The organism is Rhodococcus sp. 66b (assembly GCF_002076325.1).
Classification (GTDB): domain Bacteria; phylum Actinomycetota; class Actinomycetes; order Mycobacteriales; family Mycobacteriaceae; genus Rhodococcus_F; species Rhodococcus_F erythropolis.
In genome coordinates, this window is the sequence record NZ_MUZB01000009.1 from 228,045 (window position 1) to 283,659 (window position 55,615).

Below are 55,615 nucleotides of genomic sequence, written 5' to 3' on the forward strand. Positions count from 1 at the left end.
CATCGGAGTGAAACTCGACCCGGCGACGCCGTCGCGAATCCTCGATCCGGCTCTGCTGACCGATGACGAACTACGCGAAGGACCGCGGGTCTGGATTCGCTACGACGACCCGCTTCCGGCGTGGGACCAGAGCCACCTGCACTGAGCAGACAGCTTCTAGTCGAGGACTTCTTCTACCTCGACGTCTTCGGCCGGTCGGGCCATTTCCTTGCGGTACTGCCAGATTCCCAAAGCGGTGCCGATGACCAAGCTGACCATCATCACGATCAGCACGGCGGGCAGCAACCACGGAACGCGATCGAGGAACGAGCCACCGTAGAAACCGAGCAGCAGGAGTACCGGTGCCCAGATGATCGCGCCGATGGTGCTCGCGATGGTGTAGCGCGTGTGGTTCATCTTGGCTGCGCCTGCGACCATCGGGCACAGGGTGCGAACCCACGGAACCCAGCGGGCGATCAGGACGGCCCAGAACCCGTGTCTCTCCAACAGGATGTTGACGCGGTGCAGATTCTTCTCGGTGAAGTACTTGCCGCCCTTACGGGCTTTGATGTGGTTGCCCGTCCGGTGGCCGATGACGTACCCGACCTGGTTGCCGGCAATGGCAGCGATCATCGCGCCCACCGACAGCGCCCACACGTGGCCTGCACCGGATTCGTGACCGGCAAGCACGATTCCGGCTGTGATCAGCAGCGAGTCACCAGGGAGAAACAACCCGAGGATGATCGCGCACTCGATGAAGACGAACGTGACGACGATAATCCAGACCAACAGGGGCCCGGCAGTCTCGAGTGGGGAGAAACTGCCGGATGCGAGCGTCATCGTGGTCAGTTCTTCGCCTCGTTCTGCAATCAGGGGGTGGGGTCTTCGGGGACTGTCACCGTCGAATTGTCCGTAGTGGAAGTATTCGCCGATTCACCACGTCTCGACGCCAGAATTCGCTTTCCGATTTCGAAGACGATCGGCAGAACCGACACCAGGACGATCAAGATGAAGATGTAGTCGACATTGTCGCGGATGAATTCGATCTGCCCCAGGAGGTAGCCGAGCAAAGTCACACCGGCACCCCACAGGATGCCGCCGACGATGTTGTAGGTCAGGAACAGTGAGTACTTCATCTTCGAGGCGCCCGCGACAACCGGTGCAAAAGTACGCACGATCGGCACGAACCTCGCCAGGATAATGGTGATCGGGCCGTGCTTTTCGAAGAAGGCATGCGACTCGTCGATGTACTTCTTCTTGAAGAACCGCGCGTCGTCCGTCTTGAACAGGGCAGTTCCGCCCTTGGCGCCGATGTAGAACCCGACTTGGTCACCCAGAATCGCGGCGATCGGAATCGTCACCAGGAGCACCCACAGCGGCGCGAACGGTTCGATCTCGGTGGACTTGGAAGCCGCGATCAGCCCTGCGGTGAAGAGCAGAGAATCGCCGGGCAAGAGCGGAAACAGCAGCCCTGATTCGATGAAGACCACCAGAAGCAGTCCCACCAGAACCCACGTTCCGAAGGAATTCAAGAGGTTCACGGGATCGAGGAAGCCGGGCAGCAAGGCCAGGTTCGTCACGGATTCAGTTGCTGCCTGCACATTCACGGGGGCCAGAGTACCGGCCGAATCTGAGTGTTTCCCACCACCGCAGGTCATCGCGTCAGTGGCGGCGGCCGAGACCGCAAAGAGACGTGACGAGTCGGACTTGCCATACTGCTAGGACCACACGAAGCGCTTTCACATCGCCGAGCGCTCCGAACGACACGTATATGGAGGACTCCCGCCGTGCCTATCGCAACTCCCGAGGTCTATGCCGAGATGCTTGGTCGGGCCAAGGAGCATTCCTTTGCCTTCCCCGCCATCAACTGTGTCGGCTCCGAATCCATCAACGCAGCCATCAAGGGCTTCGCGGACGCCGGCAGTGACGGCATCATCCAGTTCTCGACGGGCGGCGCCGAGTTCGGTTCCGGTTTGGGCGTCAAGGACATGGTCACCGGCGCTGTTGCGCTCGCCGAGTTCGCACACGTGATCGCGGCAAAGTACGACGTCACCATCGCGCTGCACACCGACCACTGCCCGAAGGACAAGCTGGACACCTACGTGCGTCCGCTGCTCGCGATCTCGCAGGAGCGCGTCGACGCCGGTCGTAACCCGCTGTTCCAGTCGCACATGTGGGACGGCTCGGCTATCCCGATCGACGAGAACCTGGCAATCGCCAAGGAACTGCTCGCCCTCTCCAAGGCTGCACGCATCATCCTCGAGGTCGAGATCGGTGTCGTCGGCGGCGAAGAAGACGGCGTCGAGGCCGAGATCAACGACAAGCTCTACACCTCGAGTGAAGACTTCGAGAAGACGGTCGATGCTCTGGGCATCGGCGAACAGGGCAAGTACCTGCTCGCAGCCACCTTCGGCAACGTCCACGGCGTCTACAAGCCGGGCAACGTCAAGCTCAAGCCCGAGGTTCTCGAAGAGGGCCAGAAGGTCGCCGCTGCCAAGCTCGGCCTGGCCGCAGGCTCGCAGCCCTTCGATTTCGTCTTCCACGGTGGATCGGGATCGCTGAAGTCCGAGATCGAGGATTCGCTGAACTTCGGCGTCGTCAAGATGAACGTCGACACCGACACCCAGTACGCGTTCTCCCGTCCGATCGCCGGACACTTCTTCTCCAACTACGACGGCGTCCTCAAGATCGACGGCGAGGTCGGAAACAAGAAGGCATACGACCCGCGCAGCTACCTCAAGAAGGCCGAAGCAGGCATGACGGCTCGCGTCGTCGAGGCGTGCAACGACCTGAAGTCGGCCGGACGCTCGGTGTCCGCAGGCTGATCGGCTTCACAACTCAGCTACACAGAACAAAATGCGCGCCGACGAATTTCTCGTCGGCGCGCATTTTCTGTTCAGGTGCTTACTTGCTGGGATCGCAGACTTTCCACGTGCCGTCCTGGCGCTCGAGGTCGAACGTGCGCCACGACTGTTCGCCGGTGCTCGGCAAACTTGCCTGGACCTGAGCGATCGCGGTGTCGTCGGTGATGCGCACCGCATCGACGGCTCCGACCTGCGGGATCGTCTTCTGAGCGACGGCATTGTCGTGGACCTGAGCGAACGCCGCGTCCGGAATAGTGCGGTAGTACTCGCCCAGCGCGCCACACGTCGACGTTCGTAGAGTCGCCAGATCACCGGTCTGAAGAGCATCGACGTACGTCGAGATGGCGGTCTGAACCTGGGCTTCAGGTGAGCTTTCGCCGCTACCGCTGTTGGACGAGACGAAGACTGCGATGCCGATTGCCGCGAGGACGGCGACGCCGGCCGCTGCTGCCGCGATGTACCAGCCCTTGCCGCTGCGCTTGGTTTTTTCCGGCGCGGCAGGCTCGATGCGAGTCGGCATCGGCTGGGCCGGCGGTGGGGTCGCTGCGACACCCACACGTTGAGGTGCGGCGCGCTGCTGCGGTTGAGGTGCGGAGCGCTGTGGCGGTTGAGGCGCGGCGCGCTGTGGCGGTGGCGGCGGGGTTGGAGCTTGCCGGGGTGGCGGTGTCGGCTGCGCGGCTTTCGGAATCGCGACGGTGGCGGGCTCCGGCTTGGGCTGGGGTGTCGGTGCTTCTGCTGGTGTTGCTGTGGGTGCCTGCGTTGCCTTGGGGATCGCGACGGTTGGCGCGCTGGCGGCTTTGGCGTCGCCGCCCGCCTTCGAGTTCTTGTCCGCCTTCGAGTTCTTGTCTGCCTTCTGGATCGCCACAGTCGCAGGTTCGGTCGGGGCCGACTTCTCGGGCGCACCGTTCGGGGCTGCGCTCTTTTTCGAGTTGTCGTCTTTCGAGTCCGGCACGGGTAACCCTTCGGTCTTATGCGGCAATGACCATGTCAGGGTAACGACCGGTATGTACCGGGCATAACTCCGACCGTCGGCGAGGCGGTCCTGTGGCAGAAAGGCGTAGCGGGCACAATGAGCGCATGACCCAATTCGGTGACCTGCTCGGACCCAAGCCCACTCTGCTTCCCGGCGACGACGAGGCGGAATCGGCACTGCTCAACCACGCTGACCCGGCCCAGGTCGCGGCCGACCATCCCACTGCCTCCATCGCGTGGGCCCACCTCGCCGAGGCTGCCCTGGACAAGGGCGAAACCATCACTGCCTACGCCTACGCGCGTACCGGCTACCACCGCGGACTCGACCAACTGCGTCGTAACGGTTGGAAGGGTTTCGGTCCTGTGCCCTACAGCCATGAACCGAACCGCGGATTCCTCCGTTGCGTCGCTGTCTTGGCCAAGGCCGCGAAGACGATCGGTGAGGCCGACGAGTACGCGCGTTGCCTAGATCTGCTCGAAGACTGCGATCCCAACGCCGCCGAAGCGCTTGGCCTCGGTTAGCAGTTTCCGTCCGAGCCGGGCCGGTATCAAGGACCGTGCTCGCAAATCGGTGCGTCGGCTTCAGACGTCGGCGCTACCGATCATTCAATGTGCCTTGGCGGCCGGATTGGCGTGGTGGGTTGCCACCACGGTGATCGGGCACCATGCGCCGTTCTTCGCGCCGATTGCCGCCGTGGTCTCGCTCGGTCTGTCGTTGGGCGCCCGACTACGACGTTCGTTCGAGTTGGTTGCGGGTGTCACGGTCGGTATCGGAATCGGTGACCTGATCATCTCCGGCATCGGGAGCGGACCCTGGCAGATCAGTTTGGTTGTCGTGCTGGCGATGTCCGTCGCGGTGCTACTGAACAGCGGGCCGATCTTCTCCATGCAGGCCGGAAACTCGGCCGTGCTGGTGGCGACGCTGATCCCACCGGGCGGCAGCGGCGGGCCCGATCGCATGATCGACGCCCTTGTCGGTGGTTTGGTGGGCATCGCGGTGGTCGCGATCATCCCCACGCACCCGGTACGACGCGCACGCAAGGACGCTGCATCGATCCTCGGAACAGCGTCAGAGGTACTGCAATTGGTGGCAGACGGCCTCGTCGCGAACGACCCGGACCCGATCGTGAAGGCGCTGCAGAAGGCGCGCGCAACTCAGGGTGCCATCGACGGATTGCGCAGCAACCTCCTCGGCGGGCGCGAGATCAGCCGAATCTCCCCGCTGTACTGGAACAGTCGACCGCGCCTCGAAAGGCTCATGGCGACAGCCGATCCCATCGACAACGCGATGCGCAACATTCGAGTGCTCGCGCGTCGTTCGTTGACGTTGGTCAGGGACGACGAGATCCTCGATCCTCGTCTGGTGGCTCAGGTCGAGCGCTTGTCGAAAGCCGTCGAAGTTCTCAAGGACATGATCCTGGCGGAGCCGGGGGAGCAGCCTGATCAGGCCGAGGCAGCGCGCGTCCTGCGCTCGGTGGCGAAGGAACTGAAACCGGCGATCGTCGAGAACGCAGGCCTGTCCTCGACGGTGGTGTTTGCCCAGATTCGATCGCTGGTCGTCGACCTCTTGCAGGTAGCAGGCATGAAGCGCATCTCGTCGATCGCCACTCTGCCGCCCACTGTGCCGCACCCGGCGTACGAGCCGGATCACTGACCTCTGCCTTTTCCCGCTCACTGAGCAACTCATTGTATGTATGCGAATGTATGCATATGCTCTGAGAAGGACTTGGGAGGGAACAGGACAAATGGGAGCAGGGCACGGCCATTCACACGGCCACTCGGCAGCAGATTCGGTCGGAGTAGGGCCGTCACCGCAACGCATCAAGAAAATGGCGATCGCGCTTGCGATCCTCGTTGCATTTCTCGTACTCGAAGCTACGGTCGGCATTCTGATCAACTCGCTGGCGCTGCTTGCCGACGCCGGCCACATGCTCACCGACGTGGTGGGCATGGCCATGGGATTGACGGCTTTGCTGCTCGCGAAGAAGGGCAGCACCACCGCGGCCAGGACCTTCGGTTGGCACCGCGCCGAAGTGCTGACCGCCATGGCCAACGCCGTGATGCTGCTGGCCGTCGCCGCCTGGGTCTTCTACGAGGCAATCGGCCGCATCGGTAACGAACCCGAGATCCCGGGCGGCGCCCTGATCATCACTGCGGCCGCCGGTCTGGCCGCGAACATCGTCGTGATGCTGATGCTGCGCGGCGATTCCAAGGACAGCCTCGCGGTGCGTGGCGCCTACCTCGAAGTGCTTGCAGACGCCGTCGGTAGCGTCGGAGTTCTGATCGCCGGTGGCCTTGTCCTGCTGTTCAACTGGACGTGGGCGGACGTCGTCGTCGGTGTTCTCATCTCGCTGTGGGTGGTGCCGCGTGCGATCAAACTGGCCGCAGCATCGCTGCGCATTCTGACGCAGGCGTCGCCGGCCGACGTCGACGTCGAAGCGGTCGAGGCCGACCTGGCGGCGCTGCCGAGCGTGATGGGTGTTCACGACCTACACGTCTGGACGCTCACCACCGGCATGGATGTCGCGACGGTCCACCTGACCAGTGACGCGAATTCGTCGAACGTTCTGGAATCCGCGCGCACCGTCCTCGAGAGTCACGGTCTTTCCCACGCCACCGTTCAGGTGGAATCGTGTGCCAACGGCGAGCATTGCGAGAAGAACGTCACTTGGTGAAGCGGGTGATCTCCTTGCCCGGCTTCCAGAGATCGACGTACATGTGCTCGTCGTCGACCGTCGTGTGCACCACCTCGTCGATGTCGAGGACAAAGAGGTGCAGGGGTTTCGGAACCTCGTAGGTGTAGCTTGCGAGCACGGCTTCGAACTCGTCGCCGGTCACCTCGCGTGCGATTCCGGCGATCTTCGCATCGCCGCCCTCCATGGTGTGCTCACCGGGATTGCTGTGTAGGGCGTAGCGCCCGTCACGGATGAGATCCTTCGCCTTGAGTGCGCCGAACATCGAACCGAGCACCAGACGCCCGTCGAGGATTTCGACTTCGGTGCCGCTCACGCGCGGTGAACCGTCCTTGCGCAGCGTTGCGAGGACGTGATGCTTGTGGGCTTTGAATCGTGCTTGGACCGCGTCGGCAAGAGCGGGTACTTCTTCGGAGAACTGCTTCCAAGTGACCATGACGGTCATTGTGCACCCCTATTCCTGACAACTTCTGTCAGTGATTCTCGGTAATGTTCGGTCCATGAGATCCGCGCGGTTGCTCCAACTCATGCTGCGTTTGCAGGGGAGTCGCGGCGTTATCGCCGATCAGTTGGCCGAAGAGTTCGGCGTTTCGGTGCGGACGATCTACCGCGACGTGGCCTCGTTGTCGGCTGCCGGCGTGCCGATCTGGACCGAGAGCGGCCCCGGTGGTGGCATCCGTCTGCTCGACGGTTGGCAGTCCAAGCTGTCCGGTATGACGGACGACGAGACGTCCGCACTCATGCTGTTGGGCGTGCCGTCCATCGCTGCAGATCTCGGGCGATCCGACGCCGTCGGTTCGGCGGGGGCCAAACTGCTCCGCTCCCTGCCCGGTCCCCTGCGCGAGAGTGCACGACTGTGGCAGGACCGAATCCTGGTAGACGTTCCGGGTTGGTTCGGCGGCGTCGACGACATCTCTGCGCTTCCGATCGTCACATCCGCTGTGCTGGACTCGCGCCGACTGCGCTTCGCCTATCGCGATCGCGAGCGGACGGTCGATCCGCTGGGTCTGGTCATCAAAGCCGGTGTTTGGTATCTGGTGGCGGGGATGAACGGTCGAACGCTGTCGTTTCGAGTCGGCCGCATCAAAAATGCCGTGGTAGAAGATGATTCGTTCACTCGGCCGGTGGATTTCGATCTGCCGTCGTGGTGGGCGGCGTCGATGGCCGAGTTCGACCGTTCGCTGCTTCGCTTCGAGTGTCGCGTGCGGTTGTCACCAGAGGGCAGGCGCCGGCTCCCCGATGTGGTGGGTGAGCTTGCCGCTGCCGTCGAAGTGGGGCCAGAGGACAACGACGGATGGGTGAGTGCCGAGCTGAAACTCGAGAGCGAAGCTGTCGCGCTCTCGCAGTTGATCGGTTTGGGAGCGGACGTCGAAGCGCTCGAGCCACGGTCGTTGCGTGAAGGACTGCGAGTTGTGGCGGAGCAGATGGTGCTCCGCCACAACTCGCAGTGACTAGGCCGTTGCAGAACGCTTTGCGAGCAGGCGGGTGATACCCAGTTGAGCTGCGACGATGATGGCGCCGACCACCAGACCCAGTGCCGCCGACGCAAGTGTGTTGACGATCCACGCCAGTACCCCGCCGACTCCGGCGATGTCACTGACTGCTTCTTCGCCGTGATGAACGGCGTCGTAGAGCGGGTGGAAGCCCAGTTCGTCGATGCCGACCAACAGGATGTGGCCACCGACCCACAGCATCGCGGCGGTACCCACCACCGAGAGCACTGACATCACGTGAGGCATGCCGCGAACGAGGCCTCGGCCGACCTTGTGGGTGAAGCCAGACGACGTCTCGGCGATCTTCAATCCGATGTCGTCCATCTTCACGATCAGTCCGACGACGCCGTAGACGACCACGGTGATGACGACCGCCACGACGGCAAGGATCACCAACCGGCTCCAGAAACCTTCGCCCGCGATGGTGTTGAGTGCGATCACCATGATCTCGGCCGACAGGATCAGGTCGGTGCGGACTGCGCCGGAAACCACTGCTTCTTCGTCGCGAGGATGCTCGTCGGCGGCCTCGTGGTGGTCACCGTGGCCGAAAATTGCACCCCAGATCTTGTGAACCGCTTCGTAGCTGAGGTAACAGCCGCCGACCATCAACAGTGGCGTCAGCAGCCAGGGGAGGAACTGACTCAGCAGCAGAGCGATCGGAAGAATGATCAGCAGCTTGTTGCGCAGCGATCCGATGGCGATGCGCTTGATGATGGGCAACTCGCGTTCGGCCGCGAGCCCACGGACGTACTGCGGCGTGACGGCTGCGTCGTCGATGACGACGCCTGCCGCTTTGGCGGTCGCCTTACCGGTTGCGGCGGCAACGTCGTCGATCGAGGCGGCAGCCATACGAGCCAGGGCTGCGACGTCGTCGAGCAGGGCGAAGAGTCCTCCGGCCATCACAGACCTCCAGTGGAATCAGTGGAAAAAGGTGGCCGGACCGATCCGGTGACGCAGTTACTTGATCGCACGAGGTCTCTATCCATGATGGTCGTTGGTGAGGTCAGGTCACCTGGAACGATACCGGGGTCATCCGTCAGGGACTGCGTCGCGCGGCCGGTCGCTCTTCGTCACGAAAGGTCTTCCCGACCCGGTGCTCGCGTGTAAGACTGCACAGAAGATCGATCGAAACGGGGCACTATGCGTGAACCAGACACTGCACAGGTCGCCAAGACTTTCGACGCAATGGCGGCGCACTACGACCGACAGATCGGGCGCTTCGAGCGCTTTGTGCTCGGTGACGCCCGGAAATGGGCTGTAGATCAGGCGCATGGGCGCGTGGTCGAAATTGCCGTGGGCACCGGGCTGAACCTGCCGCTCTACGGGGACGACGTCGACTACGTCATCGGCGTGGACATCTCGACTGCGATGCTCGATCAGGCCAGGGTCAAGGTCTCCGAGGGAGTGAAGACCGAAGTCGACCTACGACTCGGAGACGTGCAAGCACTCGATGTTCCTGACGAATGCGTGGACACATTGGTCTCCACCTACGCGTTCTGCACGATCCCCGATCCGGACCGAGTTGCCAGCGAAGCATTTCGAGTGCTGGTGCCTGGTGGTCGATTCGTGCTCGCTGAGCACGGGCCGAGCACCAACACGGTTGTACGGGCGCTGATGAAGGCCGTCGAACCGCTTTCTGTACGGTTCGGTGCCGATCACCTCACCCGCGAACCGGTCGGATACCTCGAAAACGCAGGCTTCCTGATCGACGAGGTGCAGCGCAGTGGACGGGGTGGAATCGTGTTCCGGGTCGTTGCGCGCAAGCCGGATCCCGAATGGACGGCACTCGGTCACTAGTGTCCGAGTGCCGTCCAGCGGTGATTGCTCAGCCCAAGCGCTCCAGGATGGTTGCGTTGGCCAGCCCACCTGCCTCACACATGGTCTGGAGTCCGTAGCGCGCGCCGCGCTGTTCCATAGCGTTGACCAGAGTGGTCATGATCCGGGTTCCGCTGCCGCCCAGCGGATGGCCGAGTGCGATGGCACCGCCGTGGACGTTCACCTTGGACAGATCGACGCCGGTGTCTGCTGCCCACGAGAGGACGACGGGAGCAAAGGCCTCGTTGACCTCGAACAGATCGATGTCCGAGATCGTCAAACCCGCACGGGCCAAGACCTTCTCGGTGGCCGGGATGACCGCCGTGAGCATGTACAGCGGATCGTCGCCGGCGACAGCGAAGCTGTGCAGTCGTGCCTTCGGTGTGAGGCCGAGTTTCGCGGCGATCTCACTGGTCGTGATCATCACCGCCGAACTGCCGTCCGAAAGCGGGCTGCTGTTGCCCGCGGTGATGGACCAGTCGATCTGTGGGAATCGCTGGGCGTAGTAGTCGGATTCGAAGGCGGTCCGTAGGCCGGCAAGGGTCTCGACCGTGGTGCCGGGGCGGATGGCCTCGTCGACCGACAGTTGCGGGAGCGTGGCGAGTTCCTTGGTGAAGTAACCACTCTCGGTTGCCAGCGCGGCTTTCCGATGACTTGACGCCGAGAACTCGTCGAGTTGGGTGCGGCTCAGTCCCCACTTGGCAGCGATCAATTCGGCGCTGATGCCCTGCGGTACCAGTCCGTCCGGATAGCGCTCTTCGAAACCTACACCGAGTGACTCGCGCCCGACGCTACTCGAGCCCATCGGCACTCGGCTCATCGACTCGACTCCGGCAGCAACAACGATGTCGTACGCACCGGCAATAACGCCCTGAGCAGCAAAATGAACTGCTTGTTGGCTACTTCCACACTGTCGGTCGACGGTGGTTCCCGGTACCGACTCAGGGTAGCCGGCGGCGAGAAGGGCAGTGCGAGTGACATTCTGGCTCTGTTCGCCGATTTGACTGACCGCGCCGCCGATGACGTCGTCGATCAGCGCGGCATCGATCCCGGTGCGCTCGACTACCGCTTTGAGGCTGTGGGCGAGGAGGTCGACGGCGTTGATGCCGTGCAGGGCGCCGTTCGCCTTTCCCTTGCCGATCGGAGTGCGAACGGCTTCGACGATAACTGCGTCTCTCATGACAAATTCCTTTCAGGGATGGCGGATTCAGCAGGGACAACTGGGGTGGGTGTGGTCGCAGGCGTCATTCCCAGCGATGCCAGGGCAGACACAAGCGCGACGGCAAAGATCACCCACCAGGCCTGGCGGAAGGTGTCGGGGTCGACGGAGGAGCCGAGAACCGCGATCAGAACACTCACGCCGAGAACGGTTCCGATCTGTCGGCTCATGCTGACGATAGCGCTACCGGTGGCCGATCTGGCAGGTGCAAGATCCGCCGTGGCCTGCGACAGAATGGTCGGCAGGGCAAGGCCGACACCGATTCCGGCGATGATCCAGCCCGGCAGGAGTCCGGTCGCGTAGTTGGGCGTCGAATCAACCGAGACGAGGACCAATACGGTTCCGACTGCCCACAGAAGGCTGCCGAGTGCGGCGACGCGTCCCGCCGAGTACTTGCGCGAAAGCGATCCACCGGCGATCGCGAACAGCGGAACCAGAAGCGGACCCGGCGAGACGGCGAAGCCGGTGCGCAATGCCGAGTATCCCCAAACTTCTTGCAGCCAGAGGATGTTCGAGAGCAGTCCGGCAGCAAATGCCGCGCTGAACAGGATGGCGGTGACGTTGGACCAGGCAAAGGAGCGGATCTTCAGAAGGTCAGGAGCAATCAACGGAGTGCGATGGCGAGAGTTGCTCCACCAGAACGAAAGTAGGGTCGCGACGGCGACGGCGAAGGCGATCAGAACGCGGTTGTCGGTCCATCCCCAATCAGGTCCCTGGACGAGTGCCAGCGCGAGAGAGCCGATTCCGACGGTGAGGAGGGCGGCGCCGACGAAGTCGATCCCGGCATCGGAGTCCTTGTGTGTTGTATCCGGGACGAGTCGGATTGCGAAGTAGAGCAATACGATCCCGACTGGAACATTGATCAGGAAGACCCAGCGCCACGACGCCTCGACGAGAATGCCGCCCACGACGGGGCCGAATGCCGCAGCGGCCGCGCCGGCTGCCGCCCAGATGCGTACGCCGGATTGACGTTTTGCAGCCGGGAGTGCACTGATCAGGAGGCCGAGGCTGGCCGGGGTGAGCGCTGCGGCGCCGACTGCCTGAACGATGCGGAATGCCACCAGTGCCCACAATGACGGACTGAAAGCGCAGGCGGCGCTGGCGAGGGTGAACAGTGCGAGGCCGGCGATGAAGGCGCGCTTGTGCCCGATCCGGTCCGCCCAGCGTCCGAGGGGGATCAACAGCGCGGCGTAGACGATCGCGTAGCTGTTGAGGATCCAACTGAACTCGCCGAGTGAGTGGCCCGGGTAGCTCTTGGCGATGTCGCCGAAGGCCACGTTGACCACAAAAAGATCGAGGCTGGCGACAAACGGTGCTCCCGACAGAATTGCGAGGAGCGGCCCAGTCCGCACCGGCTGGCTATGAAGTTCCATAGTCAGCAATGTAGACTCTGGCTATGGTTATGGCAAGCCAGGGGGTATGGTGAATTGCATGGACGCTGTACGACTGACCGGAGTGCTCGAAGATCGCGACGCCTGGCGGGCCACACACTGTTCGATCGGGCGGGCGATGGAAGTGGTCGGCACCCGGTCCGCGATGCTCATTCTGCGAGAGGCCTATTACGGCACAACGCGTTTCGACGACTTCGCGTCGCGAGTCGGCATCACCGAGGCGGTTGCGTCGGCGAGGCTGAAAGAACTCACTGAGGCGGGACTGTTCGAGCGTGTGCCGTACAAGGAGCCTGGAAAGCGGACGCGGCACGAGTACGTGCTCACCGAGAAGGGCCGTGACCTGCTGCCGGCGGTTCTTGCGCTGATGCAGTGGGGAGACAAGTATCTGCACGGCGGAAAAGGCGGACCGTTGGAGGTGGCTGACGACGCCACTGGCGAGCGTGTTCGCGTCGAGGTGCGCAGTGAGTCGGGTCGTGAAGTGCCTTTGGGGGAGTTGCGAGTCTCTGTCAACGAATCGCGTCGGCGGTTGCGCGAATAGCAATGCATCTCAACAGCTCTCGAGTGTAGGTCTTCTCGAAGTTGTCCGTTATGTCCCTGGTTATCGAAAGTATGTTCGATTAAACTTTGAGCATGGGCAGTCGGGAAGCATGGCAGCTGGATGGCGAGGGCCTCAAGAGTGAGGTTCTCGATCTGGTGCGCGCCCGGCACGAGTTGCAGTCGCGGATGGTGTTGCTGATCGTGGAGATGTTTTCCCGTGAGGTTCTCGGCGGGAAGGGTTTTCGGGCGATCGCGCAGTGGTTGCACGGTTCGACGAATCTGGAGATCGGTGAGTGCAGTCTGCTGGTCGGGTTGGCGCGGTTGTTGATGCTCGAACCCGTTGTGGGCGATGCGTTTCATCGGGGTGATGTTGATGCGTTGAAAGCCCGGCAGGTGGCGTCGTTTCGTCAGCATCCACCGAAGAACATGACCCTGGCGGATGTGGACAAGGCCCGCGGGATTCTGCTTCGGTTGGCGTCGAAGAACATCGCGGATTGTGATGCGGTGCGGGCGGCGATTCGGCGGATCGAGAAGCAGTACGGCAAGCGTGAGGACGGCGTCCCGGTCGGCGAGGATTCGGAGCGCAACGAGTTCTACGCCTCGAAAGGCTTGTACGGCAGAGTGACTGTGAAGGGTGATCTGGATGCGATCAACGGGGCCCGTCTGATCACGTTGCTGTCGAGCCTGTCCGCTCCGACACCGGAGAAAGACGGCCTGAAGGACACGCGTACTCCGGCATTGCGGCGCGCGGACGGGTTTTGCGAACTACTGCGCCGGTACGAGCGGGCGGGGTTGGGCCCGGTCGAAGGCGGAGTGAAACCACACATCACGGTCACCGCATCGGCGAAAGACATGACGGACCTCCAAGCGTTGAAAGACCTCCTGCCGTCGACGGAGGAACTCGGGTTCGCATGGACGGATTGGGTAGGTCCGATCAGTATCGATACTGCCCGGATGCTGGCGTGCGACTGCACCGTGACGCGGATCCTCCTGGATGAGAATGGTGTTCCGCTCGAGTGCGGTAAGGAAGCGAGAACAGCGACTGTTCCGCAGCGGCGGGCGTTGGCAGTTCGTGATGGCGGGTGTGCGTTTCCGGGGTGTGGCACGCCGTCGGGGTGGTGTGATGCTCATCATATTGTTCACTGGAACGATGGTGGCCCAACAGATCTCGACAATCTGATCTTGTTGTGCGGTCATCACCACCGGACGATGCACCACACCGAATGGCGGGTCGAGATCGGCGCCGACCGAAAAACAGTGTTCTATCCACCGATGTCGATCGATCCGTATCAACAGCCGATCGGCGGGAACAGCCCACCGACAGCAGCCTGAAGTGAAACAACTCGAGACGCGAGCACCGGGGCACAACCATGCCCCGGCGCTCGAGCCCGCGTTTGGGAGTCTGGGTGGTTGGCTGGGTGGCTGTGTGTCAGCTCAGCGACTTCTTGAACCCGATGTGGGAGGCGACAAATCCGAGTCGCTCGTAGAAGTCGTGAGCTTCCTTGCGAGTTTGATCCGAGGTGAGCTGCGCCAGGAACGCGCCGCGCCGGGCACCTTCTTCGCAGGCCCAACGGATCATCGAACTGCCGATGCCCTTGCTCCGGTAATCCTCGTGGACGCGAACAGCTTCGATCTGCAGTCGTGTCGCCCCCATTCGGCTCATACCCGGAATGAAGGTCAATTGCATGGTGCCGATTACCGCGTCACCGACCAGAACGGTGACGAGGAGTTGCGCCGGATCCTCGTCGATTCGCTTGAATGCGTCCTCGTAGATCGTTCGGGCCTCGGGGTTGGTCGTCTCCCGGGTGCTCCCGATCGGGTCGTCGGCGAGCAAGTCGATCAGTGCTTCCACGTGTCGAATCTCGGCCCGCGTGAGGGTGTACTCCACTCCGCCGGACTGAAATGACGTCGCAATCATCGATGCTCTCCTGAAGAAGAATGAATGTCTGAAATGTCAGACTCTCACGAGTCTCCTCCAGTGCACTCGATCACGTCCAAAAACGCATGAGGGCGTTACCGAGCATGGCGTAGTAGTCGGACACACCGCTCAGTTCGAAGATCCAGTAGATCGCGTCGAAGAAGACGACATTGATCTGCGGGACGAACAGGAGCGCAACCAGCAGGAGCAGTCCGTACGGCTTGAACTGGTCGAGTTGGTGCCGTGCGTTGGGTGCGAGGTAGGGCTCCAGTGCGTTGTAACCGTCCAGACCGGGGACTGGGAGCAGGTTCAAAACTGTTGCCATGACCTGCAAGAAGGCCAGGAAACTGAGGCCGGCCCAGAACGTCAGATGCTCGGCCGACGAGCCGTACGTACGTATGACGACGAGGAGAATTACCGCGGCGACGGCGTTCGTGAACGGACCGGCGAGCGATATTCGCGCCTGCACCTTGGGCGGGAACATCCCGGTGCGCAGGTACACGGCGCCGCCGGGAAGCCCGATGCCGCCCAAGGCGATGAACAGCACCGGCAGACCGATCGAGAGCATCGGATGGCTGTACTTGAGCGGGTTGAGCGTCAGATAACCACGAGCCTCGACGTCGGTGTCTCCGTGACGCCACGCCAGATATGCATGGGCGAACTCGTGCAAGCACAGCGTGACCACCCAGCCGGCGACCACGAGGACAAAAACACCCGCCCGGCCCGCGATGGAACCCCACGTCGAGTTCCAGGCGACAACACCGGCGATGACGGTGATCGCAACGACGCCGAGGAAGACAGGGCTCGGCCGAACCGCCGACCGTGCTGCTCCGGTTCTCACCTGACCAACAACCAAGTCTTGTCGTGCCGGTAGAAGGTCGAACGCTTGAGATCGCGTGGGTTGGCCACCCCGTCGCGAACCAGACGCGCTGCCGGCGAGCCCAGCTGAATGGCTCGGCCTTCCAGCCAGCGTCGCCCGCTCCAGCGACTCTTGCGGTCGACCGATGCCTTGATCCCGGGGAGCTTGGGGCTCGGCACAATCCGGATACCGGGGACTGTGCCGGAGAACAGCTTGTTGTCGTCGACGTACGCCTCGCCGATCAATTCGGCGGCATCGGCCGGACCCGTGACAGTTGCCGCACCGACCAGCGCGATTCCGGCGTCGTCGCGAATGAGCGGCACGGTGTGGACTGTGCCCTTCAACGCCGTGCGCGCAGCCCGGGCACCCGTTGCGAGTTTGTACGCGTCGGTTGCGTCGGACCTGTTCTCGGTGACGTAGGCGAGTTCGACGTTGAGTCGCTCCAGTCGCATCAACCGTGTCAATGCCGCGGCAAACGCGCCGTCGTTACCCACGACGATCAAGCGAGGCTCCGTGACGACCTGCAGTTGGGACAGGGCCTCGTCGAAGTCCTGCTTCTCCGGAAGTTCAGGGACAGTGAACGACGTGAGTTCACCCAGGGGGAGTGGAACCGGCGAATCGCCACATTTGAGCACCACAGGGGTCAAAGCCACTCCTAGCTCGATCAAGACTTCTTCTCGGGTAGTGGGACCTCGCCACCCTTCCCCGAAATGGCCGTCCGAATCACTGCCGACGATCTTAGTGCGAGTCTCTGTGTCGACTCGCAATCGTGATGGTCACCGGCCAAATTCTGGACCGTCAGGTCTGGTCTGGTGCTCTGGGCTAGACTGCTCCTTCGGTCACTGCAACAGTTCGGCGCTGCATCATGTGCGCGGAAGCCAGGCAGTACCAATGCGGCGGGACAACTGCTGCACGTCGACCGTAGGAGACAACGTCATGCCGGCAATCGTCCTGATCGGCGCCCAGTGGGGCGACGAAGGTAAGGGCAAAGCTACAGATCTACTGGGCGAGCAGCTTCAGTGGGTCGTGCGATACCAGGGCGGTAACAACGCCGGACACACCGTGGTTCTGCCGAACGGTGACAAGTTCGCACTGCACCTCATCCCGTCCGGAATCCTCACCCCCGCCGTCAACAACGTCATCGGTAACGGTGTCGTCGTCGACCCGGGTGTGTTGCTGACCGAATTGGCAGGCTTGGAAGAGCGCGGTGTGGACACGTCCCGCCTGCTGCTTTCTGCTGATGCGCACCTGATCATGCCGTACCACGTGGCCATCGACAAGGTCACCGAACGCTTCCTGGGAGCGAAGAAGATCGGCACGACCGGCCGCGGTATCGGCCCGTGCTACCAGGACAAGATCGCCCGTGTCGGTGTCCGTGCTGCGGACGTCCTGGACGAGAAGATCCTGACCCAGAAGGTCGAAGCAGCACTCGAATTCAAGAACCAGGTGCTGGTCAAGATCTACAACCGCAAGGCACTCGACCCGCAGCAGGTCGTCGAAGAGGTACTGACGCAGGCCGAGGGTTTCAAGCACCGCATCTCGGACACGCGCCTGGAGCTCAACCTCGCCCTCGAGCGCGGCGAGACCGTCTTGCTCGAAGGTTCGCAGGGCACTCTGCTGGACGTCGACCACGGCACGTACCCGTACGTGACCTCGTCCAACCCCACCTCGGGTGGTGCGGCGGTCGGTTCGGGCATCGGTCCCACCAAGATCACCACGGTGCTCGGAATCCTCAAGGCGTACACGACGCGTGTCGGCTCCGGTCCGTTCCCGACGGAGCTGTTCGACGATCACGGCGCATACCTGGCGAAGCAGGGCGGCGAGGTCGGTGTCACCACCGGACGCGCTCGTCGTACGGGATGGTTCGACGCAGTCATCGCGCGTTACGCGACGCGCGTCAACGGCATCACCGACTACTTCCTCACCAAGCTGGACGTGTTGAGCAGCCTCGACACCGTGCCGATCTGTGTCGCGTACGAGGTGGACGGTGTCCGCCACGACGAAATGCCGATGTCGCAGAGCGACATTCACCACGCCAAGCCCATCTACGAAGAGATGCCTGGCTGGTGGGAGGACATCTCGGAGGCTCGCACCTTCGAGGAACTGCCGCAGAATGCGCAGAACTACGTGCTTCGGCTCGAAGAGCTTTCGGGTGCGTTCATCTCCTGCATCGGTGTCGGTCCCGGCCGCGACGAGACGATCGTCCGGCGCGAGATCGTCCGCTAGTTCGTTCCCTCGAAATCCCCGCTCCTGCAAGCAGGAGCGGGGATTCGTGTTTCAAGCCAGCTTCGACAAGTGTGCGGTGACGGTCTTCCAGTCGGGAAACTCGGTGCTGCCGAACTTGATCCACTCGCCCTCGAAACGATCTGCGCCGTTTGCTCCGCGGTCGTCGACGAGGTAATCGCCTCGATTGAGGTGCTTGTGGTGCGAGAGGATCAGACGTTTGTACGCGACGCTGCCCTCCTCCATGCCGAGGTGCTCTTGGACCCATAGAACCTTGTCGTGCCAGGCTGTGGCGTTCTTCCACGGCGCTGTCGAGAGGATGTAGGTGTCGAACTGCTGCGCCAGTTGGTGGTAGGCGTCGATAGCACCGTTGAGAGGATCCATGCGAGAGAAGATGTGCGGCGCTTCGTCGAGGTCGTTCTTGTACTTCTCCCGGACGCCGTCGGTCAGGCGATCGATGCCCGACTGGAAGTTGACCAAGGTGTTGTCGAGATCGATGTAGAGGATCTTTTTGGAAGCCGGCATGCAATCCCTCTCTGGAGACTTTCTGAGTGCGAAAAGAGTCCAGTTTTACGCAACTGGACTGAGATCAGTGAATTCTTCCCCCTGATCACAATCGCACGGGGGTCTGACAGCGTCGTTTTCGCGGTCTGAAGTCTTGTCGTGGAAGATGCCGCCGAGGGGTGCTGCCAGGCGAAACTGCTCCAAACGAATGTATGTACCTTCACCTTCAGCGGGCGCGAAGAAGTATACGAGTGCCACGAAGAGTCCGATGCCGATCAGGGTTGCGAAGGTAGTCATGGACATATGATCAACTCGACTGGTATTGAGTTACATAGCCAAGTTGTCGATACTGGACTGCATGATGACTCGAGTTCTCGGTGCCCGTTCGCTTGCGCGCGATCTGGGGTCCTGGCAGGAAGAGTCCGGGCGCAGGCCCGCGTACCGTGCGCTTGCCGACGGTATCCGCCTGCTCGTGCATGACGGTCGCGTTCCGCTGGGGGTCGCACTGCCGAGTGAGCGTGAACTTGCGGCGGTGCTCGAACTCAGTCGAACCACGATCACGTCGTCGTACTCGGTGCTGCGAGACGAGGGGTATCTGATCAGCCGGCAGGGTTCGCGAAGCACCGTGGCTTTGCCCGCCGGCGCGCGGCCGAACGGGTTGATGTTCCGCTCCCACCAACCGGGGCCGAGTGGGCCCGTCGTCGACCTCAGTTACGCGGCGATGGCAGCTCCCGCCGCTCAGGTCGAACTGGCGTATGCGTCTGCGCTGCAGGAACTTCCGAACTTCCTGCCCACGCACGGGATGGAACCGGTCGGGATCGCCGACTTGCGTGACGTGATCGCGCAGCGCTACACGGCGCGGGGTCTTCCCACCACCGCCGAACAGATCATGGTGACCTCGGGTGCGCAGCACGCGCTTCGGTTGTTGCTGTCGGTGCTCACCTCACCCGGCGAGCGAGTGCTGGTCGATCATCCGACGTACCCCAATGCGCTGGAAGCGATTCGGCGAAACGGTGCTCGGCCCGTGCCGGTTCCGGTCCGACCGGAGTTCGCGGCGGCCGGAGCCTGGGATCTCGACGGGATTCGAAGTGCAGCAAGGCAAACCGCTGCCAGAATGGCATACCTGATCCCCGACTTTCACAACCCGACCGGCCTCTGCATGGACTCTTCCGGCCGCGCCGAGCTTGCGAAGATTGCGCACGAAACGCGAATGACTCTGGTCGTCGACGAGACGATGGTGGACCTGTGGCTCGACGCACCGCCGCCGGCGCCGGTCGCCTCACATGGGCGAGGCGCGGCGAAAACCGAAGTGGTGACGCTCGGTTCGACCGCGAAGTCGCTGTGGGGCGGGCTACGTGTCGGTTGGATTCGCGCCGATGCCGCGCTCATCACCCAGTTGGTGGGGGCGCGTGCCGCGGTCGACCTCGGTACTCCCGTCATGGATCAGTTGGCAGCCGCTTACTTGCTCGCCGACGACCGCTCGTTGCTCGAACAGCGTCGCGAAGTTCTGCGAGAACAGCGTGCGGTACTCCTCGGTGCAGTGGCAGAGCATCTGCCGGACTGGCGTCCCACCATCGGCTCCGGCGGAATGTCGGTGTGGATGCGAATGTCCGCGCCAGTCTCGACGGCGTTGGCGGCGGTGGCACCCAACTTCGGTGTACTCCTTGCCGCCGGCCCCCGTTTCGGCGTCGAAGGTGCGTTCGAACGATTCATCCGCGTGCCGTACGCACGTTCTCCCGAGGACCTCATTCGCGGCGTCGCGTCCATCGCCGCTGCGTACGACACCCTCGCGACGGATCGCGACACGGCAGACCAACGAATGGTCGTCGTCTGAGAACTGGGTACACACCCTGAAAGTGGTGTGAAACCAGGAGGTAGGGCATGACGGCGGTAGACGGTACAGGCGCAGCGGGAACCAGTGCGGCGGACGCGCTCGCAGAACGATTGTTCGCGGCCACGCTCGGGGCGTCGGAGCTGCAGGCTGTGTATCTGGGCGACCGGCTGGGCTGGTACCGCGCGCTGAGCGATCACGCCCCGCTCACGTCGACGGAGCTGGCGGACCGGACAGGGACCGTCGAAAGGTATGCGCGGGAGTGGCTCGAGCAGCAGGCCGTCGCCGGTTATGTGGAGGTCAATTCGGATGCCGATCGCCGGTACAGCCTGCCGCAGGCCCACGCCGATGTTCTGGTCGACGACGAGAACCTGCTTTTCCTGGCGCCGTTGGCGAGGCTGTTCGTCGCGACGACGTCGTCGATGCCGCGTCTACTCGACGCTTATCGTCACGGCGGGGGAGTCACGTGGGAATCGATGGGCCCCGATGCTCGCGAGGGCCAGGCGCTGCTGAACCGGCCGATGTATCTCCAGCAGCTCTGTCAGCAGTTCCTGCCGGTAGTCACCGACCTGCACGCCATTCTTGTCGGCGGCGGGCAGGTCGCTGATCTCGGGATGGGGGAGGGCTGGTCGTCGATCGCGCTCGCCCTCGGATACCCGAAGATCGAAGTGCACGGCTTCGACGTCGACGCGGCATCGGTGAACGCTGCCCGTCGTAACGCCCACGATCGTGGGGTGGACGACCGAGTACATTTCTCGTTGGTCGACGTCGCCGGACAGGCTCCTGAGGCCGGGCGAGTCGATGCCGGGACCTACGATGCCGTGTTCGCTTTCGAATGCCTTCACGACGTTCCGGATCCGGTGGGATTTCTGTCCACGGCTCGGGCGATTGCCCAGCCGGGCGCCCCGGTGATCGTCATGGACGAACGAACGGCAGATGTGTTCGATCCCGAGGCGGGTCCGATCGAGCAATTGCTGTACGGCTTTTCGCTGACGTGCTGCCTGCCCGACAGCCTGTCGCATCCGGGGAGCGTTGCCACCGGGACGGTGATGAGGCACTCGACACTCGAAAGCTATGCCAAGGCCGCCGGTTTCGAGCGGGTTGACGTGCTGCCGATCGAGCACGAGATGTTCAGGTTCTACAGGTTGGGCTGACGCCCCGTGCGTGGTTAGAGAGTCCTGAGGCTCCTTAACCGCGCACGGGGCCGAAGGCCCTAGGTCCAGACCGTGTCGATATCCGTCGCCTCACGCGCCGGCGCAGCAGGCGTCGTGGTGGGCGTGCGCGAGAAGCGCGGTGCGGGAGCATGCTGAGTGACGCCGTCGAGTTCGATGAGCGAACCGCGGGCCGCGATGTGTTCGTTGGACGGAGCCTCGGCGAAAGTCAGGACAGGGGAGACGCAGGCGTCGGTGCCGAGGAAGATCTTGGCCCACTCGTCGCGAGTCTTGGACAAGAACTTTTCGGTGAAGAGCGTCTTCATGTCGTCCCACTTGGACGTGTCCATCTGGTGAGGGAGCGTCGCGGGATCGAGTTCGAGGCCCTCGAGCAACAATGCGTAGAACTGCGGTTCGATGGATCCGACGGCCATGTACTTGCCGTCGGAGGTCTCGTAGGTGTCGTAGAACGGAGCGCCGGTGTCGAGGAGGTTGACGCCGCGCTCGTCGGACCAGACGCCGCGACCGCGGAATGCCCACATCATGTGCGAGAGCGCGAGGGTTCCGTCGACCATCGCCGCGTCGACGACCTGGCCCTTACCGGACGTCGAGCGCTCGACGAGAGCCGACAGAATGCCGAAGATCAGGAACATGGAACCGCCGCCGAAATCGCCGACCATGTTGAGCGGCGGGACGGGGCGTTCACCCTTGCGTCCGATGGCGTTGAGGACACCGGTCAGTGAGATGTAGTTGATGTCGTGACCGGCGGCGTTGGCGAGCGGTCCTTCCTGTCCCCAGCCCGTCATACGGGCGTAAACGAGGCGCGGATTGCGCTCCGACACCACGTCGGGTCCGAGTCCCATGCGTTCCATGACGCCGGGGCGGAAGCCCTCGATGAGGACGTCGGCGCGGCCCAGGAGATCGAGAACCTTGGCGACGTCGGCCGGATCCTTCAGGTTGGCCTCGACGATGCGGCGGCCGCGCTTGATCTGGTCGGTTGCGTTCGAGTCCTGCGGAATCTGCCCTGCGCGCTGGACGATGACGATGTCGGCGCCCATGTCCGCCAACAGCGTCGCGGCGTGCGGGCCCGGTCCCAATCCAGCGAATTCCACGATCCGAATGCCCGCGAGCGGGCCCTTCTTCTCCACAGCTTCTGCAGACACACGCACTCCCAATTCAGACGGTGACAACACTCCTGACTCGACGGTAACGTGTCGAATCGATCAGGTGTGCTCCGGGGCACTGTGTCCGCCGAGGGAGGCGCCGATCACTAGACGGCGGCACCCTCGAACTGAGCGTTGTAGAGACGGAAGTACGCGCCCGCCGCTGCGATGAGTTCGTCGTGTGTGCCCTGCTCGACGATCTTGCCCGCCTCCATCACGACGATCAGATCGGCGTTACGGATGGTGGAGAGCCGGTGCGCGATGATGAAGCTGGTGCGCCCGACGCGCAACGCGGACATTGCTTGCTGCACAAGCTGTTCCGTACGTGTGTCGACCGAGCTGGTCGCCTCGTCGAGAATCAGCAGCGACGGCTCCGACAGGAATGCTCGGGCAATCGTGATGAGCTGCTTCTCGCCGGAGCTGATGTTCGATGCCTCCTCGTCCAGCACGGTGTCGTACCCGTCCGGGAGCGTGTGGATGAAGCGGTCGACGAAGGCAGCGCGTGCGGCTTCGTGGATCTCGTATTCACTGGCGTCGAGCCGGCCGTACGCGATGTTGTCGCGGATCGTTCCGCCGAAGAGCCAGGTGTCCTGCAGGACCATGCCGACGTGCTTGCGCAAGTCGGAGCGGCGCATCTGCGAGATGTCGACGTCGTCGAGAGTGATTCGGCCCGAGTCGACTTCGTAGAAGCGCATGAGCAGGTTGACCAAGGTGGTCTTGCCGGCACCGGTGGGTCCGACGATGGCGACCATCTGCCCGGGCCGAGCCGTCAGGTACACGTTCTCGATCAACGGCTTGTCCGGCTCGTAGCGGAACGAGACGTTCTCGAACTCGATGTGTCCGACGTTGCGATGGCGTCCGGCAGGCTCGGGCATTAGTGGCACGTCGATGTCGGGCGACTGCTCGGGTTCGTCGAGAAGCTCGAAGACCCGCTCGGCCGACGCTGCTCCGGACTGCAGGCTCGTCGACATGGACGCGATCTGCGTGAGTGGTTGGCTGAACTGGCGCGAATAGACGATGAACGCCTGAACGTCACCGAGTGACATGTTGCCGCTGGCGACCTTGAGTGCGCCGACCACAGCGAGCAGCACGTAGGTGATGTTTCCGACGAAGTTCATGACCGGCATGATCAGGCTGGAGAGGAACTGTGCGCCGAAGGACGCGTCGAGGAGTTTCTTGTTCTGCTCGGCGAATTCACGCTCGGCTTCGGCCTGATGCCCGTACACGCGTACCAGGTCGCGACCGCTGTAGTTCTCTTCGATCTGTGCGTTGATCTTGCCCGTCTCGGTCCACTGAGCCTTGTACAACACCTGTGCACGCTTGGCGACCCTGGCAACGAGGAGCACCGATACCGGCACCGCGATCAGTGCGATCAGGGCGAGCATCGGAGAGATGACGAACATCATCGTCAGGACGCCGAGGACGGTGAGCACCGACGTCAGGAGCGACGTCAACGTCGACGACAACGTCGACGAGATGTTGTCGATGTCGTTGGTGACGCGGCTGAGGATCTCGCCGCGCGGCGTCTTGTCGAAGTATGGAAGGGGGAGACGGTGAAGCTTCGCCTCGACCGATGCACGCAGGTTGTAGATGGTCTTCTGGACGATGATGTTGAGGAGGAATGCTTCCAACCAGGCAAGTAGCGACGAGAGCAAGTACACGACGATCGCGAGCATGACGACTTTGCCGATGGCGTCGAAGTTCAGACCTACACCGGGAACGACGTCGGTCGAGTTGGCGACGAGGTCGGCGAACGTCGAATTTCCTGATGCGCGGATCGCCTCTGCTGCCTGATCGCGGGTCAGTCCGGCGGGCAGGCTCTTGCCGATGAACCCGGCGAAGATGAGGTCTGTCGCGTGACCGAGGATCTTCGGCACCGCGACGGAGAGCGCGATGCTGGCGATCGTCGCAACGACGACACAGACGACCGCAAACTTGTGTGGCTGCAGAAGCGAGAGAAGCCGCTTCATCGTCGCCTTGAAGTGGCGAGGTTTGGTGTCCGTCGCGGTCAGCGCGGGCTTCGGCTCTTTGTCGGGGTTCTCGGGGTTACTCGACTTCGCATCCCCGTCCGCGGATTCAGGTTCGCTCGGGATCTTGGCGAACACCACCGTCGGGGCATCGTCGAAGTACTGGCTGTTGGGGCTGCCCCACGTCGGGTCCTGCGGGCTGGTCATGCGCTCATCTCCGCGGGAATCTGGGAAGCCACGATCTCTTGGTACGTCGGACAGTTGGCCAGAAGGAACTGATGGTCGCCGAGACCGACCGGAGCGCCGTCTTCGAGGACCATGATCTGGTCGGCATCGATGATGGACGCGACGCGCTGCGCGACGATGATGACCGTCGAATGAGTCGAGACCGTGCGGAGTTCGCGTCGGACTGCGGCGTCGGTGTGCATGTCGAGTGCGGAGAACGAATCGTCGAAGACGAAGATCCGGGGTCTGCGGACCACAGCTCTGGCGATGGCGAGACGTTGTTTCTGTCCGCCCGAGAGATTGCCGCCGCCCTGGGCGATCGGAGACTCGAGACCGTCGGAGAGTTCACGGACGAAGTCGTCTGCCTGGGCGATGGTGAGGGCTGCCCAGATGTCGTCGTCGGTGGCGGTCGGGTTTCCGTAGCGGATATTGCTCGCGATCGTGCCGGCGAACAGGTAGGCCTTCTGGGGCACGTATCCGAAGTTGGCGAAGAGTTCGTCCTGATCCCAGCCACGGACGTCCAAGCCGTCGACCAGGACGGCGCCGGCCGTGACGTCGAAGAGTCGGGGGATGAGTGAGACGAGGGTCGATTTGCCACTACCGGTACTGCCCACGATCGCGGTGACCGTTCCTGGCATGCATCGCATCGAGACATTCGACAGGACCGGCGTTTCTGCTCCCGGATACGTGAATCCGGCTCCACCGAACTCGACAACGCCGTAGGGGCTGGTCGGGCGAAGGGGCTGGGCCGGTGCGGGCACGGTCGGCTCGGTGTCGAGTACCTCGGTGATGCGGTCGGCACACACGGCCGCGCGGGGGATCACGACGGCCAACATGGTCGCCATGACCACGGACATCAGGATCTGCATGACGTAGGCGAGGAAGGCGCTGATCTGGCCGATCTGCATGTCTCCGGTATCGACCAGATGCGCGCCGAACCACAGCACCGCGACGCTCGACAGGTTGGCGATCAACATGACGGTGGGCAGCAGAACCGCCTGGTAGCGACCGATGAGGAGCGAGGTGTCGGTCAGTTCCTTGTTGGCTTTGTCGAAGCGGATCGTCTCGTCGGGTTCTCGAACGAAGGCGCGGATGACACGCATACCGGTGAGCTGTTCGCGCAGTGATCGATTGATGTTGTCGATCCGCGTCTGCATCGTCCGGAAGTGCGGGATCAGCTTGGCCACCACGACCGAGACGGTGATGCCGAGCAGTGGTACCGAAATCGTCAGGAGCCAGGACATCTGCAGGTTCTCGCGCAGCGCCATGATGATGCCGCCGATACACATCAGTGGGGCGCTGACGAGCATCGAGGAGGTCAGCATGACCAGGGCCTGGATCTGCAGGACGTCGTTGGTGTTCCGTGTGATCAGCGTCGGCGCACCGAAACTGTTGAATTCGCGATCAGAGAAGCTGCCGACGGCCTTGTAAAAGGCGCCTCGAACGTCGTGGCCGAAGCCCATCGACGATTTTGCCGCCAGATAGGTCGATGCGACCGACGCGATGATCGACGCAAGCGAGACCAGCAGCATGATCCCGCCGGTGGACATGATGAATCCGGTGTCGCCTCGGGCTACACCGTCGTCGATGATCCGAGCGTTGAGCGTGGGGAGGACTAACGACGCGATGGCCCCGAAGAGTTGAAGTGCGAGGACCCCGGCAAGCAACCAGCGGTACGGCGGCAGGTACGCCTTGAGGAGTTTTGCTAGCACGACGGTTCCCGGTGAGTTGCTTCGGTTGCCGCTCGTTCGCGATTGATCACAAGCACACGGTATGACAGATCGTGGTCGAGGTTGGCACCGACTCTGACGATTGCAACCATTTGTCCAAATCGAATGTGATGTCCAACACACTTGAATTCGATATTGGTTTCAGGTCACAGGGCCTGAACTGCTGGTTTACACATTGCTCCAATATGTCACGGTCCTTCTTGGATAGAAACAAACTGGACGTACGTATTTAGCTTGGCTACAAAGAGGCGGAGCGAACAAAACGTGCGCCGCGTCATAGATATTCATGCAAGGAGTCACACATGGGATCCCTCGGAAACCTTCTCAAGGCCAACGGCATGGGCTGGGGCATTCTCCAGCTTCTTCCCCTGGTCAACATGCTCAAGACCCTTCAGGGGCTGGACACCGCGAGCTCGAACTCCTGACGTTCGACCACAACAATTCTTCCGAAACAACACAGGAGTAGTCGCATGACCTCAATTCAGAATCTCGACGCCTTCCTCAAGAGTGTTCTCGCATTCGTGACCAAGTTGAACGCGGGATCGGCGGACGGCTCGGGTTCGGCTGGTTCCACTGCCGAGTAATTCTCGGTCCCCACTTCATTTCAACTGCATCCCGACATAAGGAGGCCCGACATGGGTTCATTCGAAGACTTCAGCGGCGTCGTCAAGACGTTCATTCCGGTACTCAAGGACCTGTTCACGGCACTCGGTGGTGGCTCGCTCACCCCGGGCACAGGATCGGCGGCTGACAAGTAAGTCCCGTTTGTCCGAAAGTGTGGCTCGCGGTTGTCTGCGGGCCACACTTTTTGCATTTCAATTGTGAGCGAAATCACATTATAGGATATTTCGAACCGTCTATTTGGCCTCTGAACTGCAATTATGTCAGAAGGTGTTACCGACAGTTCAAGTTGGTAGCTATTCGGTAGCTAGACAAGTGTGGGCAGTCAGTCTATAAATGCAGGCAGCGCCAAGTTAGTGCGCTACATCACAGCTCGGGATGTTGTTCGGGGGGCGGTTCAGCCATCCGCGCGGCAGAAGTTCCCGAACCATCTCGGCCACCGCCTGCGGCCGGAGTGGCGCTGGAACATCACACCACCTCACAAACAGGAGAACCTCCTATGTTCGGATCACTCAGCACCCTCGGACCCCTGCTCACCGCGCTCGGAGCTTTCCTCAAGTCCGTTCCCACCGAATCGCTGTCCGGCGAGGGCGAGGGCTCGTCCACCGGTTCACTCTCGGGTCTGTCCAGCGGATCCGCCGAGTAGTCATCCCTTCCGGCAGGTCCATTCGGCTCTGCCAATCGGATTGCATGCAGGTGCCCTCTGTCCACTGTCGTGGCCGGAGGGCACCCGCGTTTGCGGAGATTTTCGTAGTTGCCGTTTTGGCGTGTGAACACAGAACTGTGAGTGGCAGCACCTGCGTACGATGGTTCGACGACATCGGCATACGGTCACCGCGACGTCCGGTGCTCCCGAATTCAGAGGTAGCCGACCGCGAGGTGACGCATGGTAGGGACGAGTCGCTTTCTGCGCCTTCTCCTAGTGCTGGCCGTTGTACTTGCGGCTTCGTTGATCGGCATCCTCACGCGCCCACCAGGGTTGCTCGCGACATTCTGGTGCGCCAACGCCATTCTGCTGGGAATGATGGTCAGATGGCCGGTCCTGATCGAGTGGCCGACGTGGATCGCTGCGGCTGTCGGATACGTCTGCGCTGACCTGATCACCGGCAACTCGCTCTCGCTTGCGGTGCAGTTGAACGGGGCGAACCTCGCCGGAGTCACAGTCGGTGTTCTTGTTCTGTACTACTTGAAGCGCACACCGTTCCGATTGGTCGATTCGCAGTCGCTGGTGTGGATGGTCTTCGTCTCGTTCGTCGCGGCGACTGGTACCGCGGCCACTGCCGGCGCCTTGGACCGGCTCTTACGCGGTCAGTCCTTTACCGACACGTTTTTCCACTGGGGCGCCACCGAGGTCATGGCGTACCTGCTGGTCCTTCCTCTCATTCTCACTCTCACCATCCCGTCGAGCCTTGCCGAGTTCCGCAGCAAACTGACTGCCAAAACTGTCGCCGCTATGAGCGTTCCGCTACTCGCCACTGCAGCCTGCGTGCCGATCGCCCTGAGTATCGAAGGGCCGATCGCGCTGGTCCTTCCGATTCCGGCTCTCCTGTGGTGCGCCACTCGCATCTCGGTTCCGAGCACTGCCTTCGTTTCCGTGGTCTGGTCGGTGTGGTCGCTCATGATGGCGGGTAGCGGTCGACTCGATATCGGAGATCAAGCCGCCTCGACGTGGAACGAGGACGTCATCACGTCCATTGCCGTCACGCTGATCGCGTTGGGGCCGATCGCGGTTGCCTGTGCGACCGAGGAACGTCGCGCTGCCGAGCGTGAGCTCTTCCTTGCTGTCGAATTCGACCATCTGACCGGGGTCCTCTCGCGTGGTGCGTTTCTCGGGCATGCGGAATCGGAGCTTGCCGCCGCGGCCCGCACACAATCCCCGGTCGGCCTGCTGATGCTCGACCTGGACCACTTCAAGAGCATCAACGACACGCATGGACATATGACCGGTGACAGCGTTCTCGCGAACTTCGCCGAACGGGCCGCTGACCGATTGTCGGACGGCGATCTGATCGGAAGGCTCGGCGGCGAGGAGTTCGCCATTCTGCTTCCGGACTGCAGCTACGCGCGAGCAGTCGATGTGGCCGAGGCGGTCCGCGGCGCGCAAGTCGAGTACTCGGCCGAATCAGAAGTGACGAGCACCGTCAGTGTCGGCGTCGCGTGGGTCGATCATGCGACGCCGACGTTGACCACCCTCATGAGCGTCGCGGACGAGGCTCTGTACGAAGCCAAGCGCGCCGGGCGCAACCTCGTGAAAGTGCGCCGGCTCGGCAACGATGCATTGCCGCAACGGAATTCCGAGCCGGATATGGCCACCCGCACCTATCGCAAACCTGACATACCACGAACGATCAGGCGAGGATTTGGCCGCGAAGGTGTGGTGGACGGCCGATAACTGCGCTGACCTGCATCGGGATTGGCATATAGTCGCACCCATGCAGCTTGATTCGACGCCTTCGCCCCTGCCGACGCTTCCGCTCCGATTCGGAACTCCCCTGACCGAGAACTCCATCCGCGTGATGATGTTGGGATCAGGCGAGTTGGGTAAGGAAGTTGTCATCGCGTTGCAGCGTCTGGGCGTCGAAGTGATTGCGGTGGATCGGTATCCCGATGCCCCTGGACACCAGGTGGCTCATCGTGCGCATACCGTCGACATGACCGATCCGGAAGCGCTGCTTGCCGTCATCGAGTTGGAAAAGCCTCACTTCGTGGTTCCTGAGATCGAGGCCATTGCGACGGATGCGCTTGCACTCTTTGAAGAACGCGGGGCCGCGGTGGTCATTCCCACCGCCCGCGCCACCCAGCTCACGATGAACCGTGAGGGGATCCGTCGGCTCGCGGCCGAGGAGTTGGGCCTGCCCACTTCGCCGTACGCTTTCGCGGACTCGCTTGCCGAAGTGCAGGCAGCGACAGACCGAATCGGTTTCCCGTGCGTCATCAAGCCCGTCATGTCCTCGTCGGGGAAGGGACAGTCGACGGTTCGATCCGCCGAAGATCTCGACGCCGCATGGGATTACGCGATGGCCGGAGGTCGTGTGAATCACGGCCGGGTGATCGTCGAGGGTTTTGTCGATTTCGATTACGAGATAACACAATTGACGGTTCGCGCCGTCGGTGAGAGCGGTCAGGTCGAGACGTCGTTCTGCGAGCCGATCGGGCACCTGCAGGAAGCCGGTGACTACATCGAATCGTGGCAGCCGCAGCAGATGTCCGCAGTTGCCCTCGCCTCGGCCCGAGACGTCGCCGAGAAGGTGACCACGGCTCTGGGCGGGCGAGGCATCTTCGGCGTCGAGCTATTCGTGAAGGGCGACGACGTCTTCTTCTCCGAAGTGAGCCCACGGCCGCACGACACCGGATTGGTGACTCTGCGGACGCAGCGACTTTCGGAGTTCGAGCTGCATGCCCGCGCGATCCTGGGCTTGCCGGTCGACACGACGCTCACGGTGCCGGGAGCATCGGCGGTGATCTACGGCGGAATGGAGGCCAAGGGGATCGGATTCGACGGCGTCGCCGAGGCACTCTCGGTTCCCGAGACGGACCTGCGGCTCTTCGGCAAGCCCGAGAGCTTCACGCGTCGTCGCATGGGTGTTGCAGTGTCGACGGCCGCCGATGTGCCGACTGCACGCGCCCGTGCTCGCGAGGCCGCGTCGAAGGTGCGTCCCGTCGGATGAGTCCTGTGGCCGAGGTCCTCGTCGGGCTGGTCATCCTGGTCGGTCTGATCGGTGTCGTCGTTCCGATTCTTCCGGGGACACTTCTCGTTTTCGGTGCAATTCTGGTGTGGGCGATCATGACCGGTGGCGCGACGGCGTGGACGGTGTTCGCGCTGTCGACGCTGGCACTGGTGGTCACCGGGATCGTGAAGTACACCTGGCCAGGCAAGCGGATGAAGTCCGGGGGAGTGCCCAACCTGTCGGTGGTGGTCGGCGGCGTCGTCGGCATCATCGGGTTCTTCGTGATTCCGGTCGTGGGCTTGTTCCTCGGATTCATCGTCGGAACGTATTTCGCCGAACTAGCGCGGCTGCGCCGTTACGACATCGCCTGGTCGTCGACGCTTCACGCGGTGAAGGCAGTCGGATTGTCCATGTTGGTGGAACTGTTCGGAGCGCTGATCGCGGCGGGGCTGTGGCTGGGAGCCGTCGCGTTCACTTGAGCGCAGCGGTACCAGGAGCGGGCGTTGTCGCACATGACCGCGGACAGGTCGTCGCCGACAGCTTCGGCGATCACGTCCAGGTCGTGGACCTCGAACGCTCGACGTGCCCGTGTGCCGGGTAGATCGGTGCCGAACATCAGCGCAGCAGGGTTGACCGCGTGGATCTGGCGAAGCACGTCGCCGACGTCGGAGATGGTGGTGCGTCCGAACCCGGTGGCTTTGACGCGTACCCCGCGGTCGACGAGGTTGAGGAGATACGGCAGTCCGCGGGTGGACATTCCCAAGTGGTCGATGCTCACCGCCGGCAATTTGGCGAAGACGGGTTCCAACGACAGCAACAGCGTGGCATCGACGTAGAACTCGGCGTGCCAGCCGACCAGATCGAATGCGCGGTTGGCGAGATCGGCGAGTAGACGCAGGTCGGTGGCGCCTCGGCGCAGATTGAATCGGACGGCGCGCACTCCCAGCGCGTCCAGCGCAACGATGTCTTCATCCGTCGCATCGAGCGGCAAAGCAGTGACGCCCACCCAGCCTTCGCCGAGCTCGGACAAGGCGGCTTTCAGGTATTCCTGGTCATTGCCCTGGTACGACGCGGTAACCACAGCGCCGCCGTCAACACTCAGGCCCTTCAGTGAGGCAAGCCGGGCCCGGTAATCGGCCACGGTGAAGGGCTCAGGCAGGTACCCGTGATTCTCGACCAGCGGGAAGCGCGGGTCGATGATATGCACGTGGGCGTCAAACACGGGGTCTATTTTGCCCTGTTGCCTTGGGTCCCCGCACACACCACCGGCCCGATGTGACCTGGGTCGCGTCGGGCCGGTGGAGGGCTTCTGTTCAGTTACTTCTGCGCACTCAGTTCGCGCGGTCGGGCTCGGATGCCTTCAGCATGTCGTGACGCTCGACGACCTTGATGCGCTCACGGCCTTCGGGCTCGCCCAGGCTGCGCTCGTGCGCGTCGAGGCGGTACCAGCCCTGCCAGGTCGTGTACGGCACCTGCTTGCCTTCGAGAAACTCGATGACGGCGTTCTCGTCGGGGTTCGCGGCGCCGGCGAAGCCGACGGAATCCTCGAGAAGATTCGCGACGGTTTCGTTGGCGTCACCCTTCGTGTGGCCGATGAGGCCGACGGGGCCGCGCTTGATCCAGCCGGTGACGTAGGTGGCCGGCATGAACCGGGCTGCGCCTTCGGCGTTGTCGTCGGCGACGACGCGTCCGGCGTCGTTGGGGACGGTGCCAGCCTGGTCGTCGAACGGCAGCTGCGTGACGTTCTGAGAGAGGTAACCGACGGCGCGGTACACGGCCTGGACATCCCAGTCCTTGTACGTGCCGGTGCCCTTGACGTTGCCGGTGCCGTCGAGCTGAGTGCGCTCGGTGCGCAGGCCGACGACCTTGCCGTCTTCACCGAGGATCTCCGTGGGAGATTCGAAGAAGTGCAGGAACAGCTTGTGGGGACGGGCTCCGACGTCGCGAATTGCCCAGTCCTGCAGCGTATTCGCAACCATGTCGACCTGCTTGGAGTTGCGGCGAGCCTGCTCGGAGCCCTCGTCGTAGTCGATGTCCTCGGGGTCGACGATGACCTCGATGGTCGGCGAGTGGTCGAGTTCACGCAGTTCGAGAGGCGTGAACTTGGCCTGGGCCGGGCCACGGCGTCCGAAGACGTGAACCTCGACGGCCTTGTTGTTCTTGAGGCCCTCGTAGACGTTGGCGGGGATCTCGGTCGGCAGCAGTTCGTCGCCGGTCTTGGCGAGGACGCGGGCGATGTCGAGCGCAACGTTGCCCACGCCGAGGACAGCGACCTTCTCGGCTTCGAGCGGCCACGTACGCGGTACGTCGGGGTGGCCGTCGTACCAGGAGACGAAGTCGGCCGCGCCATAGCTGCCGTCGAGTTCGATACCCGGGATGCCGAGCGCGCGGTCGGCGTTGGCGCCGGTCGAGAAGATGACCGCGTCGTAGAACGACTGCAGGTCGTCGAGGGTGATGTCGGTGCCGTAGTCGATGTTGCCGAGCAGGCGTACCTGAGGCTTGTCGAGCACCTTGTGCAGGGCGGTGATGATGCCCTTGATGCGCGGATGATCAGGCGCGACGCCGTAACGAATCAGGCCGAAGGGCGCGGGCATGCGCTCGAAGAGGTCGATGCTGACGCCGCGGCCGGAGACTGCGGTGTCGGATTTCATGAGGGCGTCGGCGGCGTAGATGCCGGCGGGGCCGGCGCCGACGATCGCGACCCGGAGTGGGCGGTTGGAGTCAGTCATCGTGAGGACAGCTACCTTCTTCGAAGTTCGGACAACATATCGACAAGTATCCAATTTAGCCGAACCTAAGCACAGTGCCTCGGTTGCGGCCGAACGGATCCACACTCTCACTCGATCGGTTGTGGGTAAACCTATTCTTTCTTCCCATTCTCCCGTTGTCTCGGGTATTCGGGGTAGGGGCCTGGTCCTTGACGGGCCACAATTTCAAGTTGTGGGGGAGTATTGGCGTTATGAGTGACGAGCTTCGCGAATCCGACAACATCGATGGCAAGAAGGCGTCTGCGGGGCCGTTCCTCTTGGCTGTTGCCATCGTCGCCTTGATCCTGGGTGGAATCTTCGTCGCATCGTGGATCTCGCCGGCCGAGGAGAACGTCACCGAGTCGGACCGCGTGAGCCGCTCCGTCACCGACTACGTCGATGCCGAGAATCGAAATGACGCGGAGACGGTCAAGACCCTGACCTGCGCGAGCTTCAATTCGAGCACTGGTCCGATGGCCGGAGTCGACGGGACGGTCGAACTGAAGGGTGTGGACGGGGTCGTGGTCAACGGCGATCGCGCCCGGGCCGACGTGACGATCACCGGCGGCGGAGCGGGCGAGCGGGTCTCGGCCTGGGCCCTGACCCGTGACGGCAACCGTTGGGTCGTCTGTAACTGACGGCCCGCTCAGGCGCTCACGGCAGTCTTGTGAAAACATGGACTACGTGAGTTACGCAGGCGATCTGACGCCGGAGCAAGCCTGGGAGCTGCTCCGCGAAAACCCCGACGCCGTGCTGGTCGACGTGCGGACCGATGCGGAGTGGAAGTACGTCGGTGTCCCCGATGTTTCCTCCCTCGGCAAGCAGGCCGCACTGATCGAATGGGTGAGCCACCCGACCGGCGCGCGCAATGACAACTTCGTCGACCAGTTGAAGGAAGCCGGCATCACCGCCGATTCCTCCGGGTCGGAGCGTCCGGTGATCTTCCTGTGTCGATCCGGACAACGTTCCATCGGTGCGGCGGAAGCTGCGACTGCGGCGGGCATCGGCCCGTCGTACAACGTGCTCGACGGGTTCGAAGGCGCATTGGGTGCCGACGGACATCGCGGACTTGTAGGTTGGCGGGCCATCGGCTTGCCATGGAGGCAGCAGTGAGCGGAATTCCCCAGGGTGGCGCATTTCAACGAGCGCTGCCGGACGACGTCGGTCTCGGCACTCTCGGTGTTCGCGGCGGACTGATGCGTACCGGGTTCGAGGAGACTTCCGAAGCGTTGTTCCTCAACTCCGGATTCGTCTACGAGAGTGCAGAAGCCGCCGAACAAGCCTTCACCGGCGAGGTGGATCATTTTGTCTACTCCCGCTACGGCAATCCGACGGTCAAGATGTTCGAAGAGCGTCTGCGTCTCATCGAAGGCGCGGAAGCCTGCTTTGCGACGGCCAGTGGAATGTCGGCTGTCTTCACAGCGTTGGGCGCGCTGTTGGGCAACGGCGACCGATTGGTGGCTGCTCGCAGCCTGTTCGGATCCTGCTTTGTCGTGTGCAACGAGATCCTTCCGCGTTGGGGTGTCGAGGTCGTTTTTGTCGACGGTGAAGACAATGCGCAGTGGGAAGAAGCGCTCTCGGTGCCGACCACTGCGGTGTTCTTCGAGACGCCGTCCAACCCGATGCAGTCCCTCGTCGACGTTCGGCGGGTGTCGGAGCTTGCTCATGCTGCCGGGGCAAAGGTAGTGCTGGACAACGTCTTCGCGACGCCGCTTCTGCAGCGCAGCCTCGATCTGGGTGCCGACGTCGTGGTGTACTCCGGTACCAAGCACATCGACGGTCAAGGCCGCGTGCTCGGCGGCGCGATCCTCGGAACCGAGGAATACATCAGCGGTCCCGTCCGAGAACTGATGCGGCACACCGGTCCTGCACTCAGCCCGTTCAATGCGTGGACTCTGCTCAAGGGTCTCGAGACCATGCCGGTCCGTATTCGGCATTCCGTGGCTTCGGCACTCGAGATCGCCGAATTCCTCGAAGGACACTCCGGCGTCAAGTGGGTCAAGTATCCGTACCTGACTTCGCACCCGCAGCACGAGCTCGCGAAGTCTCAAATGAGCGGCGGCGGAACTGTAGTCACGTTCGAGCTCAATGCGCCTGACGGCGAGGGCAAGAAGCGGGCGTTCGGGGTTCTCAACGGCCTGCGCGTCATCGACATCTCCAACAACTTGGGTGATTCCAAGTCGTTGATCACCCACCCCGCAACCACGACCCACCGGGCCATGGGTCCGGAAGGTCGTGCAGCAGTGGGTATTACCGACGGCGTTGTGCGTTTGTCGGTGGGTCTGGAAGATACCGCCGATCTCTTGGCTGATCTGAAGCGAGCTCTCGGCTGAAACGCTTGAGCGCCTTGCCTCGAACTTCCGACGGCAAGGCGTTCTACGGTGCGGGCGTGAGACCCAGTTGTTTGACGTCGATCGTCAACGCCGTCGTATTCAGTGTGAGACCTGAGCTTGTCGTGTCGGCGGGGTAGATCGTGAACAGCACCTGCGCGGTCAGGTTGGTGTTGTTCAACGCCGATGTGACCGGGATGAGGTTCGGCGTCGGTGCCGTGCTGTCGTACAGAAGATTGTTGCTCTGATCCGTGACGTAAGTGCGGAGATCGACACTGGCGGTCGCGAGCCCGCCACTCAACTTGGTCTTGTCGACCGTCACATTGGCTCTCAACCGGGGACCGGTGGCCAAGACCTTCGAATCGCAGAAATACGTGTAGTTGAATCCGGGCTTGAGTCGGTAGGTAGTGATGTCCGGGATATATACGAGTGGATTCGGATTGGTGGGCGCGTTGACGTAGACCTGCGAATACCAGCCCCCGCCGCTCGTGGTCACGCATGCTCCCAGATCCAGGGTCCCGGACTGGACAGCGGCGCTCGTCAGGGTCGTACTGTCCGTCCATTTCGCCAATGTGCCCGAGCCGCCGAGCAATACAGTTCCGGCCGCGGCGACTGCCATGGCGGCTTTCGTCGTCTTTTTCATCACGGCACCAGGGCCTTGATCTCGTCCGGAAGTTCGCTCGGGGCAGGAGATTCGGCCCAGACTCCCGCTGACGTGTCGATGACGGTGACGCCGCCAGTGGTGATCACATACAACTGATCGGTTCCGGTGAGCCAATGCAGTACAGCGTCGCTGTCAACGGGACCTCGATATACCTCAGTGCCCGATGAATTCGACACGGACACAACCGTTCCGCTGGCAGTCGAGAGCTTCTGGGCGCTGAGACCGGTCGTGGTCGCCGGGGCGTCGACGGGAACCTCGCTCGGGGTGGTCGTAGTTGTTGTGGGTGTCGTTGTCATGGTCGTTGTTGTTGTCGTTGTGGACGGAGTAGTTGTAGCCGGTGACGAGGTGGTTGTCGAAGGTGTAGTTGTGCTGGTGGACGTCGGGGCCTGCGAGGTTGTTGATGCGCTCGGAGTAGTCGTGGGTGAAGGTGTGGTCGAACTGACCGCTGCGGTGGAGGTGGTGGTCGTCGCACTCGGAGCTTGTGCAACCAGCGCCGAACGAGCGGCCGGAGCTGAGGCTGCCGTGGTTCCGCTCGTGGGTCCGGATACACACGCCATGTCATTGAGGATGATGAGCAGTGTCGAACTGCTGATGCGGTACCCGGTGTATTCCGGTGTCACGTAAGTTCCAACGAGTCCGTGTAATTCGACGTCGTAGTTCGTGTTCGACAGGAGAATCCCGCCGCTCGGCAGATCGGACAACGTCAGGGCCGTCGAGAGGCCGGTCACGTCTCTGATCAGCGGAGGTTGGGTGGTGTTGGTTGCGTTTCGGACGATGATTCGAAATGTATCCGTGGCAACGCCAGGCCAAGCGAGCACGACGGAAGTTCCCTTGTCCGAGCAGGTCATTGACGCGGGAGGTTTCGGAAAGCTTGCAGCAGTGGTGAACGAAATGCTTCCCGCTGTCGCCATGCCCGTGAAGGCGGCCTGTGTTCCGCCGACGTTCGCAATGCCCGCCACGCTGAGACCGACCGTTGCCAATGCGACGATTGCCTTGAAGGCGTGGGAATCGCCGTGCGCGTCCTGACGATCCAGCCTGGGTTCCCCTTCATCCGGTCTTTTCCGTGGGCGAAATGCGATGTACAGCAGTCCTCCGACGGCAATCGCACCAAGCACAAGCCCACTCGGTCCGGACAGCCAGACGGCCACGTAGCCGAGGCGGTTGATGCTGAAGAAAACTCGATCCGCTTCGGTGATGACGTAAGGATCTGGGTCTGTGACGGGATTCGCGTCGCCGCGCAGCTGTGCAATTGCAAGATTGTTGCCTTGCTGCTCGATCGTCTCGACACGATGGGTGATTCGAACGCCTTGGTTGTCGTAGACACTGACGATGTCACCGACCTGAACTTCCGAAGCAGGCACGGTGCGCGCGAATGCCAGAGCACCGGTCTCGATCGTGGGAGACATCGATCCGCTCTTGAAGATCAGCGGAGTGATACCGAAAGCGAAGCCGGCAATGAACAATCCGATGGATGCCAGACCGGCGAGGGCACCGAGGGTGAGCAGAAGTTCGTGAATCCGACGTGGCGTCGAGGCTTTCGGTGACATCTTCGTGTGTCGTGACACGGCGCTCACACCTTTGCCGAGAAGTTCAGGACGATGCTCGACGAGCTGCTCGTCGGTGGGGTCGGACTCGTCGGAAGCGTCACCGAGACACAAAGATTATCGGTTGCCCCGATAGCCAGAGAACGGTCGGGCGCACCGACCGCCTGATTTACGGTGAGGGTCAGGGGTAAGGACAACACCACATTGCTGCCATCTGTGCATTTGTTGGCCACAGTTCCGTTCAACGACACAGTCATCCGCAAGTAGGTCGTCAGCGCGCCGCCGCTGGTGGAAGTAATCGTGTATTTCAGAGGAAGATTCACGCCTGCCCCCACGTTGTTGACTTTGAGGATCGCGGAGTTCGAGTCGCCGGGAATCATCCCGGTTTTGCCGAGTTGGCTGAAGTTCAGTGTCGTGGTCAGCGTGGGTTGGGTTGTGGTGTTCAACTGCAGATTGATCGACCCGGTCGTGATGTTTCCCGAAGTCGCAGTCGCGGAAGACGTCCAGGCCGCGAGCGTGGTCACACCGCCGACGCCAAGCACCATCCCCAGTGCGAGCAGCGCGCGAAAACGCGTGCTGGTCAACAGGTGACGAATCCGGTGGGCCGGACGGTCAGGGCGCGAGGGCATCGTGCTGGCCTTTCTCGTTCTGGTCGGAGTTGGGGAGGTTGGAAGCTGAAGGGTCAGGAGCCAATCGGGCTCGAGCTCGCTCCTTCCGGCCGTCACGGATGCCGCTGATCATCATGTAGGCCGCGTACAGCAGTAGTGTCGTCACGACTATCACCACGATCACGGTGCGCTGCTCTCCGGTGAGCCAAGTGTTGACGTAGCCGAGATACGGAAGGCTGTACCAGACCTTTCCCCGGATCTGTACTGGCCTTACTTCTTTCTCGTCGCGTTCACCGTTCGCGTCGCCCTGGGTGATGAAAGTTCTTTCACCCTTCTGGTTTTCGCTCGTGGCAATGATCCGGTGTGTGACGACTGTCGGCTGACCGGATTCCAGCTGGTACGTAATAGGTGTACCGATCCCCAGTTCGGACGGATCGACAGGTTTGACGACGACCAGTGATCCGGGGTTGTACGTCGGGCGCATCGAACCGGTCAGAATCGTGAAGCGCTGCGCTCCCGCGAAGAAGGGGACGACAATGGTTGCGACGATGACTGCCGAAATCGCCAGCAGCAGTGTCCAACTGACGATAGAGGTGACCCACCACAGAGGGCCGGTACGTTCACCGCGTTTGGTCGAGTGTTTCGTCATGCCGCCCCTGCCTGGAACGTGAAGGTGGCGTTGGTCGTCTGACCGGAAACCGCACCAACACCCACCGTGAGCCGCAGACACAGGATGTAGGTGCCACCGGCTGCGAGCGGAGTCGGCATGTACGCGGGGGAAACCGGGTACTGCAGCGATGCATTCATCGATCCGGACGTCACTGGGGTCACTGCCGGAGCCGCGGTGTTCACGCCGGTCGGGCAGGCGCCTTCGTTGTCGACTCCGTACGTGGTCAACGTGAATCCCGGAAGTGCGCTCGTCGACTGCATTCGCCACTGCAGAGGATCAGACCCCGAATTCTTGACGGTGAGCGGAGCTTGCACTGTGTTTCCCGGGACCACAGGCGTCGTGGCCGTCGTCAAATTCGCCAGGGTGTACGCCGCACTGGTTCCGGCCGATGTACCAACGGTGAGGTTGACGCTGGCAGCGGTTGCGGTCCCACCACTCGCGCTCGCCGAATCGGACCACAGCGCGAGCGACTGCTGTGACGATGCGAACACCGCTACAGCAGCCACCGCGACTGCGATCGCTCCCCAGACCTTTTTCCTCATGAAATTACGGAGCCGGAGTCAGCGCTGTCTGAGTGACGACCAGCTTCATCGCCGCCAAGTTCAGCGACTGATTCTGCGCGACCTGGTTGGCCACCTCGGTGAAGTTCAGACGGACTCCGACGTGCACGATCGTGCCGTTCTGTACCTTGGTGATCTGTGAAATCGGGTTGCCACCCGCGTCCTTGATGGTCGTTACGGGCACTACAGCGGCGGCAAGTTCGGCGCTGTTGGCACCCGGAACGATTCCGGCCGTATCAGCGGTCAGAACAGCCGCGAGACGATCGCCCACTGCGGTCACGGTGACGTCGCAGGTGTATTCGATGCTCTCGGTGGTGACGATGCGGTAAGCCGAGATGTTGGTGATCGCGGTCTTCGTCGGGTTGAGGGAGTTCCAACCGCCGCCGACTGGCGCGCAGGCGCTCAGGTCGAGTGCACCGGACGTGACGGGTCCGCCGCCACTGACGTCGGCCGAGTCGCTCCACACAGCGAGCGAGCCCGCACCACCGAGGAGGAGGGCACCGGCCGCCGCAGCAGCGATCGCGCCCTTGGTCTGCTTCTTCATGAAAATCTCATTTCATGTCTGGGACCCGAAATGGGTCATTCAGACATGAGTATCAGCCACGGCAAACGATTCGTTACTACTTTTTCGAAATTTATTTTTCGACTGTGATCCACCTTTCTCTGCCGAGCAAATTGCCTTCTGACCTGCAGATAACTATCAGTATGTAATTTTGGAGTGAAGAAAACCGATTGTTTGTCCAGTTGGACAAAGCGGACGAGTCGGATCCTGGCAAATCTGATGTTCTTTTACCGGTTAATTACCGACTCGCGGTTTTGTTTTGCAATTCCAGTCAATTGTTTGCGTTGCTACGGAATGGATCGGTTGTCATTCCTACAAGATCGGCGACCGACTCGAGAACGACTGTGGGTCGGTACGGGAAGAGCTCCACCGATGCGCGGGTCGAGATCCCGGTCATCACCAGAATCGTCTGCAGTCCGGCTTCGAGGCCACAGACGATGTCGGTGTCCATCCGGTCGCCGATCATCAACGTGTTAGCCGAATGAGCGCCGATGGACCGCAGGGCAGAGCGCATCATCAAAGCGTTGGGCTTGCCGACGTAGTAGGGATCGCGTCCGGTTGCCTTGGTGATGAGAGCGGCGACCGAGCCGGTGGCCGGCAGCGAGCCGTCGCGCGACGGCCCAGTGGCGTCGGGGTTGGTGGCGATGAACCGCGAACCACGCTCGACCAGGCGAATGGCGGTGGTGATCGCCTCGAACGAGTACGTGCGCGTCTCGCCGAGTACGACGTAGTCGGGGTCACTGTCCGTCAGGACGTAACCGATGTCGTGCAGGGCAGTGGTCAGGCCCGATTCGCCGACCACGTAGGCGCTGCCGCCTGGCCGCTGGTTGGCCAGGAACGTCGCGGTAGCGAGCGCTGACGTCCAGATCGACTTCTCCGGGATGTCGAGTCCCGAATTGAGCAGGCGTGCTCGCAGGTCACGCGGGGTTCGGATGGAGTTGTTGGTGAGCACCATGTACGGGATGTCGTTCGACGCCAGCTCTGCCAGGAACGTGTCCGCTCCAGGTATCAAGTGCTCCTCGTGGACGAGAACCCCGTCCATGTCCATGAGGTAGGTCCAACCGGTCTGATCTTCTGTACTGGTCATGACTCCAGTATGTGCGGGTGCCGCCCGATGTGGGCGATCAAGCGAGAAGGCGCCACAGCCCGATCAGGCCGACGACGACAATCGTGTAGCGCAATGCAGTGGGGGACAGGCGCCGTCCGTAGCGGGCGCCCAGGACGCCACCGCCGAGCGAGCCGACAGCGATCAAACCGGCTGCTGCCCAATTGATCTGATCGAACGCCAGAGTGATGTACATGCCCGCTGCAACGATGTTGACGAGCAGTGAGAGCAGGTTCTTCGCGCCGTTCATGCGTTGGAGGGTTTCAGGGAGGATGGCACCCATCACACCGATGAGAAGGATGCCCTGCGCGGCAGTGAAGTAGCCGCCGTAGATGCCGACCGCAAAGGTGCCGGCGGTCAGGAGCATCAGCCTCTTGGTGGACAGCGTCGTTTCTTCGGTGGAACGCTTCTTGGCCCAAGCCTGGATGCGTGGTTGGAGGAGGACGAGCGCGAGAGCGAGGACCAACAGCACCGGAACGATGGTTTCGAACAGTTTCTCGGGTAGATGCATGAGCAACCAGGAACCGAGTAGTGCCCCGGCGAGTGACGCCGGAATCTGCCACTTCAGTCGATCCCACTGTCCGGACAGCTCGCGTCGGTAGCCCCAGGTGCCGGAAACTCCGCCGGCGACGAGCCCGACCGCGTTGGACATGGTCGCGGTCACGGGCGGCATGCCGAAGGCGACCAGCGTCGGGAACGTGATCAGCGTTCCACTGCCGACCACGGCGTTGATCGCGCCCGCACCGATGCCGGCCAGCAATATGAAGAAAGCGTCGAGTCCACTCACTCCGCAGACGGTACGGCAGAGGAAAAGTCGGTCCAGACGGCGGTCCCGGTCTTCGTTCGAACACTCCATTGAACACGTCTAACGCGGCTTCGGGCACCGTTGAAATCAGTGCGATTCCAACCTGGTTGATCTTTCATTTCCCTTGCAGTGCAGGGAAATACAACATTTGACGACTAGACAATTCGGGTCTAGTCTTTGCTCACCATCCAGAGCGACCGAGAGACCTGGCTCGTCGACGTCGCAGCAACCCCCCGAGCGATCGGGAGCGGGTGCTACCGCCAGGACCGATGGAAGGCATCACATGGGTTCCACTTCGCACGCTCCGCACAGGCGCCGCCACATCGATCTGTGCCGCACCGCTTCGTGTCACTGTCGCTGACCGAACCGTCGTCTTCGCAACTCGAGCTCACCAACTCGAGACCACAGCTGCGTTCCCATTCCCCGAAAGGTCTATTCGTCATGTCCACTCCGTCAGGTAGCGCGCCGTGAGCGCGCCCACCGATGTCCGCCCCGAAAAGTCGGTGTCCGAGCCGCAACTTCCGGACTCGGAGCTTGTCGTTGCTCGCACCTGGCACCCGCTGCGCTGGGTGATCAGTGCGGTCGTGCTGGTACTGCTTGCTCAGTTCATCCACGGACTCGTCGTCAACCCCGGCTGGGACTGGCCGACCTTCGCGCAGTACTTCACCGCGAAATCAGTGCTCGCCGCGTTGTGGATGACGATCAAACTGACCCTGTGGGGGACGATCCTCGGGTTCGGTCTCGGTGTTTTCCTGGCACTCGGTCGGTTGTCGAAGAATCCGGTCCTGCAGGTGATCGCTTGGACCTACATCTGGGCCTTCCGCTCGATTCCACTCATCGTGCAGTTGCTCTTCTGGTTCAACATCACTTACCTGTACCAGACACTTTCTCTCGGAATACCTTTCGGTCCCGAGTTCTTCACCTTCCAGGTCAGCGGTGTGATCGGCGGATTCACCGCGGCAGTCATCGGTTTGGCGCTGCACCAGGCTGCATACTCGGCCGAGATCATTCGCTCCGGAATCATCTCGGTGGATCACGGTCAGATCGAAGCTGCTCACTCGCTCGGCATTCCGCGCAGTCGCCAGTTCTTCAAGATCGTTCTCCCGCAGGCAATGCGGGCGATCCTCCCCAACGCCGCCAACGAGGTCATCGGACTCTTCAAGGGAACGTCGATCGTCTCCACCATGGCAATCGCCGAACTGTTCTACCAGGTGCAGGTCATCTTCGGACGTAACGGACGAGTCGTGCCCCTGCTGATGGTCGCCACGATCTGGTACATCATCCTCACGACGTTGCTCTCGATCGGTCAGTACTACGTGGAGCGCCACTATGCACGAGGATCCGCTCGTGCTCTTCCGTTGACTCCGGTACAGAAGGCGCGCAAGAAGTTCGAAGAGATTCGCGATGCGCGTCTCGATATTCCGAGAGGTGCGACCCGATGACCGCAGAACTGGCCGAAGAGACGGTGTATGCCGTCGAAGCGCGCGGAATTCACAAGTCGTTCGGCACGCTGGAAGTACTTGCCGGCGTTGATCTCCTGGTCCGCAAGGGCGAAGTGACCGTCATTCTCGGTCCGTCGGGTTCCGGTAAGTCCACCTTGCTGCGCACCCTCAATCACCTCGAGAAGGTCGACCGCGGGACCGTGCGGATCGACGGAGAACTGATCGGGTACCGGCGCAAGGGAAATCGGCTCCACGAACTGCGTGACCGCGAGATCCTGAAACAGCGTTCGCACATCGGATTCGTGTTCCAGAACTTCAACCTGTTTCCGCACCTGACCGCGTTGGAAAACGTGGTGGAAGCGCCGCTCTCGGCCCAGAAGCGTGATCGTGACGAGGTGTACCGCGAGGCCCGCGCACTGCTCGAGCGAGTGGGAGTGGGGGACAAGGCGGACGAGTATCCCCGCCAACTCTCCGGTGGCCAGCAACAGCGCGTCGCGATAGCGCGAGCGCTGGCACTGCGGCCGGCGGTCATTCTCTTCGACGAGCCGACGTCGGCGCTCGACCCGGAACTGGTCGGCGAGGTTCTCGAAGTCCTCGCTCAGCTGGCCCGTGACGGCGCCACCTTGGTGATCGTCACACACGAGGTCGGATTTGCTCGGGAAGTGGCGGACACTGCGGTCTTCATGGACGGCGGCGTCATCGTCGAACAGGGCCCACCTTCGCAGGTGATCGACAATCCGGTCCACGAACGGACCAAAGCTTTTCTCTCCCGCGTCCTCTGACGCGACCCAGACTCATTCCCGGAAGGAAAAATTGATGTTCTCCCCATCCCGTCGCGCGACTTTTCTGATCTCGGCTCTTGCCACAGTCGGACTGCTCAGCGCTGCGTGCAGCAGCGCGGACGCGGAGTCCGACGGCGCCCAGGTCACCGCTGCTGCGGGTTACAACCTCACTGCCGATCAGAACCGCATCACCACCGACAAAGTCGATTCCATTGCCGCCGAGCTACCTCAGGACATTCGCGACCGTGGCACGCTGCGCGTCACCGGTAGTGCCGGTGCCGCTCCGCCGCTCCGCTTCTACGCCGACGACGACACCACTCTCATCGGTTCCGAGACCGACTTCGCCTACCTGATCGGTGATGTTCTCGGTTTGAAGGTCGACCTGCAGACCGCAGACTGGGCACAGAACTTCGTCCGCATCGATTCCGGTGAGGCCGACGCATTCCTCTCCAATGTGACTGTGACAGAGGAGCGTAAAGAGAAGTACGACTTCGCCACCTACCGACTCGACACCCTGGCCTTCGAAGCCAAGAAGGGCTCCGGGATCTCCATCAAGGAACCCAAGGATGTCGCAGGCAAGAAGATCGCGGTAGGTTCCGGCACCAATCAGGAAGCGCTGCTGGTCAAATGGAGTGAGCAGAACGTCGCGGCCGGCCTGGCCCCCACCGACATCTCCTATTATCAGAACACCACCGACTACTACCTGCCGCTGCAGTCCGGCCGGATCGACGCCTACTTCGGACCGAACCCGTCGTCGCAGTTCCATGCAAAGCAGTCGGGTGAAACCGAAGTTGTCGGTGAGTTCTCCGGTGCAGGCGACACGCTGCAAGGCCAGATTGCGGTTCTGGTGAAGAAGGACAACGGGTTGATCAAGGCAATCAACGACGCGATCAACCACACGATCGAGAACGGCACGTACCAGCAGATCCTCGAGCGCTGGAACATCACGAATGAAGCCGTCGACACGTCCCTGATCAACCCGCCCGGCCTTCCGAAAACCAAGTGAGCTCTCGTCCATGAGTGAGATTCTCGATGCGATCGTCATCGGTGGAGGACTCGTCGGGTCCTCCGCCGCCTGGCGGCTCGCGGCGCGCGGACGTAGCGTCGTTCAGCTGGAACAGTTCGGGCCGGGGCACAAGCACGGTGCGTCGCACGGTACTTCGCGCATCTACCGGCAGGCGTACGACAATCACCTGTACACCGGGTTGGCGGCCGACGCGCTGCCGCTGTGGCGGGAGTTGGAGACCACGACGGACATCGGGTTCCTGGAACTCACCGGTGCCGTTGATCATGGCCTGCCGCAGGCAGTGCAGTCCAAGGCGAGGATACTTCTCGAGGCGGGCATCAAGGGCGAGATCCTCACCCCTGCCGAGGCGTCCGCCCGTTGGCCGGGCCTGCGATTCGACACCACGGTGCTCCATCACCCCGATGCAGGCCGGTTGCACGCGGACCGCGCCGTGACCGCTCTGAAGGAGGGAGCGGTGTTTGCCGGCGCCGAGGTCCGTCACGATGTTCGGGTGTTGGCACTCGCGCGGGCGTCCTACGGCGTGGACGTGGTGACGGACAGTGGAACGCTCGCAGCTCGTCAGGTAGTGATCGCGGCCGGTGCGTGGACTGCGGATCTGATCGCAGACAGCGGTCTCGGCTCCGAGATCGTACTGCCGACACTGCGCACGACACAGGAACAACCGGCACACTTCGCACCGCTCGATCCCGGAGTCGAGTGGCCGAGTTTCGTTCACCACACCGGCGCAGAATTGGAGACCGCGGGGATCTACGGGCTCGGTTCCGAGGACGGGATCAAGATCGGCGAACACGCGACCGGGCCGGTGGTGACTCCGCAGACCCGTGACTACAGCCCTGGTGTCGACGGAGAGCAGCGATTGGTGGAGTACGCCGAGTCGTGGTTGCCCGGTGTCGATTCCACCCGTGTCGAGTCGCTCACCTGCCTGTACACGAGCACGCCGGACAGTAACTTCGTCATCGACCGAGTCGGAGCCGTCACGGTGGCGGCGGGGTTCTCGGGGCATGGGTTCAAGTTCGGTCCGGCCTTGGGTGAACTTGTGGCGGACCTCGTCGACGGAACCACCCTCGCTCCGGAAGTTTTCAGGCTGGGGGAGCGTTGACCAGATTCATGGAGGAAAGTGTTGTGGCACTGGAGCTCGGAACTCGACAGCTCGAGGGTGTCGGAGCGGTAGAGGTCTATTCGGTATCGCAGGACGATCCCTTGGCAGCTCCACTGATCGCGGAGTTGGCACTCGAATACAGTTCGCGTTACGGCGGGACTCGCGAAGCGATGCTCGAGGATCTCACGACGTATCCGGCAGAAGAATTTGCCTACCCGCAGGGTGCGCTTCTGGTGCTCACCCACGACGGTCTGCCGATCGCCGGTGGTGCGTTTCGTCAATTCGATTCCACCACTGCCGAACTGAAGAGAATCTGGACATCGGTCGACTATCGGAAGCGCGGCCTCGGCAAGGCCGTCGTTCGCGAGTTGGAACGAGAGATCGAACTTCGTGGATACAACCGGGTGTTTCTCACGACGGGTCCTCGGCAACCCGAGGCCGTCGCGCTGTATCTGTCCAGTGGATACACACCGCTTTACGACGCTTCACTCTCGCCCGAAGAGGTGGGCATCCACCCGTTCGAGAAACAACTTCGGGTCCTCGAAAATGTGACTCGAGCAGCAATTCCTACCGACCGGGTTGACAACACCCGGGTTTAACCTCGTACACTTGCGAACGACCATCCAGAGCGACCGAGAGACCTGGCTCATTGAAGTCGCAGCAACCCCCCGAGTGATCGGGTGCGGGTGCTACCGCCAGGACCGATGGAGGAACACGAAATGAATGCAGTCGAAGGCGGTTTCGATACCGCCTGGTCGCGTCGTCACGTAGACCTGTGCCGCACCGCGGGATCTTTCTGTACCAACTGACCTCGGTCAGTCATTCACACTCAGGCGAGTCGTCGACAAGTCTGTTTTCTATTCTCTCACAAGTGATTCGTGCTCGATCGCCTTTCTCGTCTCAGGCGACGGGTGCGCTCTTCGGCATGCCTCTTTAGGAGTTCTTGGTGTCTTCGCCCTCATTCGGTGCCCGCAAACGCGCGACCGTAATCGCCGGTATCGGTGCTGTCTCGGTTCTCGGCACCGTCCTCGCCGGCTGCAGCAGCGGGAGTGACAGTGCTGCCGACGCAGGCCCCGCCCAGTCCGGCGGAACCCTTCGCTATGGTCTGTCGCAGGCGCCGACGTGCGCCGATCCGGCCCAGGCCGGCAGTAACCAGACCGTGTATGTCACTCGGACCGTGGTGGATTCGCTGACCGATCAAAATCCCGACACCGGAGAGATCACCCCGTGGCTCGCCAAGAGCTGGGAGATCAGCCCCGACGCCGCTAGCTTCACGTTCGTCCTTCGCGACGACGCCACCTTCAGCGACGGCACCCCGGTGACGGCGGATTCGGTGAAGAAGACCTTCGACTCGGTCAAGAATCTCGGACCGAACGCGTCGTTGGCGAAGAGTTACCTGTCCTCGTACACCGGTACCGACGTCGTAGATGCTCACACGGCGAAGATCAATTTCTCCGGACCCAATGTTCAGTTCCTGCAGGCAACTTCGACGCCACAGCTCGGAATCCTCGCCGATTCCACCACCGCGCTGGCATCCGAGCAGCGCTGCCCCGGTGCAGCGGTGATCGCCTCCGGACCGTTCGTGTACACCGACTGGCAGCAGGACAAGAGCGTCAAGATCGCCAAGCGTGCGGGATACAACTGGGCGTCGGACGCGGTCGCGCATCAGGGTGAGGCCTACCTCGACGGCGTCGACTTCACGGTGGTCCCCGAATCCGGTGTGCGGGCAGGCAGCGTGGCCTCCGGCCAGCTCGATGCGGTCAGCGATGCGCTTCCGCAGGATGCGCCGCAGATCGAGGGCGCAGGCGGACGAATCCTCACAAGGCCGAACCCGGGTGTGAGCTTCTTCTTCCAGCCAAACGTCAGTCGCGGCGTTCTCGCCGATCAGGCTGTTCGCCAGGCCATCATTCCCGCGATCAACCGCCAAGAACTCGTCGACACCGTTCTGGATCCGTCGTTCTTCCCGGCCACGAGCCCGTTGGCTCACACCACTCCGCTCTACAGCGACGAATCCAGTGTCGTGACGTACGACGCCGACAAGTCGGCGAAGCTTCTCGACGCGGCTGGTTGGAAGGCCGGCAGCGACGGTATCCGCGAGAAGGACGGGCAGAAGCTCACTTTCAGCGTCACCTTCAGTCCGGTGTTCTCGGGTAACCAGGCCATCCTCGAGCTCGTACAGCAGCAGCTCAAGAAGGTCGGCGTCGACCTGCAGCTCAACCTGGTCTCGAACGGTGAATGGACCGAGAAGGGAGTATCGGGTGATTACGATTCGCTGTATTACAACAGCACTCGCGCGGACGCCGACATCCTGCGGGCATCGTTCAGCACCGAGGGCCGCAACCTGAACCGTCGCGGCGCAGATCCGGAGCTCGACAAGGTACTCACAGACCAGCTTGCAGCCACGGACAACGGCCAACGCGGCGAACTGGTATCCACTGCACAGGAATTGATCCTCGACCGTGGACTCTCCATCCCCACCATCGAGCTCTCACAGGCCATCGGCGCCGGATCGAGTGTGCAGGACCTGAACTTCGAAGCCTCCTCACGCCTGCAGTTCTACGACGCATGGTTGTCGGGTAAGTAATCATGACTCGATACGTACTCACCCGACTGGGTCAGGCCGCAGTGGTCCTGTGGGCCGCCTTCACCATCTCGTTCGTGATTCTGTTCCTCCTGCCGAGTGATCCCGTCAGCATGGCTGCCGACTCGTCCGGTCAGGGTGTTGCAGTGGATCAGGCTGCGCTCGATCAGCTTCGGGCGCGGTACGGCTTGGACCAGTCGGTGTGGGTGCAGTACTGGACGTCGCTGACGAATGCTCTTCGCGGCGATTTCGGTACATCGATCTCCACCGGTCAGCCGGTGACGGATGCCATCTTCTCGGCGCTGCCCAGCACTCTGGTGCTGGCAACCACCGCCTTGGTTCTGGCCGTGTTGTTCGGAGTGGCGATCGCGTTCTTCGCTACCTACACCCGCAAGCGGTGGCTCGCGAACCTGTTGTTCTCTCTGCCGCCGCTGGGTGTGGCAGTGCCCACTTTCTGGGTGGGCCTGATTCTTCTGCAACTCTTCTCGTTCCGTCTGCACATCTTCCCGGCATTCGGAGACAAGGGATTCGCAACGGTGATTCTTCCGGCGATCACCTTGGCGATCCCGACCGGCGCGGTGATCGCGCAGGTGCTCACGACCAGCCTGCAGTCGACGCTACGTTCGCCGCACGTGGAGACTGCGTACGCCAAGGGCGCAAGCCGTTGGCGCGTGCAGACCCGTCACGCGTTGCGACTGGCGAGCATTCCGGCATTCACCATTGCCGGTGTGCTGGTCGGCACGCTGCTCGCCGGCTCGGTGGTTGTGGAAACGGTGTTCTCTCGCGCGGGCGTCGGCCGTCTGACACAGACGTCGGTGATGGCGCAGGACATCCCGGTGGTGCAGGGAGTCGTTGTGTTCGCCTCTCTCGTGTTCGTGCTCGTCAACCTCGCGGTCGACCTCTTCTACCCCTTGATAGATCCACGGATCATCCAGACGAAGAAGAGTCACACCGAAAAGTCGAATACCGAAAGCTCGACCGATCTGGAGCCGGCTCATGTCTGACACATTGATCGAACCCCTACTCCTCGATCCGAGCGTCGAGGCGAAGACACCTGTTGTTTCGCGCCGAAAGTCCACGGCCATCGGCTGGATCCGAAAGCCCGGCTTGGTGATTCCGGTGTTGATCGTGTTGCTTGCCATCGGCTTTGCCGTCGCACCCGGATTCTTCGCCAGCGGCGATCCGTTGTCCGGTGTCCCGGCGGACAAACTGCAGGGCCCGAGCCTGGCTCACTGGTTCGGAACCGACAATCTCGGACGTGACCTGTACACACGGTTCGTGCACGGCGCCGCGCTGTCCCTGACCGCAACCTTGGTGGCGGTCGGAATCGCATTGGTGGCGGGATCGATAATCGGTTTGCTCGCGGGCTTTGTCGGTGGCGTCGTCGACGCCGTGCTGATGCGCATCGTCGACGTGCTGCTGTCCATTCCGGCACTGCTGCTCTCGTTGGCCCTTGTCACCGCACTCGGCTTCGGCACCATCAACGTCGCCATCGCGGTCGGCGTCAGTATGGTCGCCAATTTCGCGCGAGTGATGCGTGCCGAAGTGATGCGGGTGCGCGGAGCTCAGTACGTCGAGGCTGCGTTCAGTTCAGGTGTGCAGTGGCTCGGTGTCCTGCGTCGGCACGTGCTTCCCAACTCCTACGCGCCGGTGGTCGCGCTGTCCGCTGTCGAGTTCGGGCAGGCAGTACTGGCGGTGTCGGCTCTGAGCTTCTTGGGATTCGGCGCCGTTCCGCCTACCCCGGAATGGGGATCGCTGGTATCCGAGGGACGTAATTTCCTCGCCAATGCCTGGTGGATGACAACACTTCCCGGTCTCGCGATTGTCGCCGTGGTCATCTCGGCACACCGTATCGGCCACGAGATCGAAAGGAACAACCGGCGATGAGCACGACCGAGGAACAGTTGCTCTCCGTCACCGACTTACAGATCGCCTACGGCGCCGAACCCGCGGTATCCGGCGTGAGCTTCACCGTCGGTCGGGGCGAAGTAGTTGCGGTGGTCGGGGAATCGGGTTCCGGTAAGTCGACCACGGCACACGCGATATTGGGTCTGCTCGCCGGCAGTGGCCACGTCACCGGCGGGACCGTCGAGTTCGAGGGTGAACAGATCGACTCGTATTCCGACCGTGCGTGGCAGCGAATCCGCGGCGCGCGTATCGGTTTGGTGCCGCAGGATCCGACGACCTCGCTCAACCCGGTGACGAGGATCGGCGACCAGGTTGCAGAAGTCCTCCGGATCCACGGCCTCGCAGACCGTCGCAAAGCCCGGTTGGACGCCGTCGAGGTGCTCGAGCGCGCGGGTATCGACCGGCCGGAAATCCGAGCACGCCAGTACCCGCACGAGCTCTCCGGCGGTATGCGGCAACGCGTTCTGATCGGTATCGCGCTTGTCGCGAACCCCGCCCTCATCATCGCCGACGAGCCGACCAGCGCTCTGGACGTCACGGTTCAACGACGCATCCTCGACCACCTGGACGAGCGAATCGCCGAATCCGGTGCCGCCGTGCTCCTGATCACGCACGACCTGGGTGTGGCCGCAGACCGCGCGGACCGGATCCTGGTGATGCAGGGCGGCAGGATCGTCGAATCCGGCCGCACCGCAGATATTCTGGACAACCCGCGACACGAGTACACGAAGAAGCTGCTCGACTCGGCTCCGAGCCTGTCCTCGGGACCGGTCGATCGGCCGGTCCGTCAGGATACGAGCCCGCTGCTGACGTTGACCGGAATCACCAAGCGTTTCAACGTCGGACGCGGGAGTTCGATCACCGCGGTGAACGAGGTATCGCTGACCGTTCCGCGTGGTCAGACGGTGTCGTTGGTGGGGGAGTCGGGCTCCGGCAAGTCGACCACGGCGCGCATCGCCGTGCGGTTGGAGCAGGCGGATGCCGGCACCATCTCCTTCGACGGACACGACATCACGAAGGTCAAGGGCAGCGATCTGCGCGAGCTGCGCCGAAAGATCCAGCTCGTGTACCAGAACCCCTATGCATCACTCGACCCGAAATTGTCCGTCCAGGACATCGTTGCGGAGCCGCTGCGGGCCTTCAAGGTTGGTGGACGCAGCCAGCAGCAGAGTCGTGCAGCAGAGTTGCTCGATCAGGTTGCACTTCCCGAGCAGTTCCTGAGCCGCAAACCGGCCGAACTCTCGGGCGGCCAGCGTCAACGGGTGGCGATCGCTCGTGCGCTTGCGTTGAAGCCGGACCTGCTCGTTCTCGACGAACCTGTGTCCGCTCTCGACGTCTCGGTGCAAGCGCAGATTCTGGCGCTACTCGACGAGTTGCAGCGCGAACTGGGCCTGACCTATCTCTTCATCTCCCACGATCTTGCGGTTGTTCGCCAGATCAGCGACGTCGTCGGCGTCATGCAGGCCGGGCGATTGCTCGAAATCGGCACTACCACCGAGATTTTCGACAATCCCCGAAACGAGTACACACGCACACTTCTCGACGCGATCCCCGGGCGGGATCATTCGACACGAAAGGCCGAACATGTCCGAGCGTAGTTCCGGAGCATTCCTGGTCGGCCTCGAATTCGAGGGAACCGGAGCTCATCCGTACTCCTGGCGACGCGAGGATTCGCGCGCCGAAGATCTGTTCACGCCCTCGTACTGGGTGGACCTGGTGACCGCCGCGGATCGGGGTGGGGTGGATCTGGCGTTCCTCCCTGACTCGTTCGGACTGCAATCCGAGGGCCAGCACGCAGTGCGGGGCAGATTGGAGGCAGTTGCAACTGCGGCGCGGCTGAGTGCTGTGACCTCGCGTATCGGCCTGATTTCCACCGCGACAGTCACGCACACCGAGCCGTTCCACATCTCCAAGGCCGTCGCGAGTATCGACTACTCCTCAGCGGGGCGGGCCGGCTGGCAGGTCGCGGTGTCCGACACCGCTGAGCAGGCGTCGTTGTTCGGCCGAAAGGCAGTGCAGGGCCCCGAGTCCGCGTGGGAGGAAGCGTCCGAGGCTGTCGAGGTGGTCAGTCGGCTGTGGGACAGCTGGGAGGACGACGCCGAGATACGGGACGCTGCGAGCGGACGATTCATCGATCGAGACAAGCTGCACTACATCGACTTCGAGGGAAAGAACTTTTCCGTCAAGGGGCCGTCCATCACGCCGCGCTCCCCGCAGGGGCAGCCGCTGATCGCAGTCGACGCGAGCAGGCCGGAGGCACGCGAGCTCGCTGTTGCGCGCGGAGATCTGATTCGGATCTCGGCAACCGACCTCGGCGAGGCCAACGCCACGGCCAAGCTGGTCCACGCGAACGCCGCTGCCCTCGGGCGCAGCGTCAGGGTTCTCCTCGACGTCGACGTGCTTCTCGGCGCTGATCGCGGAGCCGCCGACGACGCTCTGGCCGAACTCGAGGAATGGGCGGGAGCGCCGTACGCCCCGCATTCGCTGTTCTATCGCGGTGACAGCGCCGGCCTGACTGTCCTCCTTCGCGAGATCGGTGGGCTGGCCGGGGTCGACGGTGTTGTCCTGCGGCCCTTGGCTTTGGCTGCCGCAGTGGAGAAGATCGCGGCGGACGTGGTGCCGAATCTCAATCCGCGACCGACTACCGGCCCGACGCTGCGCGAGCGGTTGGGTTTCGAGTTGCCCGTCAATCAGTTCGCGTAGCGCGAGCAAAGAACAGGAACACCGATGACACAGAACAGGATTCGCAAGCAAGTTCATCTGGGCGCTCACTTCCCCGGCGTGAACAACACCACGGTGTGGACCGATCCGGCGTCCAAGAGCCAGATCGAGTTCAGCTCGTTCGAGCATCTCGCACGCAGTGCCGAACGCGGATTGTTCGACTTCTTCTTCCTCGCAGAGGGTTTGCGCCTGCGCGAGCATCAGGGCAAGATTCACGACCTCGACGTGGTCGGTCGCCCGGACACCTTCAGTATTCTCAACGCGGTTGCCGGTGTGACAACGCATCTCGGTCTGGCCGGGACGATCAACACCACGTTCAACGAGCCGTACGAGTTGGCCAAGCAGTTCTCGACGCTCGATCATCTCTCCGACGGCCGCGCCGCGTGGAACCTGGTCACCTCTTCGGATGCCTTTACCGGTGAGAACTTCCGCCGCGGTGGGTATCTGGAGCATTCCGAGCGGTACGCACGCGCAAACGAGTTGGTCGACGCAGTACGGACGCTGTGGGACAGTTGGAGCATCGATCGTCCGATCGTCGACCGTGAGCGCGGCGTTTTTGCCACCGACCAGCAGGTCGGTCAGTTCCAACACTCCGGTAAGCAGTTCGACATCACCGGACGCTTCGAAGTACCTCGGAGTCCCCAAGGACACCCAGTCCTGCTGCAGGCAGGTGACTCCGACGAAGGACGCGAGTTCGGCGCCGCCAAGGCAGACGCCATCTTCACCGGGCACGGAACGCTCGAAGCAGGCAAGACGTTCTACGCCGACGTAAAGGGACGCTTGGCCAAGTACGGACGCACGCACGCAGACCTCAAGATTCTCCCCGCCGCCACCTTCGTGCTCGGTGACAACGCCGCGGACGCACAGGAGAAGGCGTATCACATCCGGCGGCAGCAGGTCGGACCCCAGACTGCCATCGCTTTTCTCGAACAAGTCTGGGGCAGAGACCTTTCCCAGTACGACGCCGACGGCCCGTTGCCGAAGGAAGATCCGTCGGACGACGTCAACATCACCCGCGGACGCGTCCGCCACGTCAAGGATCCGCGAGCGGTCGCAGATCAGTGGCGCGCCAAGGCCGAGGCCGAAAACCTCAGCATCCGTGAACTCATCATCGAAGTAACTGCCCGCCAACAGTTCGTGGGTAGTGCAGCGGAAGTGGCTGCCGAGATCGACACCTACGTCCAGGGCGACGCGAGCGACGGATTCATCCTCGTTCCCCACATCACCCCCGCGGGCCTCGACGAGTTCATCGATACCGTCGTACCAGAACTACAGGACCGCGGCAGTTTCCGGACCGAATACTCAGGAACCACCCTGCGCAGCCATCTCGGGCTGCGCCACCCGTACGAGCAGGCTGAAGGAGTCCGCGCATCATGACCGTTACCGACACTTCCACCAGCACCTTCACCGGCGAGTGGAATGCTTGGCATGCCTCGCGCGACGCCACCTTCAGTGAACCACTCGGCTGGCTGAGCCTGACTGCGTTGCATTGGCTGGTTGACACCGATTCCACCTTCACAGACCTGCCCGGTGCGTGGCGCGCCGACGCGAATGCCGTTGTCGTCACCGCGACGCCGGCCGACGACCTCTCGATCGACGGCGTCGCAGTGGACGGTTCAGTCACTCTGAATCCGATC

59 protein-coding genes and 2 riboswitches (2 of these 61 only partly in view) are annotated in these 55,615 nt (G+C 62.4%); of the genes, 34 read left to right on the top strand and 25 right to left on the bottom strand.

What is annotated here, in order from left to right; all coding sequences use genetic code 11:
- Positions 1 to 145 carry the 3' end of a GTP-binding protein gene (locus B0E55_RS18755; RefSeq protein WP_080910191.1) on the top strand. The gene continues 983 nt to the left of window position 1, outside the view, so only the last 145 of its 1,128 coding nucleotides appear in the window; its start codon lies beyond the left edge, outside the window; its stop codon occupies positions 143 to 145.
- Between the two features lie 11 nt (positions 146 to 156).
- Here the strand turns inward: B0E55_RS18755 and B0E55_RS18760 are convergent, their stop codons facing one another.
- Together B0E55_RS18760 and B0E55_RS18765 are read right to left on the bottom strand one after the other, a co-directional pair.
- Complete coding sequence (locus tag B0E55_RS18760) at positions 157 to 819, bottom strand: DedA family protein (RefSeq protein ID WP_019749448.1); 663 nt, start codon at positions 817 to 819, stop codon at positions 157 to 159.
- A gap of 29 nt (positions 820 to 848) precedes the next feature.
- Positions 849 to 1,586: a VTT domain-containing protein gene (locus B0E55_RS18765; protein ID WP_029254751.1), complete on the bottom strand. Its 738-nt coding sequence runs from the start codon at positions 1,584 to 1,586 to the stop codon at positions 849 to 851.
- A gap of 180 nt (positions 1,587 to 1,766) precedes the next feature.
- Here B0E55_RS18765 and fbaA point away from each other — a divergent pair, with 180 nt between their 5' ends.
- Entirely contained in the window at positions 1,767 to 2,804 is a 1,038-nt protein-coding gene (gene fbaA, locus B0E55_RS18770) for a class II fructose-bisphosphate aldolase (RefSeq protein WP_021343256.1), read from the top strand.
- A 79-nt stretch (positions 2,805 to 2,883) separates the two neighbouring features.
- Here fbaA and B0E55_RS18775 read toward each other — a convergent pair whose 3' ends face one another.
- Positions 2,884 to 3,795, bottom strand: a complete 912-nt coding sequence (locus B0E55_RS18775) for an Rv0361 family membrane protein (protein WP_080910192.1) — start codon at positions 3,793 to 3,795, stop codon at positions 2,884 to 2,886.
- A gap of 125 nt (positions 3,796 to 3,920) precedes the next feature.
- On the opposite strand from B0E55_RS18775, the gene B0E55_RS18780 reads away from it, so the two are divergent.
- The 3 genes from B0E55_RS18780 (at position 3,921) to B0E55_RS18790 (ending at position 6,490) form a co-directional block, all read left to right on the top strand.
- Positions 3,921 to 4,337: a DUF3151 domain-containing protein gene (locus tag B0E55_RS18780; protein WP_080910193.1), complete on the top strand. Its 417-nt coding sequence runs from the start codon at positions 3,921 to 3,923 to the stop codon at positions 4,335 to 4,337.
- Complete coding sequence (locus tag B0E55_RS18785; RefSeq protein WP_019749453.1) at positions 4,324 to 5,469, top strand: FUSC family protein; 1,146 nt, start codon at positions 4,324 to 4,326, stop codon at positions 5,467 to 5,469. Before B0E55_RS18780 ends, B0E55_RS18785 begins: the two co-directional genes overlap by 14 nt.
- 91 nt (positions 5,470 to 5,560) lie before the next feature.
- Entirely contained in the window at positions 5,561 to 6,490 is a 930-nt protein-coding gene (locus B0E55_RS18790) for a cation diffusion facilitator family transporter (protein WP_019749454.1), read from the top strand.
- Here B0E55_RS18790 and B0E55_RS18795 read toward each other — a convergent pair.
- Positions 6,480 to 6,944, bottom strand: a complete 465-nt coding sequence (locus B0E55_RS18795) for a pyridoxamine 5'-phosphate oxidase family protein (RefSeq protein ID WP_029254754.1) — start codon at positions 6,942 to 6,944, stop codon at positions 6,480 to 6,482. The two genes, B0E55_RS18790 and B0E55_RS18795, sit on opposite strands and share 11 nt — an antisense overlap.
- A gap of 64 nt (positions 6,945 to 7,008) precedes the next feature.
- Here B0E55_RS18795 and B0E55_RS18800 point away from each other — a divergent pair, with 64 nt between their 5' ends.
- Positions 7,009 to 7,959, top strand: coding sequence for a helix-turn-helix transcriptional regulator (locus tag B0E55_RS18800; RefSeq protein ID WP_021334683.1), 951 nt, complete (start codon positions 7,009 to 7,011; stop codon positions 7,957 to 7,959).
- Here the strand turns inward: B0E55_RS18800 and B0E55_RS18805 are convergent, their stop codons facing one another.
- The gene (locus B0E55_RS18805; RefSeq protein ID WP_020968812.1) at positions 7,960 to 8,901 is read right to left on the bottom strand and encodes a DUF808 domain-containing protein; all 942 of its coding nucleotides are present in this window, start codon (positions 8,899 to 8,901) and stop codon (positions 7,960 to 7,962) included.
- A 240-nt stretch (positions 8,902 to 9,141) separates the two neighbouring features.
- Here B0E55_RS18805 and B0E55_RS18810 point away from each other — a divergent pair, with 240 nt between their 5' ends.
- On the top strand, positions 9,142 to 9,798 hold the full coding sequence (locus B0E55_RS18810; RefSeq protein WP_003944335.1) for a class I SAM-dependent methyltransferase: 657 nt from the start codon (positions 9,142 to 9,144) through the stop codon (positions 9,796 to 9,798).
- Positions 9,799 to 9,826: 28 nt separating this feature from the next.
- On the opposite strand, the gene B0E55_RS18815 is transcribed toward B0E55_RS18810, so the two are convergent.
- Positions 9,827 to 10,996, bottom strand: coding sequence for a thiolase family protein (locus B0E55_RS18815; protein ID WP_080910194.1), 1,170 nt, complete (start codon positions 10,994 to 10,996; stop codon positions 9,827 to 9,829).
- The gene (locus B0E55_RS18820; protein ID WP_080910195.1) at positions 10,993 to 12,408 is read right to left on the bottom strand and encodes an MFS transporter; all 1,416 of its coding nucleotides are present in this window, start codon (positions 12,406 to 12,408) and stop codon (positions 10,993 to 10,995) included. Before B0E55_RS18820 ends, B0E55_RS18815 begins: the two co-directional genes overlap by 4 nt.
- 58 nt (positions 12,409 to 12,466) lie before the next feature.
- Here B0E55_RS18820 and B0E55_RS18825 point away from each other — a divergent pair, with 58 nt between their 5' ends.
- Positions 12,467 to 12,964 carry a winged helix-turn-helix transcriptional regulator gene (locus tag B0E55_RS18825; RefSeq protein ID WP_003944415.1) on the top strand — a complete coding sequence of 166 codons (498 nt, stop codon included), beginning with the start codon at positions 12,467 to 12,469 and terminating at the stop codon, positions 12,962 to 12,964.
- A gap of 92 nt (positions 12,965 to 13,056) precedes the next feature.
- Positions 13,057 to 14,295, top strand: coding sequence for an HNH endonuclease signature motif containing protein (locus tag B0E55_RS18830; RefSeq protein WP_080910196.1), 1,239 nt, complete (start codon positions 13,057 to 13,059; stop codon positions 14,293 to 14,295).
- A gap of 97 nt (positions 14,296 to 14,392) precedes the next feature.
- Here B0E55_RS18830 and B0E55_RS18835 read toward each other — a convergent pair whose 3' ends face one another.
- The 3 genes from B0E55_RS18835 to B0E55_RS18845 all read right to left on the bottom strand — a co-directional run bounded on the left by B0E55_RS18835 (position 14,393) and on the right by B0E55_RS18845 (position 16,393).
- Positions 14,393 to 14,881 (bottom strand): GNAT family N-acetyltransferase, encoded by a 489-nt coding sequence (locus tag B0E55_RS18835; protein WP_020968817.1) that lies wholly within the window; start codon positions 14,879 to 14,881, stop codon positions 14,393 to 14,395.
- A gap of 70 nt (positions 14,882 to 14,951) precedes the next feature.
- A complete protein-coding gene (locus tag B0E55_RS18840; protein WP_080910197.1) occupies positions 14,952 to 15,722 on the bottom strand; it encodes a site-2 protease family protein in 771 nt (256 codons plus the stop codon).
- A complete protein-coding gene (locus B0E55_RS18845; protein WP_019749469.1) occupies positions 15,719 to 16,393 on the bottom strand; it encodes a hypothetical protein in 675 nt (224 codons plus the stop codon). The genes B0E55_RS18840 and B0E55_RS18845 overlap by 4 nt, the downstream gene beginning before the upstream one ends.
- A 283-nt stretch (positions 16,394 to 16,676) precedes the next feature.
- Here B0E55_RS18845 and B0E55_RS18850 point away from each other — a divergent pair, with 283 nt between their 5' ends.
- Positions 16,677 to 17,966: an adenylosuccinate synthase gene (locus tag B0E55_RS18850; protein ID WP_003944351.1), complete on the top strand. Its 1,290-nt coding sequence runs from the start codon at positions 16,677 to 16,679 to the stop codon at positions 17,964 to 17,966.
- Positions 17,967 to 18,017: 51 nt separating this feature from the next.
- Here the strand turns inward: B0E55_RS18850 and B0E55_RS18855 are convergent, their stop codons facing one another.
- Both B0E55_RS18855 and B0E55_RS18860 read right to left on the bottom strand, forming a co-directional pair.
- Positions 18,018 to 18,488, bottom strand: coding sequence for a 5' nucleotidase, NT5C type (locus tag B0E55_RS18855; protein WP_080910198.1), 471 nt, complete (start codon positions 18,486 to 18,488; stop codon positions 18,018 to 18,020).
- Between the two features lie 45 nt (positions 18,489 to 18,533).
- Positions 18,534 to 18,764, bottom strand: a complete 231-nt coding sequence (locus B0E55_RS18860) for a hypothetical protein (RefSeq protein WP_003944349.1) — start codon at positions 18,762 to 18,764, stop codon at positions 18,534 to 18,536.
- Positions 18,765 to 18,825: 61 nt separating this feature from the next.
- Here B0E55_RS18860 and yczR point away from each other — a divergent pair, with 61 nt between their 5' ends.
- Together yczR and B0E55_RS18870 are read left to right on the top strand one after the other, a co-directional pair.
- On the top strand, positions 18,826 to 20,301 hold the full coding sequence (gene yczR / locus B0E55_RS18865; protein WP_019749471.1) for a MocR-like transcription factor YczR: 1,476 nt from the start codon (positions 18,826 to 18,828) through the stop codon (positions 20,299 to 20,301).
- A gap of 47 nt (positions 20,302 to 20,348) precedes the next feature.
- Positions 20,349 to 21,452 carry a class I SAM-dependent methyltransferase gene (locus B0E55_RS18870; protein WP_080910199.1) on the top strand — a complete coding sequence of 368 codons (1,104 nt, stop codon included), beginning with the start codon at positions 20,349 to 20,351 and terminating at the stop codon, positions 21,450 to 21,452.
- A gap of 59 nt (positions 21,453 to 21,511) precedes the next feature.
- Here the strand turns inward: B0E55_RS18870 and B0E55_RS18875 are convergent, their stop codons facing one another.
- The 3 genes from B0E55_RS18875 to B0E55_RS18885 form a co-directional block, all read right to left on the bottom strand.
- Positions 21,512 to 22,612, bottom strand: a complete 1,101-nt coding sequence (locus tag B0E55_RS18875) for a CaiB/BaiF CoA transferase family protein (RefSeq protein ID WP_080910225.1) — start codon at positions 22,610 to 22,612, stop codon at positions 21,512 to 21,514.
- A 107-nt stretch (positions 22,613 to 22,719) separates the two neighbouring features.
- On the bottom strand, positions 22,720 to 24,786 hold the full coding sequence (locus B0E55_RS18880) for an ABC transporter ATP-binding protein (RefSeq protein WP_019749474.1): 2,067 nt from the start codon (positions 24,784 to 24,786) through the stop codon (positions 22,720 to 22,722).
- Positions 24,783 to 26,516, bottom strand: a complete 1,734-nt coding sequence (locus B0E55_RS18885) for an ABC transporter ATP-binding protein (RefSeq protein WP_019749475.1) — start codon at positions 26,514 to 26,516, stop codon at positions 24,783 to 24,785. Before B0E55_RS18885 ends, B0E55_RS18880 begins: the two co-directional genes overlap by 4 nt.
- A 320-nt stretch (positions 26,517 to 26,836) precedes the next feature.
- Between B0E55_RS18885 and B0E55_RS32475 the strand changes: the two genes are divergently transcribed.
- From B0E55_RS32475 to B0E55_RS18905, 6 genes are all read left to right on the top strand, one after another.
- Positions 26,837 to 26,959, top strand: coding sequence for a hypothetical protein (locus B0E55_RS32475; RefSeq protein WP_003944443.1), 123 nt, complete (start codon positions 26,837 to 26,839; stop codon positions 26,957 to 26,959).
- A 210-nt stretch (positions 26,960 to 27,169) separates the two neighbouring features.
- Entirely contained in the window at positions 27,170 to 27,292 is a 123-nt protein-coding gene (locus tag B0E55_RS32480; RefSeq protein ID WP_019749478.1) for a hypothetical protein, read from the top strand.
- A 362-nt stretch (positions 27,293 to 27,654) separates the two neighbouring features.
- Entirely contained in the window at positions 27,655 to 27,801 is a 147-nt protein-coding gene (locus B0E55_RS31925; RefSeq protein WP_003944356.1) for a hypothetical protein, read from the top strand.
- A gap of 240 nt (positions 27,802 to 28,041) precedes the next feature.
- Positions 28,042 to 29,547: a GGDEF domain-containing protein gene (locus B0E55_RS18895; RefSeq protein WP_020906657.1), complete on the top strand. Its 1,506-nt coding sequence runs from the start codon at positions 28,042 to 28,044 to the stop codon at positions 29,545 to 29,547.
- Positions 29,548 to 29,587: 40 nt separating this feature from the next.
- Positions 29,588 to 30,823 (top strand): formate-dependent phosphoribosylglycinamide formyltransferase, encoded by a 1,236-nt coding sequence (purT, locus tag B0E55_RS18900; RefSeq protein WP_080910200.1) that lies wholly within the window; start codon positions 29,588 to 29,590, stop codon positions 30,821 to 30,823.
- Positions 30,820 to 31,302, top strand: a complete 483-nt coding sequence (locus B0E55_RS18905) for a DUF456 domain-containing protein (RefSeq protein WP_019749482.1) — start codon at positions 30,820 to 30,822, stop codon at positions 31,300 to 31,302. Before purT ends, B0E55_RS18905 begins: the two co-directional genes overlap by 4 nt.
- Here B0E55_RS18905 and B0E55_RS18910 read toward each other — a convergent pair.
- Positions 31,206 to 32,045: an amidohydrolase family protein gene (locus B0E55_RS18910; RefSeq protein WP_241896091.1), complete on the bottom strand. Its 840-nt coding sequence runs from the start codon at positions 32,043 to 32,045 to the stop codon at positions 31,206 to 31,208. The two genes, B0E55_RS18905 and B0E55_RS18910, sit on opposite strands and share 97 nt — an antisense overlap.
- A gap of 109 nt (positions 32,046 to 32,154) precedes the next feature.
- Complete coding sequence (locus B0E55_RS18915; RefSeq protein ID WP_019749484.1) at positions 32,155 to 33,552, bottom strand: FAD-dependent oxidoreductase; 1,398 nt, start codon at positions 33,550 to 33,552, stop codon at positions 32,155 to 32,157.
- Between the two features lie 230 nt (positions 33,553 to 33,782).
- Here B0E55_RS18915 and B0E55_RS18920 point away from each other — a divergent pair, with 230 nt between their 5' ends.
- The 3 genes from B0E55_RS18920 to B0E55_RS18930 are packed head-to-tail and all read left to right on the top strand — an operon-like array spanning position 33,783 to position 35,903.
- A complete protein-coding gene (locus tag B0E55_RS18920) occupies positions 33,783 to 34,208 on the top strand; it encodes an Rv0361 family membrane protein (RefSeq protein ID WP_080910202.1) in 426 nt (141 codons plus the stop codon).
- Positions 34,209 to 34,254: 46 nt separating this feature from the next.
- A complete protein-coding gene (locus tag B0E55_RS18925; protein ID WP_007726822.1) occupies positions 34,255 to 34,683 on the top strand; it encodes a rhodanese-like domain-containing protein in 429 nt (142 codons plus the stop codon).
- Positions 34,680 to 35,903 carry an O-succinylhomoserine sulfhydrylase gene (locus B0E55_RS18930; protein WP_198538430.1) on the top strand — a complete coding sequence of 408 codons (1,224 nt, stop codon included), beginning with the start codon at positions 34,680 to 34,682 and terminating at the stop codon, positions 35,901 to 35,903. Before B0E55_RS18925 ends, B0E55_RS18930 begins: the two co-directional genes overlap by 4 nt.
- Positions 35,904 to 35,946: 43 nt before the next feature.
- Here the strand turns inward: B0E55_RS18930 and B0E55_RS18935 are convergent, their stop codons facing one another.
- From B0E55_RS18935 to B0E55_RS18970, 8 genes are all read right to left on the bottom strand, one after another.
- A complete protein-coding gene (locus tag B0E55_RS18935; RefSeq protein ID WP_029254765.1) occupies positions 35,947 to 36,543 on the bottom strand; it encodes an alternate-type signal peptide domain-containing protein in 597 nt (198 codons plus the stop codon).
- Positions 36,543 to 38,129 carry a signal peptidase I gene (locus B0E55_RS18940; RefSeq protein WP_133053427.1) on the bottom strand — a complete coding sequence of 529 codons (1,587 nt, stop codon included), beginning with the start codon at positions 38,127 to 38,129 and terminating at the stop codon, positions 36,543 to 36,545. Before B0E55_RS18940 ends, B0E55_RS18935 begins: the two co-directional genes overlap by 1 nt.
- A gap of 5 nt (positions 38,130 to 38,134) precedes the next feature.
- Positions 38,135 to 38,737 (bottom strand): SipW-dependent-type signal peptide-containing protein, encoded by a 603-nt coding sequence (locus B0E55_RS18945; RefSeq protein WP_020906664.1) that lies wholly within the window; start codon positions 38,735 to 38,737, stop codon positions 38,135 to 38,137.
- A complete protein-coding gene (locus B0E55_RS18950; RefSeq protein ID WP_020906665.1) occupies positions 38,721 to 39,365 on the bottom strand; it encodes a signal peptidase I in 645 nt (214 codons plus the stop codon). Before B0E55_RS18950 ends, B0E55_RS18945 begins: the two co-directional genes overlap by 17 nt.
- Positions 39,362 to 39,928 (bottom strand): hypothetical protein, encoded by a 567-nt coding sequence (locus B0E55_RS18955; RefSeq protein WP_020906666.1) that lies wholly within the window; start codon positions 39,926 to 39,928, stop codon positions 39,362 to 39,364. The genes B0E55_RS18950 and B0E55_RS18955 overlap by 4 nt, the downstream gene beginning before the upstream one ends.
- Before the next feature lie 4 nt (positions 39,929 to 39,932).
- Entirely contained in the window at positions 39,933 to 40,490 is a 558-nt protein-coding gene (locus tag B0E55_RS18960) for an alternate-type signal peptide domain-containing protein (protein WP_080910204.1), read from the bottom strand.
- 289 nt (positions 40,491 to 40,779) lie between these two features.
- Complete coding sequence (locus tag B0E55_RS18965) at positions 40,780 to 41,595, bottom strand: HAD-IIA family hydrolase (protein WP_080910205.1); 816 nt, start codon at positions 41,593 to 41,595, stop codon at positions 40,780 to 40,782.
- A gap of 37 nt (positions 41,596 to 41,632) precedes the next feature.
- Positions 41,633 to 42,400, bottom strand: a complete 768-nt coding sequence (locus tag B0E55_RS18970; RefSeq protein ID WP_003944404.1) for a sulfite exporter TauE/SafE family protein — start codon at positions 42,398 to 42,400, stop codon at positions 41,633 to 41,635.
- A 199-nt stretch (positions 42,401 to 42,599) separates the two neighbouring features.
- Positions 42,600 to 42,694: riboswitch (SAM riboswitch) on the top strand.
- Between the two features lie 191 nt (positions 42,695 to 42,885).
- Here B0E55_RS18970 and B0E55_RS18980 point away from each other — a divergent pair.
- The 13 genes from B0E55_RS18980 to B0E55_RS19035 form a co-directional block, all read left to right on the top strand.
- Positions 42,886 to 43,860: an amino acid ABC transporter permease gene (locus tag B0E55_RS18980; protein ID WP_020906669.1), complete on the top strand. Its 975-nt coding sequence runs from the start codon at positions 42,886 to 42,888 to the stop codon at positions 43,858 to 43,860.
- Positions 43,857 to 44,642 (top strand): amino acid ABC transporter ATP-binding protein, encoded by a 786-nt coding sequence (locus B0E55_RS18985; protein WP_020968833.1) that lies wholly within the window; start codon positions 43,857 to 43,859, stop codon positions 44,640 to 44,642. The genes B0E55_RS18980 and B0E55_RS18985 overlap by 4 nt, the downstream gene beginning before the upstream one ends.
- Before the next feature lie 34 nt (positions 44,643 to 44,676).
- Positions 44,677 to 45,648, top strand: coding sequence for an ABC transporter substrate-binding protein (locus tag B0E55_RS18990; RefSeq protein WP_047888726.1), 972 nt, complete (start codon positions 44,677 to 44,679; stop codon positions 45,646 to 45,648).
- Positions 45,649 to 45,658: 10 nt separating this feature from the next.
- Positions 45,659 to 46,768, top strand: a complete 1,110-nt coding sequence (locus B0E55_RS18995; RefSeq protein WP_080910206.1) for an FAD-dependent oxidoreductase — start codon at positions 45,659 to 45,661, stop codon at positions 46,766 to 46,768.
- An 8-nt stretch (positions 46,769 to 46,776) separates the two neighbouring features.
- Positions 46,777 to 47,367, top strand: a complete 591-nt coding sequence (locus B0E55_RS19000) for a GNAT family N-acetyltransferase (protein WP_019749497.1) — start codon at positions 46,777 to 46,779, stop codon at positions 47,365 to 47,367.
- A 17-nt stretch (positions 47,368 to 47,384) separates the two neighbouring features.
- Positions 47,385 to 47,479, top strand: a riboswitch (SAM riboswitch).
- Positions 47,480 to 47,487: 8 nt separating this feature from the next.
- A complete protein-coding gene (locus B0E55_RS32565) occupies positions 47,488 to 47,577 on the top strand; it encodes a putative leader peptide (RefSeq protein ID WP_338013649.1) in 90 nt (29 codons plus the stop codon).
- Between the two features lie 137 nt (positions 47,578 to 47,714).
- On the top strand, positions 47,715 to 49,352 hold the full coding sequence (locus tag B0E55_RS19005) for an ABC transporter substrate-binding protein (RefSeq protein ID WP_019749499.1): 1,638 nt from the start codon (positions 47,715 to 47,717) through the stop codon (positions 49,350 to 49,352).
- 2 nt (positions 49,353 to 49,354) lie between these two features.
- Positions 49,355 to 50,353, top strand: coding sequence for an ABC transporter permease (locus tag B0E55_RS19010; RefSeq protein ID WP_070386603.1), 999 nt, complete (start codon positions 49,355 to 49,357; stop codon positions 50,351 to 50,353).
- Complete coding sequence (locus tag B0E55_RS19015; protein ID WP_070797248.1) at positions 50,346 to 51,236, top strand: ABC transporter permease; 891 nt, start codon at positions 50,346 to 50,348, stop codon at positions 51,234 to 51,236. Before B0E55_RS19010 ends, B0E55_RS19015 begins: the two co-directional genes overlap by 8 nt.
- Complete coding sequence (locus B0E55_RS19020) at positions 51,233 to 52,855, top strand: dipeptide ABC transporter ATP-binding protein (protein WP_029254771.1); 1,623 nt, start codon at positions 51,233 to 51,235, stop codon at positions 52,853 to 52,855. Before B0E55_RS19015 ends, B0E55_RS19020 begins: the two co-directional genes overlap by 4 nt.
- Positions 52,842 to 53,960 carry an LLM class flavin-dependent oxidoreductase gene (locus B0E55_RS19025; protein WP_080910207.1) on the top strand — a complete coding sequence of 373 codons (1,119 nt, stop codon included), beginning with the start codon at positions 52,842 to 52,844 and terminating at the stop codon, positions 53,958 to 53,960. Before B0E55_RS19020 ends, B0E55_RS19025 begins: the two co-directional genes overlap by 14 nt.
- A gap of 24 nt (positions 53,961 to 53,984) precedes the next feature.
- Positions 53,985 to 55,355, top strand: coding sequence for an NtaA/DmoA family FMN-dependent monooxygenase (locus tag B0E55_RS19030; protein WP_060939867.1), 1,371 nt, complete (start codon positions 53,985 to 53,987; stop codon positions 55,353 to 55,355).
- On the top strand, positions 55,352 to 55,615 hold the 5' portion of the coding sequence (locus tag B0E55_RS19035) for a DUF1684 domain-containing protein (RefSeq protein WP_080910208.1). The gene runs 561 nt beyond the window's last position; the window shows 264 of its 825 coding nt (coding positions 1–264); the start codon lies at positions 55,352 to 55,354; the stop codon falls past the right edge of the window. The genes B0E55_RS19030 and B0E55_RS19035 overlap by 4 nt, the downstream gene beginning before the upstream one ends.

Coding starts and splice junctions, on each gene's coding strand:
- B0E55_RS18760 (WP_019749448.1), bottom strand. CDS start 819: ATGACGCTCGCATCCGGCAGTTTCTCCCCACTCGAGACTGCCGGGCCC.
- B0E55_RS18780 (WP_080910193.1), top strand. CDS start 3,921: ATGACCCAATTCGGTGACCTGCTCGGACCCAAGCCCACTCTGCTTCCC.
- B0E55_RS18790 (WP_019749454.1), top strand. CDS start 5,561: ATGGGAGCAGGGCACGGCCATTCACACGGCCACTCGGCAGCAGATTCG.
- B0E55_RS18795 (WP_029254754.1), bottom strand. CDS start 6,944: ATGGTCACTTGGAAGCAGTTCTCCGAAGAAGTACCCGCTCTTGCCGAC.
- B0E55_RS18800 (WP_021334683.1), top strand. CDS start 7,009: ATGAGATCCGCGCGGTTGCTCCAACTCATGCTGCGTTTGCAGGGGAGT.
- B0E55_RS18805 (WP_020968812.1), bottom strand. CDS start 8,901: ATGGCCGGAGGACTCTTCGCCCTGCTCGACGACGTCGCAGCCCTGGCT.
- B0E55_RS18810 (WP_003944335.1), top strand. CDS start 9,142: ATGCGTGAACCAGACACTGCACAGGTCGCCAAGACTTTCGACGCAATG.
- B0E55_RS18815 (WP_080910194.1), bottom strand. CDS start 10,996: ATGAGAGACGCAGTTATCGTCGAAGCCGTTCGCACTCCGATCGGCAAG.
- B0E55_RS18820 (WP_080910195.1), bottom strand. CDS start 12,408: ATGGAACTTCATAGCCAGCCGGTGCGGACTGGGCCGCTCCTCGCAATT.
- B0E55_RS18825 (WP_003944415.1), top strand. CDS start 12,467: ATGGACGCTGTACGACTGACCGGAGTGCTCGAAGATCGCGACGCCTGG.
- B0E55_RS18830 (WP_080910196.1), top strand. CDS start 13,057: ATGGGCAGTCGGGAAGCATGGCAGCTGGATGGCGAGGGCCTCAAGAGT.
- B0E55_RS18835 (WP_020968817.1), bottom strand. CDS start 14,881: ATGATTGCGACGTCATTTCAGTCCGGCGGAGTGGAGTACACCCTCACG.
- B0E55_RS18850 (WP_003944351.1), top strand. CDS start 16,677: ATGCCGGCAATCGTCCTGATCGGCGCCCAGTGGGGCGACGAAGGTAAG.
- B0E55_RS18855 (WP_080910198.1), bottom strand. CDS start 18,488: ATGCCGGCTTCCAAAAAGATCCTCTACATCGATCTCGACAACACCTTG.
- B0E55_RS18860 (WP_003944349.1), bottom strand. CDS start 18,764: ATGACTACCTTCGCAACCCTGATCGGCATCGGACTCTTCGTGGCACTC.
- yczR (WP_019749471.1), top strand. CDS start 18,826: ATGATGACTCGAGTTCTCGGTGCCCGTTCGCTTGCGCGCGATCTGGGG.
- B0E55_RS18870 (WP_080910199.1), top strand. CDS start 20,349: ATGACGGCGGTAGACGGTACAGGCGCAGCGGGAACCAGTGCGGCGGAC.
- B0E55_RS18880 (WP_019749474.1), bottom strand. CDS start 24,786: ATGACCAGCCCGCAGGACCCGACGTGGGGCAGCCCCAACAGCCAGTAC.
- B0E55_RS32475 (WP_003944443.1), top strand. CDS start 26,837: ATGGGATCCCTCGGAAACCTTCTCAAGGCCAACGGCATGGGCTGGGGC.
- B0E55_RS32480 (WP_019749478.1), top strand. CDS start 27,170: ATGGGTTCATTCGAAGACTTCAGCGGCGTCGTCAAGACGTTCATTCCG.
- B0E55_RS31925 (WP_003944356.1), top strand. CDS start 27,655: ATGTTCGGATCACTCAGCACCCTCGGACCCCTGCTCACCGCGCTCGGA.
- B0E55_RS18895 (WP_020906657.1), top strand. CDS start 28,042: ATGGTAGGGACGAGTCGCTTTCTGCGCCTTCTCCTAGTGCTGGCCGTT.
- purT (WP_080910200.1), top strand. CDS start 29,588: ATGCAGCTTGATTCGACGCCTTCGCCCCTGCCGACGCTTCCGCTCCGA.
- B0E55_RS18905 (WP_019749482.1), top strand. CDS start 30,820: ATGAGTCCTGTGGCCGAGGTCCTCGTCGGGCTGGTCATCCTGGTCGGT.
- B0E55_RS18915 (WP_019749484.1), bottom strand. CDS start 33,552: ATGACTGACTCCAACCGCCCACTCCGGGTCGCGATCGTCGGCGCCGGC.
- B0E55_RS18920 (WP_080910202.1), top strand. CDS start 33,783: ATGAGTGACGAGCTTCGCGAATCCGACAACATCGATGGCAAGAAGGCG.
- B0E55_RS18935 (WP_029254765.1), bottom strand. CDS start 36,543: ATGAAAAAGACGACGAAAGCCGCCATGGCAGTCGCCGCGGCCGGAACT.
- B0E55_RS18945 (WP_020906664.1), bottom strand. CDS start 38,737: ATGCCCTCGCGCCCTGACCGTCCGGCCCACCGGATTCGTCACCTGTTG.
- B0E55_RS18950 (WP_020906665.1), bottom strand. CDS start 39,365: ATGACGAAACACTCGACCAAACGCGGTGAACGTACCGGCCCTCTGTGG.
- B0E55_RS18955 (WP_020906666.1), bottom strand. CDS start 39,928: ATGAGGAAAAAGGTCTGGGGAGCGATCGCAGTCGCGGTGGCTGCTGTA.
- B0E55_RS18960 (WP_080910204.1), bottom strand. CDS start 40,490: ATGAAGAAGCAGACCAAGGGCGCGATCGCTGCTGCGGCGGCCGGTGCC.
- B0E55_RS18965 (WP_080910205.1), bottom strand. CDS start 41,595: ATGACCAGTACAGAAGATCAGACCGGTTGGACCTACCTCATGGACATG.
- B0E55_RS18985 (WP_020968833.1), top strand. CDS start 43,857: ATGACCGCAGAACTGGCCGAAGAGACGGTGTATGCCGTCGAAGCGCGC.
- B0E55_RS18990 (WP_047888726.1), top strand. CDS start 44,677: ATGTTCTCCCCATCCCGTCGCGCGACTTTTCTGATCTCGGCTCTTGCC.
- B0E55_RS18995 (WP_080910206.1), top strand. CDS start 45,659: ATGAGTGAGATTCTCGATGCGATCGTCATCGGTGGAGGACTCGTCGGG.
- B0E55_RS19000 (WP_019749497.1), top strand. CDS start 46,777: ATGGAGGAAAGTGTTGTGGCACTGGAGCTCGGAACTCGACAGCTCGAG.
- B0E55_RS32565 (WP_338013649.1), top strand. CDS start 47,488: ATGAATGCAGTCGAAGGCGGTTTCGATACCGCCTGGTCGCGTCGTCAC.
- B0E55_RS19010 (WP_070386603.1), top strand. CDS start 49,355: ATGACTCGATACGTACTCACCCGACTGGGTCAGGCCGCAGTGGTCCTG.
- B0E55_RS19015 (WP_070797248.1), top strand. CDS start 50,346: ATGTCTGACACATTGATCGAACCCCTACTCCTCGATCCGAGCGTCGAG.
- B0E55_RS19020 (WP_029254771.1), top strand. CDS start 51,233: ATGAGCACGACCGAGGAACAGTTGCTCTCCGTCACCGACTTACAGATC.
- B0E55_RS19025 (WP_080910207.1), top strand. CDS start 52,842: ATGTCCGAGCGTAGTTCCGGAGCATTCCTGGTCGGCCTCGAATTCGAG.
- B0E55_RS19030 (WP_060939867.1), top strand. CDS start 53,985: ATGACACAGAACAGGATTCGCAAGCAAGTTCATCTGGGCGCTCACTTC.